The following is a 57671-nucleotide window of genomic DNA, read 5'->3' as shown; positions in this document are numbered from 1 at the left end:
GCGCATATCAATACCATGAGCGATACAGTGACTGTAGGCAATGATCAGCGAAGGACCTTCGTAAGCATCCGCCTCGAGGAAAGCGCGCAGGGTCTGTTGATCGTTAGCGCCCATGGCAACGCGCGCCACATAGACGTAACCGTAGGACATGGCGATCATGCCCAGATCCTTCTTGGGCAAACCCTTACCGCTCATGGCAAATTTGGCAACCGCAGCGCGCGGGGTGGATTTGGACGCCTGACCACCGGTGTTGGAGTACACCTCGGTATCCAGCACCAGAATATTGACGTTGCGCCCGGACGCCAGCACATGATCGAGACCGCCGTAGCCGATGTCATATGCCCAGCCGTCACCACCGACAATCCACACGCTCTTGCGAACCAGATAATCGGCTACATTCAGCAGATTGAAAGCGCGCGGGTCTTTGATGCCCTTGAGGATTTCCTTCAGCGCGGCAACGCGTTTACGCTGTTCACGGATGCCCGCCTCAGTGCTCTGGTCGGCTTCCAGAATGGCGGCACTCAGGTCATTCCCCACCAGTCCGGAGAGATCCGCCAGCAGTTCGCGGGCGTACTCGTTGAGTTTGTCAATGGTCAGGCGGAAGCCAAACCCAAACTCGGCGTTATCTTCGAAGAGCGAGTTGGACCAGGCAGGACCGCGCCCCTCGGCGTTCTTCGTCCACGGTGTGGTGGGCAGGTTGCCGCCGTAAATCGAGGAACAGCCGGTGGCATTGGCAATCACCGCACGATCGCCGAATAACTGCGAGAGCAGTTTGACGTAAGGCGTCTCGCCACAGCCTGCGCAGGCGCCAGAGAACTCAAACAGCGGGCGGAGCAATTGCGAATTCTTGACCGTGGTAGGCGAAATCGCCGTGGGATCAACATCCGGTAAAGAGAGGAAGAAGTTCCAGTTCTCGCGTTCCTGTTCGCGGAGGGGCGGTTGAGGCGCCATGTTGATGGCTTTGCGCCCGACCTGAGTCTTATCTTTGGCAGGACAGGCTTCCACACACAGCGCGCATCCGGTGCAGTCTTCGGGCGCCACCTGAATGGTGAATTTCGAATTGGGGAATTCCTTGAACTTGGCATCGGTGGACTTGAAGGTTGCCGGAGCATTTGCCAGCAGTTCCGGCTCGTACACCTTCATGCGGATGACCGCATGCGGACACACCATGACGCATTTACCACACTGGATGCACAAATCGGGCTCCCAGACGGGGATTTCCAGCGCGATGTTGCGCTTTTCGTACTGGGCGGTTCCGGTCGGGAAGGTACCGTCTACCGGCATGGCAGATACGGGCAGGTTATCACCCTCAAAGACCATCATCGGCGCCAGCACTTCGCGCACAAACTCAGGCACATCGGGACCTACCGCCGGGCGGCGGCTGAAGGTGCTGGTGACCTGATCGGGCACTTTGACCTCATACAGGTTTGCCAGGGTGTGATCCACCGCCTCGAAGTTTTTCTGCACCACGGCTTCACCACGCCTGCCATAGGTCTTTTCAATGGATTTCTTAATTTCGGCAATGGCTTGATCGCGCGGCAGGACACCAGAGATGGCGAAGAAGCAGGTCTGCATGATGGTGTTGATGCGCTGTCCCATGCCGGTGCGGTTGGCGACTTCGTAGGCATCAATGACGTAGAACTTCAGTTTCTTCTCGATGATATCCTTCTGTACCTCGCGCGGCAGGTGATCCCAAACCTCATCCGGTCCGTAAATGCTGTTCAGCAGGAAGACTGCGCCGGGTTTGGCGTAGCGGGTAATATCCAGCCGCTCCAGGAACGAGAACTGGTGGCAGGCAACGAAATCGGCCTGACGGATGAGGTACGGAGCGCGCAAAGGTTTGGGTCCAAAGCGCAGGTGTGAGATAGTCACCGAGCCGGATTTCTTGGAGTCGTACACGAAGTAGCCCTGAGCGTGGTTTTCGGTTTCCTCGCCGATGATCTTGATGGAGTTTTTGTTGGCGCCCACTGTACCATCCGAGCCCAGACCAAAGAAGACACACTGCACAGTGGAGGAGTCGAGGATTTCTAAGTCGGGGTCGTACTCCAGGCTGGTGAAGGAGACATCATCAACGATGCCCACAGTGAAGTGATTCTTGGGCTGGTTCTTCTGGAGTTCATCGAATACGGCTTTGACCATGCCGGGGGTGAACTCTTTGGAAGACAGACCATAGCGTCCGCCAATAACGGTGGGCATGGTCTTGAAGGGAGCAAAGCCACCCGCCAATCCTTCGGCGATGGCGGTAACCACATCCTGATACAGGGGCTCGCCCGCCGAACCGGGTTCTTTGGTACGGTCAAGGACGGCAATGGCTCGGGTAGTGGCAGGAAGCGCTGCCAGCAGGTGCCTGGCGGAGAAGGGACGGTACAGGTGCACGGTAACCACACCAACCTTCTCACCGCGATTCACCAGATATTTAGCGGTTTCCTCGGCGGTTTCAGCGCCAGAGCCCATCAGGATGATGACGCGCTCGGCATCCGGTGCGCCAGCATACTCAAAGAGGTGATACGCCCGCCCGGTCAGTTGGGCAAAGCGATCCATGGTCTTCTGAACGATTTCCGGGCAACGGGCATAGAAGGGGTTGACTGTCTCACGTCCCTGGAAGTACACATCGGGGTTCTGGGCAGTCCCGCGCAGGACGGGATGATCGGGGCTGAGGGCGCGCTTGCGGTGCTCGGCGATGAGTTCATCGGAGATCATTGCGCGCATGTCGTCTTCGGTGAGTTCCTCGATCTTCTGTACTTCGTGAGAAGTGCGGAATCCATCGAAGAAATGCAGGAAGGGCACGCGAGATTCCAGTGTAGCGGCATGGGCGATGAGCGCCATATCGTGGGCTTCCTGCACCGAGCGCGAAGCCAGCAGTGCAAAGCCAGTCTGGCGAGTAGACATCACGTCGGAATGATCGCCAAAGATGGAGAGCGCCTGCGCCGCCAGAGCCCGCGCTGAAACGTGAATCACCAGCGGAGTGAGTTCACCGGCGATTTTGTACATATTGGGAATCATCAGGAGCAAGCCTTGCGAAGCGGTGAAGGTGGTGCACAAAGCCCCGGATTGCAGTGCGCCATGCACCGCACCGGCGGCGCCGCCCTCAGATTGCATTTCCACCACCAGCGGCACAGTTCCCCAGAGATTCTTGACCTTCTTTGCCATCCATTCATCCGACCACTCTCCCATGGCGGAAGAAGGGGTGATGGGGTAAATGGCAATGACTTCGCTGGCGCGGTAAGCAACCCGCGCAACCGCCTCATTGCCATCCAGGGTAATTTTTTGACGATTGCTCATAACCACACTCCTGTAAAAATTATTTCAGATATATGATTCTGCCCCCTGCAGATATCTTTGCGTTTTCACTGGTCTGGACAGGTTAAGACCCGTCAATCTAAAGAGTTTATGTCCAAACATCTAAATCGGATAGTAATATATTTCTTAACAAAAAACGGGATTTGTCACAAAACCTCTCAACCATTTTTTTAGACACAATACCTTCCTGTGAGTACAAAGTGCCCACCGACACTGACTTCTTTTTCAGCGGCGCAGAATTTTGATAAAAACGTTGCGGTCTCCCTATGAAAAAAGAGTAATGCGCCCGGCACTGTGATAAAAACGCCGGTACGCGGCAGTCTCATCCAGCGCAGTCTGCAACTGTTTCTGGAAAACGGGCGCTTCACCGGTTGGCTGACGCGTACCCTCGGAAAGCGTCACGCCGGTATCGGTAAAACGCACACGCACGAAACCGCAGGCTTCCAGATAGCACAACCCCAGGCGTACTGCCGCCTCGCTTTGCGCCGTCAGACCTGCCAGTTTTTCCAGCGTGACGGTGCGGTTCTGCTGCAGGATAAACTTGACCAGACCAGCCAGCCGTTGCAGGAAGGCATCCATCCCGGCGGTTTGCGGATCCACACCAAACAGCACCACCCGATGGGGTTTAACCTGCTCCATCACCTTGCGCAGAACATGGTTGGAAGGCGGGGGCGTCCAGATGATGAGCGTTTCGGCGGGCTGCAAGGCAGTGCGGTCGCGAGCATGCTCACGCAGTCGATCCAGTGCCTCGGCTTCGCCCCATACCTGCGCCATGGGATCTTCTGTCAGCAGGCGTTCCAGAAGCGGCAGGGGGTGCGCCTCGTCCCGGTGATCCTCCACCTCGAGCAAGCCGTACAGGTCAATCTGTTCCATCTGATGAGGACGCCAGTCCAGCCACTCCACCTGCACGCCGCGACTACCCTGATAGGTGGAAGCCCGCAGGGTACAGGCAAGGTCAAACCAGCCGTCAGGCAAATCGTAGCCAGCACCTCCCCACCACAGGACTTCACGCTCGTTACCGGCACGGTCCTCGATGGTAATGCGCAGATGGTCATCATTTCGCCCGATGGTAATGACATTGTTGATACGCACATCCAGCACCAGCAAGCCCGGGGTGGGGTTGCCGGGGCCAAACGGTGCCAGGCTTTCCAGGGCTTCGGCAACGTCCAGATGGATCTCTTCCAGGCGCAAAACGGCTTCCAGTTGCAGGGTGCGTTCGGGTAAGCCGCCCTGCGCATCCAGTTGCGCCTGCACCTGCCGCGCCAGACAGTTGCGCAAGGCAGGCAGTTGATCCGCCATCAGGGCAAGCCCTGCCGCCATGGGATGCCCACCAAAGCCTATCAGGAGGTCTTTACAGGCGCTAATGGCGGCGGTGATGTCCACCCCTTCAATGGATCGCGCCGACCCACGCAGCATGCCGCTTGACGATCCGCTGAGCAAAATGGTCGGACGATGATAGCGCTGCACCAGTTGCGCCGCAGCAATGCCCACCACTCCGGGGGCCCATTCGGGGTTATCCAGAATCAGCACCGGCGAGCGCAGGAGGGACGAATCGGCGCGCAGGCGGTCTTCCGCCGCTGCCAGCACCTGTGCAGTAAGGAATTGACGGCGGGCATTGAGGATTTCCAGTTCCCCTGCCAGCACCCGCGCCCGCTCTTCATCCTCTGTGGTGAGCAGTTCCACGGCTGGATTGGCATCGCCCAGCCGCCCCAGTGCGTTGAGACGGGGCGCCAGCACAAAGCCCAGATGTTCTTCATTTAACCATAGGGGCGAAACTTCAGCGCGATCCAGAATTGCCCGCAAGCCCACGCGTTTGCCGCGGCGCAGTACCTGTAATCCCCGCTGAAGCAGGTAACGGGTATCGTCGGTTTGCAGGGCAACATCCGCGACAATGCCCAGCGCCACCAGATCGAGCAGGTCATTTGCCCGTTCTGGCTGGCCGGCGCGCGTCAACAGCGCCAGTGCCAGTTGATACGCCACCCCCACCCCCGGCAAACCGGTCATGGGGTGGCTTTCGGGGAGCAATCGCGGGGTCAGATGCGCCAGTGCGGGCGGCAGATCTTCACCCAGCAGGTGATGGTCGGTGACGACGACTTCCAGACCATGCTGGCGGGCATATTCCAGCGCCTCAAAGGCAGTGATGCCGGTGTCACAGGTGATCATCAAATCGGCACCCTGCGCGAGGATGCGTTCCAGGTAGGGAATGTTGACACCATGCCCTTCTTTCTCCCGTACCGGTACATGAAAGCGCGGATTGGCTCCCAGCCAGCGCAGCGTTTGCACCAGCAGGGAGGTGGCAGTCTGTCCATCCACGTCAAAATCACCCCAGATCCAGATGCGTTCGCCGCCGCGGATCGCTTTAAAGATGCGCTGACAGGCGATTTCCATGCCGGGCAGGTCTTCTGGGGGCGCGGGCTGATAGAAATCCGGATCAAGGAAGGCACGGGCGCGCTGTGGATCGGTAATGCCGCGGTGAGCCAGAATGCGCGCCACCAGCGTTTGACCGCCCGTCACCTCCAGCAAAGCGGGGGGAATGTGGTTCTCGACCGGTTCAATCCACTGGAACATACGCTCATTATATCTGAGGGCAGGCGAATGAGGCAGGTTTAAAAAGCAGGCAACCACGGTCATTTTGAAGTGGAAAGGCAACCTGTCCCGTACGCGCCTGGCACCCCTTCGGGAAAAGCGATGGGTGAAGGAGAAAAATTGTCAGGCTGTTGCCAGAATTCCCCCCGGAAAAGGCTTTGATGAATTTTTTTTCAGAAAAAGTCTGTGCAAACCATGGAAAAATTTGTGCTTTTTTAGAAATTGTACTAAAATGATATAGATTGAAACCTTGAAACTATAACCTGATTCCGTTAAAATTTATTTTAAGGTATGTTCATGCCCCCAGTGCATTGAGCAACATCCTGTAAACACTGAACAACAAGGAAGGAGATTGGCGATGGACGTAATCAAAGTAAAGGCAAATTCGCGCACTGCGGCGGTTGCGGGGGCAATTGCCGGGGTCATACGCGAACATAAGCATGCCGAAGTGCAGGCAATTGGCGCCGGAGCGGTCAATCAAGCCATCAAAGCACTCGTACTGGCAAAAGGGTATCTTGCAGAAGACGGAATTTCCATCGTCGCTGTACCGGAGTTTGTGGACGTTGAAATTGATGGCAAGGTTCGCACCGCCATTAAACTCATTGTCGAGCCACGCTAATCGTCGTTCCTGCGATTAGATCTGAGCGATTTCCTGCGGGTCGAAGATTACTTCTTCTTTCCCGGCAAGTTTTTCGTTGATTTTGCGCACCACCAGTTCTAAATGACGGGGGTGCGCAACGTAATTTAAGTGGTCGGCGGGCACGGTGAGTACCGGGCAAAGGGTGAAGGACTCAATCCAGTGCTCGTAAAGGTCGTTGAGCGCTTCCAGATACTCGCGGGAGATGCCACGTTCGTAATCGCGGTTGCGCCGGGCAATGCGTTCCATCAGGGTTTCCGGGCGGGCACGCAGGTAAATGACCAGATCGGGCGGGGGCAGAAACTCCACAATGCCCTGATAGAGGGCGCGATACGTGGCGTAATCGCGCTCGCTCAGGTAGCCTTGCCGGTACAGGTTGGCAGCGAAGATTTCGGCATCTTCGTACACCGAGCGGTCCTGCACCACCGATCCGGGGAAAAGGATGATCTGGCGATGAATCTGAAGGCGGTTGGCAAGGAAGAAGACCTGTGAGTGAAAGCCCCACGCCGCCATATCCTGATAGAAGTCCGAGAGATAGGGGTTGTGCGCCTCGGGCTCGTAGAAAGGTTGCCAGCCCAGTCTGGCACACAGCAGTTCAACCAGCGTGGATTTCCCCACGCCAATATTTCCCGCCACGGTGATATAGCGTTTCATTTCATCCCTCCTGAATGGCTATGGCAAAAGAAAAAGGCGCCATCCCGCGCGCCCTATCGGGGGATTTCCCCGTTGAGTTCCATTTGAATGACCTGCTGGAAAACTTCATACGGCTGCGCGCCAATCAGCGCCAGCCCGTTGATGAAAAATGTTGGGGTAGACTGCACGCCCAGATCGGCGGCATAGGCATAGTCCGCTTCGACCTCTTCTTTATAGCGCTGTTCGTCCAGGCATCGGGTAAAGGCATTCATATCCAGTCCCACCTGCTTGCCGATTTCTTCAAACGCGGAACGGCTGTACCCGCCCTGATAGGAAAACAGACCGTTGTGATATTCCCAGTACTTACCCTGTTCTCCAGCGCAGTTGGCGGCTTCGGCAGAGGGAGCGGCATTGGCGTGCAAGCCGTACAGGGGAAAATCACGGTACACCAGGCGCACCTGATCGCCAAACTCTTCCTGAATGCGGGGCCAGACCTCCAGATGCCATTTGCGGCAGAAGGGGCACTCGTAATCGCTGAATTCAATGATGGTGATGGGAGCATCGGCAGGACCAAAGACGGGGTCGTCATCCACAGGCACCTCGTAGCGTTTGACCTGCTCCGGAACGTCCACCACCGATCCAGCCTGTGCAAGTTGCGCCTTCAGCGTGCGAACCTCTTTCTGCAACGGGATGGCAAAGGCAAAATAAGCCACTGCAAAACCCAGGGCAAAAGCAACCGGTAACAGGTACAACCAGCGGAGATTGCGGCGCGGCGCCGCGTTCGATACCTTTAAAGGGGTGTTTTGTTCGTCCATAGGTTGATTATACCATTTTGCACGGGGTTTCCCGGGGGTGAACAGGAGGGCTATGCAAACTACGCCATGCTGTGGCAATCAGCAACATAAGGGGGAAATCGAAGGCTCACTGGGACGAATGCAAGGGAAGATAGAATGTCATCATCACATTGCCTCTCGAAAGGTTGAAACCTCATAAAAGGATTGGGACAAGAGCAACGATTCCAGCAGGCAAACCCGCAATCAAGGGAAAAGAGTATCCATCAAAGCCCTCTGAACAGGGGGTATCTTCCCCCGGATTGAGACGGATGCAATGTCCCCCATGGGCTCCACCCACAATCGAAGGAGTTTCAGTCGAAGACCCCCCGAATGGGGGGTATCCTCTAACGGATCGAGACGGGTGCAACGCCCCCGTGGGCTCAACCCACAATCGAAGGAGTTTCAGTCGAAGACCCCCCGAATGGGGGGTATCCTCTAACGGATCGAGACGGGTGCAACAATCTTTGTCTCAGTCTTTTTCTAGCCCGCCAGCGTGGTTTCAGTATCCTCTAACGGATCGAGACGGGTGCAACGCCGTTTTCCCGATGCCGGGGTCTCCCCACAGCATGTTTCAGTATCCTCTAACGGATCGAGACGGGTGCAACAAAACGAAGGGTAAGCAATCCGAACCCGAAAATTCGTTTCAGTATCCTCTAACGGATCGAGACGGGTGCAACAGTATTTGGACCTAATTTATCAAATTTGACCAGTTGTTTCAGTATCCTCTAACGGATCGAGACGGGTGCAACAACTTTTACGCAAGCCTTGCCGAGTATGCCGTAAAACAGTTTCAGTATCCTCTAACGGATCGAGACGGGTGCAACTTTCACGAGGTCGTTTTCTTCGACATATTCTGAGACAGGTTTCAGTATCCTCTAACGGATCGAGACGGGTGCAACGAAAACTCTGATATGAAAGTTTGATGTTGTTCAACGTTTCAGTATCCTCTAACGGATCGAGACGGGTGCAACTTTGATGCACATGCGGCATCACAGTTTGCATACATAGTTTCAGTATCCTCTAACGGATCGAGACGGGTGCAACAGGTGATGGTGAGTGCCTGCTGACCAGCGGTGAGGAGTTTCAGTATCCTCTAACGGATCGAGACGGGTGCAACCAGTATACGGGCTATGACGGATTAGGGCTGACTGCGTTGTTTCAGTATCCTCTAACGGATCGAGACGGGTGCAACCGCTGGTTCAGTTTGCCTTCGAAACCGTCGCGCACGTTTCAGTATCCTCTAACGGATCGAGACGGGTGCAACTTTTGGGTTGGAAGTTCAACCCATTTTTCCTTACTTGGTTTCAGTATCCTCTAACGGATCGAGACGGGTGCAACTAAATATCAACATTTTTATACAGTTCATCCCATTTACGTTTCAGTATCCTCTAACGGATCGAGACGGGTGCAACTTCGGGCTAACCCGTTGCGGAAGCGTACGTCCGCGGTTTCAGTATCCTCTAACGGATCGAGACGGGTGCAACCTAGAAACCAACGCGCGTACGAACTCCCGCCAATTGTTTCAGTATCCTCTAACGGATCGAGACGGGTGCAACAAACCAGGCACGTGGGAGTGGCGGTCAACGCGTAGATGTTTCAGTATCCTCTAACGGATCGAGACGGGTGCAACGGAGAACGCCATCAAAAAACACTGTCTAGGTGATTGGTTTCAGTATCCTCTAACGGATCGAGACGGGTGCAACAAAACTTGCTCAAAGTTATTGCCAGTGATGGAGAGGTTTCAGTATCCTCTAACGGATCGAGACGGGTGCAACAAAGAAAGTTGAGAGATTGCAGTGGTTAGGAAAAGAGTTTCAGTATCCTCTAACGGATCGAGACGGGTGCAACTGTCATCATCGACTACCTCGGGCTTGTCAATATCCCGTTTCAGTATCCTCTAACGGATCGAGACGGGTGCAACCGCTACAAGAAAACGTCATCGCAATTGCCATTCATCGTTTCAGTATCCTCTAACGGATCGAGACGGGTGCAACTGGAATGGATAAGCGTAAAAGAAAAAATGCCTGAATGTTTCAGTATCCTCTAACGGATCGAGACGGGTGCAACAAAATCATTCTCGCTGAACTCAACACAGAATTCGGGTTTCAGTATCCTCTAACGGATCGAGACGGGTGCAACTTGCTGGCACTGAAGATTCCGACTAACACCAAACGTGGTTTCAGTATCCTCTAACGGATCGAGACGGGTGCAACTCAATCCCTCAAAATAGACACATCTAACATTATTTGTTTCAGTATCCTCTAACGGATCGAGACGGGTGCAACGTTTAGCAGTCGGGTGACCAAAATGGTTGTAATTCAGTTTCAGTATCCTCTAACGGATCGAGACGGGTGCAACGGCTCACCATCCAGAATAACCGCTGTGTCGTCCGGAGTTTCAGTATCCTCTAACGGATCGAGACGGGTGCAACTGCTGTTCGCAAGAGCAAAGATGAGTTGCAGCCTAGTGTTTCAGTATCCTCTAACGGATCGAGACGGGTGCAACTAACCATTTGGTCGAATTCATTTTCGTTGAAAGAGGTTTCAGTATCCTCTAACGGATCGAGACGGGTGCAACGCAATTGGTTTTCGAGTACCATTTTTGCGACAGCGTGTTTCAGTATCCTCTAACGGATCGAGACGGGTGCAACGTCCCCGGAATGACCGGATACCACAACCATCTGACCGTTTCAGTATCCTCTAACGGATCGAGACGGGTGCAACGCACTCGTGCATGCACGTTAAAGGAACTTCGCGAAGGTTTCAGTATCCTCTAACGGATCGAGACGGGTGCAACATCTGAGGCTGCCAGAAAACTGGGTATATCCAGACGTTTCAGTATCCTCTAACGGATCGAGACGGGTGCAACTTACGGTCTTACTTGACAAACATGCTGGGACGCAAAGTTTCAGTATCCTCTAACGGATCGAGACGGGTGCAACCTGGAGCGGCTGGAAAGCCTAAGGCTGAAACTGGAAGTTTCAGTATCCTCTAACGGATCGAGACGGGTGCAACATGAAAAACCGCCCTGGCGGGGGCGGCTTCGAAAGAAGTTTCAGTATCCTCTAACGGATCGAGACGGGTGCAACAGGGACTCACCGATCGCGGTCTTGCCTTCCCGGAGAGTTTCAGTATCCTCTAACGGATCGAGACGGGTGCAACCAAGGGGAACAGGCAGCCCATCAAATTGAAGCCAGTGTTTCAGTATCCTCTAACGGATCGAGACGGGTGCAACGATTTATTCCATGATGATGTTCCCGATGAGTTTATCGTTTCAGTATCCTCTAACGGATCGAGACGGGTGCAACGGTCTGTCCCGGCTGTCAAGCGTCTTTCCGCTTTGTGTTTCAGTATCCTCTAACGGATCGAGACGGGTGCAACTCTCCCCCGCCGTCATCGCGTCCGCCACCGAGATGAGGTTTCAGTATCCTCTAACGGATCGAGACGGGTGCAACCCGGGGCAAGGCTACTTGCACATCCGGAAGTCAAAGGTTTCAGTATCCTCTAACGGATCGAGACGGGTGCAACCGATCACCGCATCCCAGTTTTCGAGATTTCCGTTGGCGTTTCAGTATCCTCTAACGGATCGAGACGGGTGCAACTCCAGCGCGGTGTAGAAATCGCGCGCATCGCAATCGTTTCAGTATCCTCTAACGGATCGAGACGGGTGCAACTTCCTTTTGCGCGTATTCGGCATGCGCGCCCCGCCACGTTTCAGTATCCTCTAACGGATCGAGACGGGTGCAACAAGGAATTCGGATTCATCCCGGAAGAATTAAAGGCTGTTTCAGTATCCTCTAACGGATCGAGACGGGTGCAACAGTGAGGATGAATGCCGCAGTGACTATTTAGCCAATTCGTTTCAGTATCCTCTAACGGATCGAGACGGGTGCAACAATTGTCAAGCGTAATTTATTGAAACCCATTGGAAAGTTTCAGTATCCTCTAACGGATCGAGACGGGTGCAACCTGTACCGCGCCTGCTGCCTGTACGTAGATGCCTGGTTTCAGTATCCTCTAACGGATCGAGACGGGTGCAACATGAACATTACAATCTCCAAAAGTGAAATCATTGAAGTTTCAGTATCCTCTAACGGATCGAGACGGGTGCAACGTGCTGTGCCGGTCTCTCCCGGCTGTCACGTCCCCCGTTTCAGTATCCTCTAACGGATCGAGACGGGTGCAACTCAAATCGCAGTTTCCAGACGCAGCAATAACCATGTGTTTCAGTATCCTCTAACGGATCGAGACGGGTGCAACTATTGCCCAACAGCCGTTGATCAGCAAGTATTTCAGTTTCAGTATCCTCTAACGGATCGAGACGGGTGCAACAATCGCCGTGCGCCGCAAGTCCAGGTTGTGCATCTGGTTTCAGTATCCTCTAACGGATCGAGACGGGTGCAACGAGTGGCCAAACAGCGCAAAGGAAGCCCGCGACCGCTGTTTCAGTATCCTCTAACGGATCGAGACGGGTGCAACGGATTACAGGCAATCCCCGCCCCGAAAGAAAAGAAGTTTCAGTATCCTCTAACGGATCGAGACGGGTGCAACGGATGAAAACCAGACTTGGAGTTCATACTCAGTATTGTTTCAGTATCCTCTAACGGATCGAGACGGGTGCAACTTGGTGTGAAAATTCATTCCATTGGCTCGTCATAATGTTTCAGTATCCTCTAACGGATCGAGACGGGTGCAACGGACGATTCGCAGGATTGAACGCTGGATGCCACGCCGTTTCAGTATCCTCTAACGGATCGAGACGGGTGCAACATTCCTATCATGCTTGAAGAAGCAATGTTTTTGATTGTTTCAGTATCCTCTAACGGATCGAGACGGGTGCAACGGATATCGTTTACAAACGTGCTGGGCAATTCTTTGCTGTTTCAGTATCCTCTAACGGATCGAGACGGGTGCAACGTCTGGAATTCAGTAAACCAAGAAAGCCGCGACGAAGTTTCAGTATCCTCTAACGGATCGAGACGGGTGCAACCCGCGGGGTTGTCGCCATTGCTCCAGACGACCCGGAGTTTCAGTATCCTCTAACGGATCGAGACGGGTGCAACTTGCCACAGTTGACAATCCTTATCACCATGACCTGTACGTTTCAGTATCCTCTAACGGATCGAGACGGGTGCAACGAAGTGACCGTGAGCGCTGTTGCGAAATCGATGGGGTTTCAGTATCCTCTAACGGATCGAGACGGGTGCAACCGACCCTGTACAGGGTGTGACTGCCCTGCGCAGGGTGTTTCAGTATCCTCTAACGGATCGAGACGGGTGCAACGGGTTGAAAATTACCAGGATGCTTTCAAGGTTGCAAGTTTCAGTATCCTCTAACGGATCGAGACGGGTGCAACATTTAATCCCTGTCTCTCCACTCTCTGAGATTGAGGTTTCAGTATCCTCTAACGGATCGAGACGGGTGCAACTGGACGTGTTTTGGCTGATTTGCATGAGGTTTCGCACGTTTCAGTATCCTCTAACGGATCGAGACGGGTGCAACTGACGTCATCATAAGCGGCGAGTGGCACGTTGCGCTGTTTCAGTATCCTCTAACGGATCGAGACGGGTGCAACCTGTGAGCGGATAGCAATACTGCACCGCTACCAGCGAATGTTTCAGTATCCTCTAACGGATCGAGACGGGTGCAACTGCGCACTTATTCTTGAACGATTTTATTCTTCAACGTTTCAGTATCCTCTAACGGATCGAGACGGGTGCAACACCACGTTTACAGCCCTGCTACCCGCCCTTACCGCAAGTTTCAGTATCCTCTAACGGATCGAGACGGGTGCAACCTGATCTTCGTGGACATGGCTTACTCCTTTTTCTCTGTTTCAGTATCCTCTAACGGATCGAGACGGGTGCAACTTTCGCGTTGTCTATTACTGTCCCAATTGTACGGTGTTTCAGTATCCTCTAACGGATCGAGACGGGTGCAACCGCGTCTTTGTTCAGCGAATACATCCGTTATCACTTGTTTCAGTATCCTCTAACGGATCGAGACGGGTGCAACGACCCGTCAAAATCTGTACCACCTGTACAACCTGTAGTTTCAGTATCCTCTAACGGATCGAGACGGGTGCAACATAAATTACTGCCATAAATTTCTCCTTCCACTTTTTGTTTCAGTATCCTCTAACGGATCGAGACGGGTGCAACGATAAACGGCAGATATGATTTATCTGCCGCACGCAGTGGTTTCAGTATCCTCTAACGGATCGAGACGGGTGCAACCAGTTCCAGCGGTTTCAGGTTTCAGTATCCTCTAACGGATCGAGACGGGTGCAACAAAACGCGGAAGGACAAAAGCAATCGCAAAAAAGTATGTTTCAGTATCCTCTAACGGATCGAGACGGGTGCAACATTTAAGGTCAAAATCGTAACGCTCTACACATAAACGGTTTCAGTATCCTCTAACGGATCGAGACGGGTGCAACTCTGTAGATGATTATGTCATCGCTCCAAAGCCGTCAGGTTTCAGTATCCTCTAACGGATCGAGACGGGTGCAACAGTCCTGGCGCAATTGCCCAGCGCCGGATTATTTTTTTGTTTCAGTATCCTCTAACGGATCGAGACGGGTGCAACCTGTATAAAGGCATGTTCTTCCTCTCGGCAACTTGCGGTTTCAGTATCCTCTAACGGATCGAGACGGGTGCAACAGAAGTCTATGGCGATTTTTCTTCGAGTTTTTTGTTGTTTCAGTATCCTCTAACGGATCGAGACGGGTGCAACTTTGTACTGGACGAACACCGCAATGGTCAAGGTGAGGTTTCAGTATCCTCTAACGGATCGAGACGGGTGCAACTAATCTCCAGCGACTTGCGTTGTCCTGCAATCGCGAAAGTTTCAGTATCCTCTAACGGATCGAGACGGGTGCAACTTTGTGCATGGGACACACTGGCTGAGACTTTCGCTAGGTTTCAGTATCCTCTAACGGATCGAGACGGGTGCAACGCAGATACAAGGACTGACGCAGGCTGCCGACCTTGGAGTTTCAGTATCCTCTAACGGATCGAGACGGGTGCAACCTTGGGTGTTAAGCGATAAGAAGGCTCGGGATAGTGTTTCAGTATCCTCTAACGGATCGAGACGGGTGCAACAGACAAAAAGAATTGCTCACAAAAAACAAAAACTAGTGTTTCAGTATCCTCTAACGGATCGAGACGGGTGCAACGGAGCGCTACCGGACAGCACGCCTGTCGTTCTGGAGTTTCAGTATCCTCTAACGGATCGAGACGGGTGCAACTTGAGCGTGCAAACCTTAACGCCATCCAAAAGGACGTTTCAGTATCCTCTAACGGATCGAGACGGGTGCAACAGACTCTAATCCTCTACGTCTACGCAAACGTAAGAGGTTTCAGTATCCTCTAACGGATCGAGACGGGTGCAACGGCTATCGTAATTGCGGACGGTCTCGGACGCAAAGCGTTTCAGTATCCTCTAACGGATCGAGACGGGTGCAACCGTCATAGAGCCACCCCAGTACCTTGCGTAATTCGTGTTTCAGTATCCTCTAACGGATCGAGACGGGTGCAACGCCAGCCTCTCGAAGAGTCCGCCAGCCTAGAAGCAGTTTCAGTATCCTCTAACGGATCGAGACGGGTGCAACGCAATTGCTATTATAGAACAAAAGTTATTCTGTGTCGTTTCAGTATCCTCTAACGGATCGAGACGGGTGCAACTTATGTAGACTCAGTATCTTATTTTTCGCGCTGTTGTTTCAGTATCCTCTAACGGATCGAGACGGGTGCAACATTTTGCGGAAACATGCCAGCCGGCAGTACACCGGCGTTTCAGTATCCTCTAACGGATCGAGACGGGTGCAACTTACCAGTTTCAAGTTTCAAGAATTTTGTTACCACGTTTCAGTATCCTCTAACGGATCGAGACGGGTGCAACTTTCTCAAGATTGTTGTATACTCTAATTGCGTATGCGTTTCAGTATCCTCTAACGGATCGAGACGGGTGCAACGCATTAGCCTCTAATCCACTACGTTTGCGTAGACGTAGGTTTCAGTATCCTCTAACGGATCGAGACGGGTGCAACCCGGCCGCAAAGCCGGACGCAAAGCCGGCCGTAAGGCAGGTTTCAGTATCCTCTAACGGATCGAGACGGGTGCAACGCTGCGGAAGCGGGTAAAGAATTCTGGCAAAAAGCGTTTCAGTATCCTCTAACGGATCGAGACGGGTGCAACTGGCAAAAAGCCGGCGGCTATCGTAATTGAGCCTGCGTTTCAGTATCCTCTAACGGATCGAGACGGGTGCAACATTCTGGCAAAAAATCAGCGATCGTAATTGTGTCTGAGTTTCAGTATCCTCTAACGGATCGAGACGGGTGCAACGCGGTGCTGAGCCGGTTATCCGCTACGCCGCGATTTTGTTTCAGTATCCTCTAACGGATCGAGACGGGTGCAACCGATTTGAGCGCGTTGCGCTCAATCGTGGCTCAGTCGTTTCAGTATCCTCTAACGGATCGAGACGGGTGCAACAGTCAGCATACGCAGACGAAAAGAATTGCTCACAAAAGTTTCAGTATCCTCTAACGGATCGAGACGGGTGCAACGGGCAAAGAATTCTGGCAAAAAATCAATCGTAATTGGTTTCAGTATCCTCTAACGGATCGAGACGGGTGCAACCCGGGGCATTGTCAGATGCCACGGCTATTGTTCTGGAGTTTCAGTATCCTCTAACGGATCGAGACGGGTGCAACTACAATCGTGCATTAGCCTCCAACCCGTTGCGCAAAGTTTCAGTATCCTCTAACGGATCGAGACGGGTGCAACGTATTTTTTCAAGAAAAATAGCAAGAATTTTGTTACTGTTTCAGTATCCTCTAACGGATCGAGACGGGTGCAACATGAAAAAAGAAAATGCTGTGAGATGCGACATCTGGTTTCAGTATCCTCTAACGGATCGAGACGGGTGCAACTCCCCATTCTACGCAAAGTCCGCCAGCCCAAGAGTAGTTTCAGTATCCTCTAACGGATCGAGACGGGTGCAACTATTCAATTTTTAGAATTGTCTAAATTCCAATGAAAGGTTTCAGTATCCTCTAACGGATCGAGACGGGTGCAACTGCCAGGTTCGCCGGATGAGGTTAGCCCTTACTTGTGTTTCAGTATCCTCTAACGGATCGAGACGGGTGCAACCCTAAGTGCGTTACGTTCCATTGTTCAGCAATCCGTGTTTCAGTATCCTCTAACGGATCGAGACGGGTGCAACAGACCGGCCGCAAGCCCCGGGGTAAGGCTGGCAAGGCGTTTCAGTATCCTCTAACGGATCGAGACGGGTGCAACTCGTGTGAATGGTCGCTACGACCTGAGCGCGTTGCGTGGTTTCAGTATCCTCTAACGGATCGAGACGGGTGCAACCTATAACCGCGCCTTAAACTCTAACCCGTTACGCAAAGTTTCAGTATCCTCTAACGGATCGAGACGGGTGCAACAATTTTTTGTCATTTTTATTCTTTTTTTCATGTCGCTGTTTCAGTATCCTCTAACGGATCGAGACGGGTGCAACGACTTTTTGTTGCCAGAACCCTTTGCCCGCTTCCGTAAGTTTCAGTATCCTCTAACGGATCGAGACGGGTGCAACGGCTGCGTAAGTAAGTAAGTAAGCAGTCAGCATACGGTTTCAGTATCCTCTAACGGATCGAGACGGGTGCAACAGCGGGCAAAGAGTGGCAACAAAAAGTCGGCGGCTGGTTTCAGTATCCTCTAACGGATCGAGACGGGTGCAACAAACTGGTAACAAAAAATTCTGAAGATTGAAAATTGTTTCAGTATCCTCTAACGGATCGAGACGGGTGCAACCTATAATCGCGCGTTGGAAGCCAACCCGTTACGCAAAGTTTCAGTATCCTCTAACGGATCGAGACGGGTGCAACAGACACGGGTTTTAGAACAATCATATTGCTGCGGAGTGTTTCAGTATCCTCTAACGGATCGAGACGGGTGCAACAAGAGATTGAATGGGCGCTGGAACTCGAAATAGCATTGTTTCAGTATCCTCTAACGGATCGAGACGGGTGCAACTTGCTTTTGCTTCGTCGTTCGTATCCACATAAATTACGTTTCAGTATCCTCTAACGGATCGAGACGGGTGCAACAGAATGGCAGCAAAAAGTCGGCTATCGTAATTGCGGAGTTTCAGTATCCTCTAACGGATCGAGACGGGTGCAACCGGTGCTGAACCGATTGCCAGTTACGCCGCGTTGCTGTTTCAGTATCCTCTAACGGATCGAGACGGGTGCAACCGCATCCCTTTCCTCCATTATACCGTGTCTGTACGGGTCCGCAATCGCTATTGCCGCCATTTCTGCTGTACTTCCCAATTATTGTTATCTCTCTTTTCGCAAATCTCTCTTTGCTTAAAAACATGGGTGATTTGCGAAAAGAACCTTTCTTAAACGACATCATTGCAGAAACGTCTAAACTCACAACCCAAACAGCGCATCCGTTGAGAAGTGGGCTCAGGCATTTTTTCGCTCTCCAGCATTGTTTTCATCCCCTGCAGGGCTTCTTCCACCTTGCGGCGCAGTGCCGGCGTAAACGGCACTTCTATGGCTTTACGCAGAGGAATTTCGTAAAGAAAGCCGCGGCGTGCTGGTCTGCCGCTGGATTCTTCCAGCAGTAAACCGTACGCCATTAATTGTAACTGAACGTGCTCACCACTCTTAAAAGAAAGTTTGAAGTCAACCGGTATGACTTCGCCAGGCGCAGGCTCATCCACCCAGATGACCAGGTCCACCAGTCCCCGCAACCCCCAGCGCGACGAGCGCACCGCCACATTAAACTCGCGTCTCCCATCCACCAGTCGGTATGATTTCAGTGAACGACGCAGTTCCCGCCCTTCTTCGCCTTCTCCGGCTTCTTTACCAGCATCCATCAGGTAGGTGCGCGGACGTACATCGGGCAGACACGCGAGAAAATACAGCAGACGGCGACAGTACACCCACTGTTTCAAATCGGTCACCCGGAAGGGGTATTCGTAAATCTCTTCAAAGGGGTCAAGCATTCTTCACCCCCGGTTGAGCTGGTCAATGACCCGGCGTTTTTTCCAGTCATCGGCGCAGATAGGCACCAGTTGCACATTGCCGGGGCTTTTACCCAGAATGCGCCTGATTTTGGTGAACAGTTCCTGCTGTTTGGCAGGAATCAGCCAACCCACAAAGGCGCTGTACTGGATGCGATCTAACCCGTAATCCAGGCACACATCGGCAATTTTGGCACGCTTGCGGTCATCCACAATATCATATACCAGAATGAGGTTGGGAACCTTTTCCACGCTCATGGTTTTCCTCGCTTACCACGGCAATTGAGAGGGCAAATAAGCATCACGCTCGCCACGCAGGAAAGTTGCCATGTGGCGCGCCTGCATCTGAATAATGGCTCGGATGGGATAGCGCTTGCCTTCAAAAGGAATGGGAGTATCCAGGCGCTCCAGCACCTTTTCGGCAATCATTCGGCGGGTTTCCTGGGTGAGCAGATTCTTTTCATCCTGCTCAAATACTGTGCCGTGATTGGCTAACCCGATGATGGTACGATCCACGACCGTTGGACGAAATTCCTCAATGAAATCAAGAGTCAGGCTGGGCTTCCCCGGGCGGTCTACATGCAGAAAGCCGGCATATGGATCCAGACCGGCAAGCACAATGGCGCGTTCCACCTGCCCGTAAAGAATGCCATACCCGTAGTTCAGGGCGGCGTTCAGGGGGTCCACTGCGCCACGCCCTACCCTGCCGGGGAAAGCGTATTTTTCTGGCACGGTGAGGGCAATGGCTTCCCAGTAGGTGCGGGCGGCCCGTCCCTCAACCGCCATGATCACTTCGCGCAGGTCCTCAATGCTCCAGATGCCCTGCTGAAATTCGTGCGCCTGATGCAGGCGTTCCAGTTCTTCCCGCGCGTTCAGGACCTCGGCAGAGCGGCGGCGCAACTCTTCATACAGTTCAGGGTCATTTTCTTTCCGATATTTGCTCATATAGCGCAGGAAATTGCCCTGATTCTGAATCTTGCCCATTGCCAGTGCCAGCACCAGTGCCAAACCGCGCGGACTGCGGTAGGCTTCCAGTTGCGCCCGGCGGGTGGCAACCGTGCCGGTCAATCCGGCGCTGTACAGACTGGCGTAAGGTTCGCCCAGAGAGTTAAGAAAGAAAATGGGAATGCCGCGTTCGGTACACGCCTGCACGGCATCGGCGCTGATACTGACCCCCAGACTGGCAATCACCACCGATTCAAGGTGCAGAAGGGGCGCCTGCAGGCGCTTTTCCTCTCCCTTGAAGACAATCAGTCGTTCACTGTGTTTGCCGACAAAGGTGCCGTATTCATCGGCGATCAGATGCTGAATAATCGCCACAGACGCCCCCTTCCATCCAAATGTGCACCACCCCGTTGCCTTTTACCGTGTCCTTGCCCACCTGCACCACCTCGCCCCACACCAGCCAGGGGAGCAGTTCGCGCCACACAGCCAGAGGCGCGGCATACCGGGCAGTTCCGACTATGCCGCTCAGCCATGTCTGCGTTTGGGTACGGCTGGAGCCGCTGGCAACCTCTACCCAGCGGGTATTCTGTTCGATCAGGCGCACCTGCAAAGCACAATTCTGGAGACGCTCTACCTCCTGTGCGGGGCGCCGCCCCCCGCCGGCAAACTGGACAGCCAGTTCATCCACCCGTTCGAGCAAACGGGCAAAGAGTACCGCAAAATCGGGGGATTTGACCAGCCGCTCATTCCAGATGAGCCGCAGGGGGGTGAGGAAGTGCAGGAGCAGTTCCAGCACCCCACCGGCAGCATCCCGGGGGAGCAACCGGTCAACGCGAGCAAGCACATCTCGATGAGACTGGACTGAAACATCCGGTCGCAGGACCGTTTCGCCCTCTTCCAGAAGGACATCTTCGCTGCCGTCAAGGCGCTCAGCAAGGATGCGCCGCAGGGCAAAACGCCCCCGTCCGGCACCCATTCCCATGCGTCCGGCTTCAGGCACTGCCAGAACAAAGTAGGGCAGGAAGCGCTGGGCTTCGCCCACGAGGGTCAGGTGAAAGACAAACCGCTCACCCGGAGCGTAAGATGGCACCGGGTCCAGCGGAGGAGTGAGAATGTAACCACGGCGCTCCACACCGGGCTTTTCGTTTGCCGCCACCAGCCAGCAAACCGGGCAGGTTGCCACATGCTGCGGGTCGGGAGGGGCAGATACCCCGCCGGGGAGCGCCGGAACGCTCAGAGGGCAGGTGGCGCGCCGCATGATGTTTACCAGCGCGCCGCGCAGGTTGCTTCCGGCACGATATTCGCCGAAGCGCAGGGGGGTTTCGGCAAGGCATTCAAAACGCAAACGGGTAAAGGTGAGGGGAAAGTCTGCCATTAATCCAGGTCCTCCACAGGTTGTTCTTGGGATTGAACATCCAGGTTCAAGCCCCACTCCCCGTCATACGGCACAGAGACCACATCGGGGAAATCGCGATCGCCCTGATGAAGCAATCCCCGCCCGGCAAGCATGGCGCGCAAGCCCCACGAAAGCGGCACCAGCAGGCTGTCGGCTTCCAGGGCGCGCTCGCTGTCGCGCAGTTCGAGGTACTCATTGTACAGGCTTTCTGGCAACACTTCAGTACTGTCAAACAGATGGTGAAACTGATCCGCCAGCGCGGGGTTGGAACGGAACGGCTGAAGCGCCTGCAAGAAACTGCGCTCGAAATCCACCCGGGCGCGTTCGAAGGTCTGCCGCCATGCCGTCAACACCTCACCGGTATAGACTTCATCCAGCCAGCGCGGCAGGCGCTCTTCATCTAAAAGCAGGCTATCGCAATGCGCGACACGCAGAACCTCATCAAGCACCTCAAGGGTGCGGGTGACCTGTTCCACCGGACGGTACACACGCCGGAAGACATCATCCATGCCGCGGAAGACGATCACCGGGGCAGGTTCGCGCTGTCCCAGACGGTTCACGCGCCCGATGCGCTGAAGCAGGGCTTCCAGCGGGGCGGGGTCACTCAGGAGCATATCCAGGTCAAGGTTCAGGCTCACCTCAACCACCTGAGTGGCAACCAGCACCAGCGGGCGGCGTTCTGCCGGGTTCAGCCCCGCCACTGCCAGCATTTCGCGTTCCTTGCGGGCGCGGTCACGCCCGTTAAAACGACCATGCAGAAGAAAGGCGGGAATCTGCGGAGGGAGATGGTCGCGCATCCACTGGTAAATGACCTGGGCACGACGCACGGTATTGGCGACGATCAAGATGCGCCTGCCCTGAAGCGCCTCATTAAGGGCTTTGTGCAGGTTATGCTCATCCAACAGATTGCCATCGGCAAGAGAAAGACGGTGGCGGCGCAGGCTGGCGCGCAGCCGCCGGGAGGCCTGGATGGCAACCACCTCTCCAAAGGTATCCTGAATCACGGCACGCACCGGGGCAGGCAGGGTAGCCGACATCACCAGAAACCGCGCCCCGTACGAGCGCGCCAGAAGCCCCGATGTGGCGGTAATCATTGCCAGACGGTTGGGCTCATAGGCGTGAATTTCATCGAACACGAACGCCGCCTCTGAAAAATCGCTCCACAGGGCTTCGTGCCCTTTGAGTTGAAAGGCGGCTTTCAACAACTGATAGGGGCTGAACACACGCACCGGGTAATATGCCAGCCCGGAACGATTGTGCAGTAAACGGGCTGTCTTCGCCGCTTCTTCGGGGCTGTAGGCTTGCTCCATCAGGCGCTGGAACTGCGCCATGGTACTGCGCCCGTGGAGAAGCCCCACCTGTCCGGGGAAAATGCGGTTGAGACGGTCGTACATGGCATTCATGCTTGCCTGGTACGGCAGGGTGTAAAACAGGCGCGGCAGGCGTTGATGAACCGCCCAGAGCAAAGCGGCTTCGGTTTTGCCCGTGCCGGTAGGCGCCAGCAGCAGAGCATGCCCGGAAGTACGCGCAGCAATGCGCTGATGAGCATACAAACCGCGGGAAGGTAGAGCCAGCGCCTCCAGAACTGCTTCGGGAGCCAGGCGCGCTTCCGGTAAAGATCCCCATCCTGCCGAAGCCAGATGGTCGGACTGCAGGACAAATCCGCGCAGAAAAATGCCCGGGCGCAGGTCTTCTACAGGGGGCGGGTCATCCTCCCACCGGCGCAGGAAGGATTCCAGACGATGCAGATGACGGCGCACCGCCTGCGGGGTAAGCAGAGAAAGAGCCTGTTCCAGCGGAGGCAGGGCAGGGCAGGTCACCCCCAGAGGGCGCATTTCCAGGGCATCGATCCAATCCTCACCGCAGGTTTCCACCCAGCGGTAGAGAGCGGTGGCATCCTCCGGCGACACCTCCGCCAGCATAAGGTTCAGAGGGTCATAATCGGGTTCCTCCTGTTCTTCGAGGTAGCCCTCAATTTCGTCAAAATCCTTGTGGTGAGTGGCAATTGCCGCCGCCAGAAAGGCAACTTCCTCCCCGGAAAGCCCCGAAGAAACCCAGTCTACAAACGCCAGCGAGAGCACTTCGTGACGAAACTGCCAGCGGCGTTCCTTTCCACGTAGAAGACGTTGAAAACCCTGGGCGGCTTTGCCCCAGTCGTGCAGGAAAACCGCCCAGAAAAGCAAATGCCACAGGCGCGGCTGTCCGCTGAGATCAGAGAGACCGGGGCGCTGATGCGCCAGATCGCTCAGACGCATCAGCGCCTCCCAGGTATGGTGTACCAGGCTCTGCCCCTGTCGTTGCGAGGGAGCAGGGCTCTTTGCCCACAGGTGGGCTAAACCGTCAGGAACGCAGGGCTTTTCCGTCTTCATACCCATGAAAGCCACACCACACCGGCACGCTCTTCGCCTGCCACCGGTTCGGTGGGGTCTGCCCACCATGGTTCCAGTTCCGGCTGACCGGTATAGCGGGTGAACTCGCGCGTACGCACCCGGCGGTGCAGAATGACATACCGTTCAAAAGCAGGGTAACGGCGGTTCCGGTAATCCAGATACCGGGGCATCAGCACAGCCTGCCCGGCAGCCGTGTAGGCGGCAAAGGAATAGGGCAGCAGGGCATGCTCCAGCACCACGTGATCGGCAGGCTCAAGGTCCACCACCTCCACCCTGCGGTAGGTGAAGAGGTCCTGCGAACGCCCCAGGCACACGGCATAACGCGGGTGACGAAACGCCTCCAGCCATTCGGGGCGGTTCAGGTACAGCGTCAGGCGCGGGAAGTAGAGAATTTCGCGGTGGAAGGGGTTGGGGTTACCCTCCAGCGCCTTGGGGAACGATTTGTCGCCCGGCATTTTGCCACTGGCAGGGGTAAGCAGGTAGGTGGTCTCGATATCTGCCTGTTTGCGGCGGAATTCGAAACGCACGGCAAAGCGCACCCCCTGCGGATCAAACCACTCCCCCAGGGCGCTGGCAACATGCCCGTACAGGGTGGCAGGTGGGGGCATTTCAAACGTAGGCTGGACACCCATCATGAAATGGGGGTAACGGAAGGATGCGGTGAGCCCTTCGGCGACAATTTTCAGCGCGCGCATAGGCACCCCTCCCGTTTATTGCATCCAGTCCGGGTGCGCCTCCAGCTCCTGAGCCAGCCGCACGCAGGCTTCGCGCGGATGGATGAGGTGGATCCGGGCGTTCCAGTCGCCCAGCATGCCCGCTTCGCCGAGGGCTTCTTCCAGTTTCTCGCGTTCGGCATCCAGATAGCCGCGCACCCAGCCAATGTAAACATCCGAAAGCAGGTCCTCGCGGTTGACATCCAGCGCCTCGCGCAGGGCAGGCAGGTTCAGCACCGGGCGTTCCCCCTGCGTGCCGATAATATGCCCGAAAATATGGTTGCCGCCGCGGGTGACCGCCAGAACGATCAGATCCGGGCTGACATCGGTGTAGTGCAGGGCTTGCTTGGCGCCGCCGTTCAGTTCTGCCAGTCCCTCCAGCAGGGCGCGCACGCGCTGAAGCCGTTCCTTCAACGGCAGACGGTAGGCTTTGTGCTTCTCCAGATGCTCCAGTTTCTTTTCCTCCGCCAGTTTGCGGCGTTCCTCATCCAGATTAAGGTAGCCGGTGCGCTCGGCGTAGGTAAAGGTACCGGCGGCATGCAGGTCGAGGGAGAACAGCCCCTGCAGGGTGGCGCGGTAGAACTGGTGACCGTGCGGGACAGGATCGCCATTGTGGCGCGACATGGTGCCAAAATCTTCCACCAGACGCACCGGCGCCACCGAAACCAGAGTGCTGACACGGAAGGGCGAAACGCGGGTCACTGTTTCGGCAGTGGGGGTAGCCTGAGCCACCAGACCGCTGGCTTCGCGGGCGTTAACGGCTTCGGTCTTTTTGGAGGGGGCACGCATATAGCCGAACAGATCATCATCCCAGTAGAGGATGGGGTTGGCGTCGGTATAAGCAATTTTGGCTTCGCGGAAGACCGGCGCGGCTTTCCAGCCCCAGTTGCCCTGTTCCAGGGTGGTGCGCAGCCAGTAACGGAAGGCTTGCGCAGAGACGTAGGGGTAGTTGCCCTCACGGGTAGGGATGTGCTTCACCCCGACCACGTTTTCGGTCATGCTCCCGGGGATGTTGCCCAGGTTGTTCAACGCAGACGCAGGCGCGTCAATCAGCAGTAAACCGGTGACAAATGACATAGGATCCTCCTTCTGGTGTTGAATTTACGAGTTTTCTTCTTCGGGGGCGGTTTCGGGCAGTTCTTCGGCATGCGCCTGGAGCCAGCCCTTCTGATACAACTGTTCGAGCAGGCGAATGAGCACCAGATCGCGCCCAAGGCGCCAGTCGGCAAAGGGGACGCCTTCGGACTGCTCGAAAACGGCAAGGAATTGATCGAGGGTGATGAGGGGTTTGCGTCCGGCGCGCACCTCGGCGGCAGAAGCGCGGATAAGCACCGCACGCAGTTCGCCGTAATTGCGAGCCATCCAGAAAGCATTGAACACCCCTCGATCGTTTCGATCGAGGATGTACTGAGCAAGAGCGTCGCCCAGTTCACGAATAGATTGAACACGGGAATCTTCCATAAGCATCACCTTTCTGAGAAAGAGTTCGGTCAACCGCCATGAAATTAAGTTCGCTTCGCGGCGGGTATCGTACGTTAACGTGGGGTCCTGTTTATCCACGGCGCCCATCTGGCGCGAGGGTTTCCGCAGGAAATACAGGCGGATGAAGCGCGCCGCACCCTCGGGCAGGGAGAAGAGATCTTCGTAGAGGCGGTTGTAACGCGGGATATCGCCTTCTTTGCGGGTCAACTGCCAGCCGCGGGCGGTGAGGGCTTCCCAGTCTGACTGGAACACGGGATTTTTCATCACCACTTTCAGGAAACTGCCCACTTCCAGCGGGAGGGGGTAAATATCCAGTTCGGCTCCCTGCCCGCTGTTGGTGAAGTAGTAGCCGGTCAGGGTAGCCGGCACATCGCCGTTGCTCTCAAGGCGGGCAAGTTCGTGCTCAGCCTTGAGGAGATGCTCAATCAAAACGGTGCGGGCGCGATGGGGGGCAGTATCGGGCAGTTTCTTCTCGCCTGCGGCGCGCGCCACGTTAACGCCCTGTTGGTTCGTTTTCAGGAACGTCTTGGCAAAGTAGAGCAACAGGTCGGGGTCGTCGCTGTGCACTGCCAGCAGTTTCCCGCTGACTTTGGCGCACCCCATGGGGAGCATTTGAAACGCCAGCAAACTGACTCCGGAAAGCGGGATGCCCGCTTCGCCGTAGGGATGAAAGTTAATCACATCCACGCCGGTGAGCAAAGGCACATGCTGGCGGTAGGTGCGTCCGGGCGGCAAATCGCCATCGGGGTTGAGCGGCACCCCGGTCGCCGGTAAGCCGGTCAGCGGGTCGCGCTCTGTTCCGGGAGGCGCGGTAAAAGCCCCGGCGACAATTTCGGCGTACCGGCGGCGCTTTTCAGGCTGTTTCTCAAAGGCAGGGTTGGTAAACCCGGAGTTAGGAAACGCCACATTCAGGAACGATTTGAGCGGGTCCACGATGTAATTTTCGCGGATGTACTCCGCCGCAAGGCGCAGGTCTTCCTCCGTCAGTTGGGCAGGGCGTTTTCTGCCGGCAAACGCCGTCAGGGTTGCCAGCCCCACATCCAGCAGGGGATGACCGGTGTAATCGGGGGGAGAAAAGGACATCTCAGACATAGATTTCCTCCATGTAAAGAGGGGATCACGCCCGCCTGCGGCGGGCAGAATCCCGCTGGCTCTGCAGGTTGAGCACTTCAGCCACCTCAAAGCGCGGCGGGATGGCGCCGTTGAGCGGGCGCAGGCGCAGGCATGCGGGAAAGTATCCCATCCGCCCGTGCAGTTCGGCAATGAGCAGGACAGCGCTGAAATTGAGCGCGGGCGGATTAATGAGGATAGGGGTGTTCTGCCATTCCTCCATGCTCAGCCCGGCCTGGTCCACCATTGCCGCCACCTGCGGGGCAAGCGGCTGGTCGGGTTCAATCTGGCTGTGCACCTCCACAACGCGCTCCACAGGTTCACCGAGCAGGGTTTCCAGTTGTTTCATCTGGTCGGCAGAGAGAGGATGAGAGAAGTTGACCAGAATCATGCATTCCTCCTATCCACGAACAGGGAGTGTGGCAGAGACATTCTGGAACAGGGTGTATCGATCCCGCTGGCTGAGCGGTCTGCCGGGCCGGTAATCGCGCAGTTCGACGACAGTCACCTGCAGAGCATTCGCCAGCGCTTTGTAACGGTCTTCCATGGAGGCCTGTGTGACCATAAAGCGCGCGGCATAGGTTCCCAGATACTCCCGGGCGGCGATGGTGGTGAGTTGATCTACAGCATGCTTGCCACTGCCCTCGCCACCGGTTTTAATTTCAAACACCCCCACATGGTTGCCACAGCGCACCAGAAGATCAATTTCTGCCTGATTTTTCACCCCAGCAGGCACAACCCGCTGTTTGATCTCATCCACATGGGGCTTCAGAGCCTGAGCAATGGCATCTTCCAACCGTTCGCCAGAGGCGCCCGAAGGCGGCTTTTCCTGATAATCATCCAGATAGGCTTTGAGGTAATCATCCAGCGTAATCAGTGCGGGCAGTTCACAGGGATAGCCCTCATCCAGTTGCAATTCACCCCGCCCGTTAAAGGAATACCGATACAGCATGCTCTTTTGATCACGCCCGCGGGGACCTTCGGTCTGGTAATACACCACCGGATAGCGGCGCTGGCGCGCCAGTTCAAACGCTGCCAGCGCCATCGGTTTGGTGCCGCCAGTCAGGTTAACCACCACTTCTTCCTCCGGCTCACCCACCTCGCGGAGCAAACTCTCCAGAATACGGGGAATCTGGTACCCCTCATCGATCAAGAACAGGCGGGCGTGATCCGTGAGTGCAGCCAGACGCACAGCGCTCTTCCGGGAGGCATCCAGAGAGGTGTGGACAATCCAGGCCTGCGCCGGTTTCAGATAGCGCACCGGAATCAGATTGGGAATGGGTTGTTCGCCGGAAAGACAGAGCAGGATCATCGGATACCTCATTTGAAATAGCCATAACCTGCGCTGGTCTTGGCGCCTGCGCCAAGATCGCGCAAACCGTTTTTCAGCCAGGCGCTGGCTTGCTCCAGCAATTCGGGGTGCGAAGCGCCGCGCCGCCATGCCACAGCAAAAGCAAATTCTTTGTCCTTTGGAACGGCGAGGAAGGTGATGGGGTTCGGGTTGTGCCAGTCGCCAGGAGGTTCTTTTCCCTGATAGTAAGGGGCGTAGTGCGGGTTCATGATGTCAATATCCAGCGGAAAAGCCGAAGTAGGGATGGCATCCAAGAACACCGCGCCGCCCGCCTGCTCCAGCGTGCCAAACACCCAACGGAAAATTTTCGCCCGTTCCCAAGCCTCATCCGAGGGCTTGTAAGCCTCAAAGGCTTTCTGGAATTCGCCCTCTTCTTTTTCCATGGTCCTGTCAAGGTCAAACAACTTGCCCTCGCCAATTTCAAGGAGCGACGCCAGTTCGAACAGCGCCCAGGTACGGGCAATGCCCTTGACGCTGCTGGCTGGCAGATAAGGAAAGCCGTAGCGGTGAAAGCCAAAGCCAATTTCCAGGGCGGTTTTACGCCCCAGCCCGGGGATGAATCGCCAGTCGGTTTTGAGGGTAAAGGTTTGGGCTTTACAGGCTTCCACTAACGCCCGCCAGCGTGCATAAGCCGCCCGGAGCGCATCTGAATCCGGGGCAGTTTTTGCAAGATCCAGGGCTTGCTGACGCCGGTTTTCTTTATCCCTATTCATAAAAGGGATATAACGCTCAAAAACCAGCCCCGGGTTGCTCACCCGGCTGCCCTTAAACACCGCCACCGTCTCTTTCGGCAGGGGGTATTCCGGTTCCTGAGAGCGATTGCCGCCCCCACCCTGCCCGGCGGGGCGATTCGGGGGACTACCATATCTTTGAGGAGCATTCGGGCTCATCAATCACCCCTCCTTCAATTCAGCCTCAGCAAAACGCTTGTACCAGTTGAGGTACGCCAGGGCTTCGGCTGTCGCCTGGCGGTACTGCAGGCTGGTGGCTTCGGTAGCAATCCACTCCAGCAGGTCACGGTCATCCTTCAAGGACAACTGCTTTTTCAACCAGCCCGAAAGGGCGTGGTACAGAGCCAGATGGTGTTCTTCTTTTCTGGCTTTCCAGAATGCCAGCGTCTGCCCCAGGCCATTACTCTGAATGCTGGCAGGAGCGCTGCGGGCAAGGGATTTCAATTCCTTATCCTTCTTCCCTTTTTCGTTCTTCACCGCCGCATACGCATGAGCGGCGCGTTCCTGCTCCAGTGAACGTTGTCTGGATACTGTTTCGGTCATGGCACTACCCTCCATACACTTTCACCGCTACCCAACCCTGACCGGTGGTTTCATCTCCACCTAACTGGATATGTCCGTCCTGTAAGAAATTGAACTGTTTCAGGACATCATGCGCTGTTAGACTGTCTTTGCCGTTGCGCACATCCATTGCCATCAGCGGGGCGTAGAGCAGGCTGTCGGCAGGCAGACTTTCTGCCGTCCACAGTGCGCCTTCTTTAACGGTCTTCTTATCGGGGTCAATGCGCACATGCGTCTGCACCTCGGTGCCATAGAGGCAGAAATCGCGGAAGGCATCCTCTGGCAAAATGCACAGACGTCCGGGCAAAGTCTCACGCCAGTAACGGAAAGCCTCCCCCTGAGGCAGAGCGTTGGCGGCAAGCCACCGGGCAATGGCGTCCACTTCGCCCTTGGGCTGGGCACTGAAACTGAACTCTTCCAGAACCACCTTGCCCTGTGCCACCACCTGCGATTTGCTGCCCACCCACGCGGAGTCGGCACCGGGTTCACCCTGAGGTAACGTCCACGGGAGGGGTTGTCCGACCAGGTCTGCTGCGCGGCGGAAAGATTCCAGGACATGCAAACTGGTCACCCAGGCAAACACGCCTGCCAGTGAGCGCACTGGAAAGAGCAAAATGCGGGCATCGCCGGTAGAAACGGCACCCGCCCAGTTTTCTCCGCTACTTCCGGCTTTGCCAAAAACGGCTTCCACCTCATGGGAATCATCCTTGAGATTGTATTGATGACGGTACTCCGCCCGCAAAGCGCCTTTGAGGCTGGAAGCCTGCACCATGGGATACTGCGTCACCCGTTCACGCTGGATGGGCAAATCCACATTGGCGCTGGCACGCCCGGCGCCCACATGCAGGGGCGTTTCGACGTAGAAGAAGAGCAAATGTCTGGCTTTAAACATGGTCTTTTCCTCCCAAAAATCAAATGATCAGGCTGATTCCGGTTTCCAGGAAGCAATCATCACCTGTCCGAAACCCAGGGCGGCTCCGTCTTCGGTGATGGCTTGCTGAGACAACTGCACCCCTCCCGTGTGGGAGAAGTAATACACACTGCCGGCAGGGATATAACGCCGCGCCGGCTTCTGCACCTTTTTGAGCAAATCAAAGCCTCCCAGCGTCTGATAGCGTGAGAGGGCAACGGCTTCCAGTTTCACCTTACCGGTGAAGAAAGAGTCCCACGAAGCGGGTTTCCATCCCTGCGAGAAAAACGCCGGGGTGGCAAAATACACCTTGAAGAACGGGGGAAGTTCACCGGTGTGGCCCCACGAAAGCGGAGCAACCTCTCCATCCTTCAGGGTCACATAGCGTAAGGCGCGCCCTTCACCGCCTGCACGCATCACTCCCTGAGGCGGAAAGTCGGGATATCCCTCCACCAGTTCCACAACCAGCCCGGCATCCTCACGCAGGCGAACAAATTCCACCTCGTAGAGCATCCCCTCAACGGTGGACATCCGTTGAGAATCGGTCTGAATGCCCAGTCGCCGCTCGGTGACGAACAGATCAGCGGCTTTGACCGGCGTAACAGCCCTGCCCTGTTCCAGATAGGATTTCAATGCATCCTCACTGAGGAATGCTCCCGGAGCGTTTTTTGTGATAACCTCATTCGGCTTCTCCAGCAGGCAGGGCAGGGTTTCCTTCTTCCACACGCATCTCCCGGGGTTCTCCACTACCTTCATGGGAACAATTTGCCGGGCATCCTGATCGCCGGGGTAGGCATCTGCAGGGGTGGGGAAATAGCGCATAATTCTGTTTGCCTCGCGGCGGGCAAGGAATGGACCGCGCAGACGCAATCCCCGGGGGGTTGCCGAATCGCCTACCAGTTCAGAAATCATTGCTTCCGCCTGAGGCGAGTGATCCAGCGGGATGTTTTTATGCGCCAGGTAATGCGAACGAAGGATGCCCTGCATCACCGAAGGCGGAGGCGGGAAAAGACTGCGCGCCTCGTGATCGCTGCCGGCACTGAAGGGACGTCCATCACGGAACAGTAAGACATCTTCGGCTTGCATGAACAGGATACTCATTCTGCACCTCCAGAAGCGAGAAACCGGGTAATGATCAGCCAGCGGGCGATTTCCCCAAGTGCGGGCTTTCCCGTTTTCTCCTCAATGGCTTTGTACCAGGCGAGCAAACCCTCCAGCAACATTTCCCTGCGTTCTTTTGAGACTTTCTCACCCGAATGACGGTTGAACAGATAACCCACCATGCTGACCATGGCTTCGGGTTGCAAAGCCTGAAGCGTTTCGGCTTCACGCGCCAGCGCATAAGGGAAGACGCCTGCGACCTCGTCATTCTGGAAAACCTCAAGCCATGCGCTGTATTTCTCCACCCCTCCCCAGGGGCTGAGGGCAGAAAGTGCCTCGCCGCCGCGTCTGGCAAGCGTCACACAGACCATGTCTTTATTGCCCAGATCATCTTTTTTACCTGCTTTAGCGCTTTTTTCGGCTTCGCGCATCAGGGTCAAGGCACGGGCAAGCGGGGTGAGATGATGGGCAATCACCACACCTGCCGAGGCGGTTGCGGGGATACCCAGACTTTCGCCGACAGAAAGCCGGTATGCTGTTGCCAGGTTGCTGGCAAGTTCCAGCCCCTTCTCGCGTGAAGCCAGGAAGAGCACGTCGTCTCCGCCGTTGTAGATGAGAAAGCCACCCGTTTCTTCCTTCACAATTTCACGCACCTGTTCAGAAAAACGGGCGAGGTTCTGGCTGAAGCGGCGGTGCTTTTCCTCGGCATCTGCCTGTTCCAGCAGGCGGTCAATCTTGGCGCCCACACCGTCGCCGTCAAATTGAATCAACATGTAGTACGGCGAGGGAGATTTCCCCGTTTTATGAACAAGGTCCTCAAGCAGTTTCCGCAACTTCTGAAGAGTCTCCTCGTCCAATTCCACGTTATAACTGTCCTTCATGCGCTGGGAGGTCAGAGTTTCTTCGAAGAACAGATCGCCATCGTAGGGAAAATCTGGATCTTTCCTGCGCGCTTTGTAAAGAGGCAGGCGATCCAATTCTTCCCGGTACTTTCTCAATTCATCTGGCGCATTTTTCTTTGCCAATTGATAAAAATCCCACGCTGCAATGGTACTGGTAGAGGGAAACTCCCGCTGCCCGCCTTCCCAGAAGCGTTTGACCAGGGCAATGCTGTCGAGCAATTCCTTCCCTTCAGGGCGCACCTGCGAAGGTAAGATGTGAGATTTCTTTGACATGGCTTCCCAGTACTTGCGGGCGGAATCTTTTTGCGTGCGCAGGGCGGCGCGAGAACCGCTCAGAGAATCTTTCTCCCCCTCTTCTTCGCTCTGTGCAAAGAGACGACTTCGTTTGGCGCGCTCCAGCAGGTCGCGGGCTTGGCGGTAGGCTTCCTTATACCCTGACGTCTGTTCCACATATGCCCAGAAGATTTGCCACGGCGGCGTTTCTTTAATCTGGCGATTCCAGATGTTTTTCCAGAGGTCATCTTCATCCAGACGGGCATTCTGACGGGCTTCTTCGGCAATCTCCTGCCACCGGCTCAACAGGGCATCCTGCGCCTTTTCTGCCATTTCCTGCGCCTTTTCTGCGGGGATACGCGCAACCAGCACATTCGGAGCGTCATTCCCCTGAAGTCCGGCAGGGTAAATCAGTTCGCCCGCCGATTTAAGCACCTCACCTGCGGCTTGAGCCAGCCGCGAGAGGATAGCACTCCCATTGAACAGGTCCTCACTGCGCCGCGCCTCGGCAATGAAGGACTGTACCGGCGAAAAAGTGAAAATCAACACGGCGTCAGTCATACGTTCCACCCCTTTACTTCAATCTTTTGCCCACCGAAAGTCTGAAGCACGTTTGATAGACTCTGGTAATTGTGCCTGTCCGAAACCAGTCTGGAAGGTAAGACGGTCAACAGCAGGTGATAGGATTGGGAAGCGTAAAGGATATTTACCCATAAAGGAGAACCCTGGCGTGGAGAAATGCCCCCCAGGTAATCGGCTTTGGGTATTTTGCTCATCACTTTTGCCAGAGCGTCCTGAGGGGTCTTTGCCCAGTCTTGTACAAAGTAAATATCTGCCCCTTGTGCGGCACATGGGAAATCGGTTGGAGCAGAAGGCAGAGAAGACGCAACAGGAACGCTATATGCTTGTGCCAGAGATTTTCCTCTCTCCAGTGCTGAGCGAATAATGACTCTCATTAACCTCTGAATTTTCTCTATATCATCAGGGAAAACAGGAATCAGAGAAAGATCAGTGCTCGATACAATCCGCAAACTCCCTGCCCCTCTTCTGGAGCGTAACCCCAAACCACCCAACCAGATGGCAAGGTTGAACGCCATGCAGGCATTCACCCACACCAGGAGATCAACAGGACGGGTGGTTTGCAAGATGACCTCGAATCGCTGTCCAGGATTGAACGCCCAACGTTTTCCTGAAGGGGTTTTATGGGGCAAAATGGGAAATTCCTTAAATTCAAGAGGTTTCTGCCGCACCTGAATGGCGATGGGTGAGCCGTATTCTGCATCCCCAAACACCTCTCGCTCCAGCTTTCTCAACCCCTCCATATTTTTATCCCCGATCACCCCACCGAGGGCAGCACGGAACCAGTACCGCATGGCGCCACGAAATGCCGGCGGGCGCAGTTCCGGCTCGCCCCGCGGGTCGGCACCCCCCAAAAAAAGTGGGGTCACCGTCTCCAGTTGCACCCTGACCTGTTGTTTCCAGTCACTCATGATCCTCTCCTTTCTCCGAACGACCCGGTTTCGAGGTTACAGTTTTTTTCTTTCCCTGTCATCACAGGGATTTCCCCATTCCAATAGGAATTTCTTCCTATCATTCTCTACCCGAAAAAAGCGAGGAAAACTCGGCGATGAACGCCGCGCGGCTGGCGCCCGCTTTCCCCGTATGGGCGCCGCGCCATTCCTCAAAAGCCCGGTAAATGCGCGTTAACTGATTGGCAATGGTATGCTCGCTTTTGTGCAGCCGCCGGGCGATTTCGGCGTTATCCAGTCCTTCGCGCACCAGCAACTCCGCTACCTCGCGCAGAGCCGGGGTCAGGTGATGGTCCCAGAACTCCCGCCGCCGCCGGATGACTTCCTGCAGGGTAAATTCCTGCTGTCGGCGCAGGGCTTCCCAGGGATCGTCCACCTCGGCAAGCAAGACCTGCACCACCGCAGCATCGCTCCAGCGCACCACCGGAACCGACACGACCTGAAAGCGATCCAGCGGCGTGGCATGCATGCGCCGCACGGCGCCCGACCAGTGCACCTCAGAAATCATGTGCCAGGCACGGTCGTTTTCATCAAAAAGCAACTGCGCCGCCACCATGGCATACACTGCCATGGTTTTTCTGCCCCCCGTCAGGCTCAAATGTACCGCACGGCCGGCGCGCTTGGTCTGACGAATGGCGCGATATACTGCCCGCAGAAAAGCCCAGGTATCCTTCTCCGAGGCGATATCCTGAATCGGACCGTCATCGCCCTGAACGGCTTCGGCACGATAGCGAATGCCGGGATAGGACCCGGCAAACTCGTTTTGCAGGATGTTCAGGGCAGGTTCAATGACGCTGGCGGTAGTGTGCAGAACAAGCACTTCACCAATGGCAAAGCCTCGCGCCAGCAGCCAGTCCAGCATCCAGGTGACGCCCTGCGGCTCTGTTCCCAATGTTGCAATGAGTGTGGCATTCATTGATCCGTTTGTTCCGCCAAGTCCAGCAATCGTCGTTCTGACTTCCCCCCGTAAGGCAGAACTTTTCATGACTATTTCATTGTATATCGGATCTTAGCGGACGCAAACTGATATTTTTATGATAATTTCATCCCATAAAAAATTTGCCCCCGCCGGAGAAGGCGGGGGCAGGAGGAGAAACACTTAAGGAAGATTGCCAGGAGGATAAATGCGGAACTGCCCGCTGACATGCAGGAGCCCCAGCATGGTGAGCATGCCGTCGTAATACCGCCACTTGCCGGTGGGAAAGCGCAAATCCCACAGTGCCTGCACAAAAGGCTCACCGGTGGCGCGGTCGGTTGCCAGCGCCGCCACCGCTGCCATCGCCACCAGCCCGGGAGAATGATCCCCGGAGAGGGCTTTACCGTCCAGCGTGTACTGATTGCCAAAAGCATTCACCCCCTCACGAGCAAGGAAGTTCAGCACCCGCGTGGATTGCTCCACCTGCCAGGGATCGGCGCCAAACCAGGCATAATCCACCGCCACGTTGGAGAGGGTGCGCCAGGCATCAAAACGGAAGACACCGTGCTCCGGATCATCCACCGGTGTGCCGTCAAAATGAGCGTAATCGGGCATCAAACCGGTTTCGGGATGAGCGGCTCTGGGGAAAAATTCTCGACTTGCCTGTACTGCTTTCTCCCAGAACTCGCGGTCACGCTGTGCCCAGCGCGCCCATAATTCGTAATACGCCGGCAGGTGATAGGACGGATCGGTGAAGGTGGCATTGCGTCCACTGGGTACAAAGACTACCTGATAGGTCTGAGGGTCGAACATGCTGGTGGCAAGCCCGTTGTTCTCTTCGCTTTTATGGAGCATGGTATCGAGAATTTCCTGAGCCTGTTCCTGATAGTTGAAAATCCCCTCGCCGTTGCCCCAGCGTCCTGCCGCAAACAACAACGCCATGACAAACCATTCCTCACCATCTGACGCCGGATTTGCCGCCAGTTTTTTGCCCTCGGGCGTGCAGTGCCAGGCAAAATACCCGCGGTATGGACCGTCGGACTGGTACATGTAGGTCCTGGTCCACTTCCAAAGGCGGTCAAACTCTTCTTTTTTATCCATCTGCACGGCAATCATCATGCCGTAAGACATGCCTTCGGTGCGTACATCATTGTTGCCAGTGTCCAGGATGTAAGCCATATCCTCACCCACCGGATAGTACACCCGCTGAGTATGCTCCTCGCCGTAAAAGAAGTGCTGCCAGGCGGATTCCAGTTTCGCCTGCACTTCGGCATCGCTCTTGCCGAGATATTCCTGGAACAGATTACGATACACCCCCGTGTAGAAAGAGCGTGGAGACTCCACCACCAGCGGAGTCGGCGAAGGCACCGGCAGGGGGGTAGATGTGGGACTCTCCGTGGGCACGGGCGAAGGGACCTGTGGCGTCATCACCGCTCCACCTCCACAAGCCGAAAGCAACAAAGCCACAATTATCACCAGGCGATACCCGTTTTGTCTGAACACGGAACCACTCCTCGAAAGATAACGTGGAGGCACTTACCCTTTCAGTGCGCCTGCCGTCAAACCGGAGACGATGTGCCGTTCGGCAAGGATGTAGAAGATGACGGCTGGCACCGCCGAAAGCGAGACAAACGCCGCCACCAGGGCTAAATCGGTGCCGTACTGTCCCTGAAACTGCATGGTTCCCAGCGGGAGCGTCCACAGGGTTTCCTTGTCAATCAACACCAGCGGCACCAGCAGATCATTCCACGAGACCACCATGGTCAGCGAAGCCACCGCCGAGAGCGCCGGGCGCGCCAGCGGGAGCAAAATCAGGCGGAAGAAATCGAACGGCGTACAACCGTCAATGTAGGCGGCGTCCTGCAGTTCCAACGGCACCGAAGCAAAGAAATTACGCAAAATCAGGATATTTCCCGACAACTGGAAAGCCGTCTGCACCAGAATGATGCCCAGCAGAGAATTGGTGAGCGACATTTGCCGGATGACCAGATACACCGGCAAAATGGCAATGGTAATGGGGAACATCAGCCCCAGGGTGAAGAAGTTAAACGCCAGATCCTTGCCGCGAAAATCCAGCCGGGCAAAGACAAACGCCGCCAGACTGCAAATCACCAGCACCGCCACTGTCACTGCCAGGGTGACGATAAGGCTGTTTTTCAGCATGGTCCAGAAGATGCTGGATGTGAGAATTTTGATGTAATTGTCCCAATACGGCGGAATGGGCGGGGTGTACGGGTGCGAATACATCTGTCCACGCGTTTTCAAACTGCCAAAAATGAGAATGACAATCGGCACCAGAATGTAGATGGACATTAAGGTGAGCAGGAAATACTGTACCGCCCGCGAGAGCGTTTTGCGCCCCGATGCCCCGAGAATACGTGAAGATGCGCTCATACTGCCTGCCTCCCTTCTACGAAACCCCGCCAAGATAATCCTGCTGACGCACCAGGCGCAGATAGGCAATCGAGAACGCCAGCGAAATGAGCAGAATGACAATTGCCACTGCCGAGCCGTAACCCAGCCAGAAGCGAATGAAACTGTACCGGTACATGTAGGTAGACATCACCTCACTGGCATTAACCGGACCGCCTTTGGTCATCACCCAGATCAAACCAAACTGCTGGAGAGCCCCCAGTACCGAGAGGTAAATTGAGGTGCGAATCGTACCCCACAGCAGGGGCAGGGTGACATAAGAAATCATTTGACCGGTTGAACAACCATCAATTAACGCGGCTTCTTCAATTTCCCGCGGAATGTTCTGTAATCCAGCCATGTAAAGCAACATGTGGAAGCCAAAGTACTTCCAGGTGAGAACGACAAAAATACACCCCATCACCATTTGCGGACTGCCCAGCCAGGGTTGAGGTTTTCCCCCCATCAACACAATCAGGGCGTTGATTAAACCGCGATCAGGATCGGGGTTAAACAACCCCATCCACATGATGGCGGTAATGACTTCGGAAAAGACGTAGGGGACAAAGAAAATGGTGCGGAAAAACCGCTTACCCGGCAGGTCCCGCCCCACCATCAATGCCAGTCCCAGCGAGAGGGGTAACTGGATGAACAGGGAAAGCACCACGATGTTCAGTGTGTTTCCTACCGCTTTCATGAAGGCTTTATCGGTCAGGATGCGTTTGAAATTATCCAGCCCGACAAAGTCCACAGCGGGACCAAAGCCCTTCCAGTTGAACATGCTGTAATAAAACGACTGAAGCACCGGATAAACCACAAAGACGATAAACAGCACAAAAGTGGGAAGTAGAAAAAGCACCACCGTAAGTGTGTGCTGGGATCGGGCTGTAGAACGGAACGGCAAAGCGCCCTCTCCATTGCGGTTCATCGAAACGCCCATGGAATACCTCCTCCTGCCACAGGAAACGGGACGGAGACCGTCCGGCGATCTCCGTCCCGGAAACCCGATGGCGAATTACTTCAGTTCCTGCGCGGCAGAATCCTCAATGGCTTGCGCCACTTCTTCGGGGGTCAGCGTGCCGGCAAACAGACCTTGCACGCTATCATTGACCACCGAACCCACCGCGGGCGGAAGCGCCTGATCGTAGTACAACTGGAAGTACTTGGCTTTTGCGGCGCCCTGCTGAACCATCAGTAAGAGTGGATCGGACACACCGGCTTCGCCGCCCTTGACCACCGGCAGCGCCACATTGATCTTCGCCAGCCGGACCTGGCAATCCACACTGGTCAGGTACTTGACGAAGTCAATGGCTTCAGGGGGAGCATTCTTGCCAATGGCAAAACCGTTACCGCCGCCAAAGGCATCATCGGGGTCGCCCTTACCGCCTTCCACCATGGGGAAGGGGAACCAGCCCAGATTATCTCCAATGCCCTGCTTATCGGCGCTGTTATCCTTCTGGACGGCAGGCGCCCACTGTCCCATCAACTCCATGGCGGCTTTGCCGTTGCCCATCAGCGTTGCCTGATCGCCATAGGTTGCACCCAGATAGCCATCCTGGAAAGGCTCCAGCGCGATGAGTTCGAGGAGTTTCTTCCCGGCTTCTACAAAAGGCGCATCGGTAAAGGAACCCTGGCGGGAATAAGCCGCTTCAAAGGCATCCTTCCCACCCAGACGTACCGCCAGATATGCCCACCAGAACATGGCAGGCCATTTGTCGCCTGCGCCCAGGGCAATGGGGGTAATGCCGGCGGCTTTGAGTTTCTTCACAGCATCCAGCAGTTCGGTCCAGGTGGCGGGGGGCTTTTCAATACCCGCCTGAGCAAACAGAGCCTTGTTGTACCAGAAGCCAACCATGCCCATATCCCAGGGTACGCCGTAATTGCGCCCCTCGAAGGCATACACACCCAGGGCGCCCGGCGAGAAGGTATTGCGCCATTCGCCGCCGTTGGCATCCAGTTCAGGGGTGATGTCCCGGAGCAAACCGGCTTTGGCGTATTCGATCATCACGCCGCCACCCCACGACTGGAAGATATCTGGTGGGGTACCCGACTGCATCACCGTGGTCATCTTGGATTTGAAGGCTTCATTCTCCAGCACGGTAATCTGGATATCCACATTGGGATGCGCCGCCATGTACTCATCGGCAAAGGTCTGCCACAGGGCTTTGTGTTCCTCTGCGGTGGAGATGTGCCACCAGTTAATCACCACCTTTTTCTCAGCGGCGGGAGGCTTGGTGGGCTCCTGAGCAGGCGGTTTAGTGGGCTCTGCCGCGGGCGGCTGGGTCGGCTCGGATGCGGCTGGCTGCTGCGTTTGGGTTGCCGCCGGCGCACACGCCGTCAAGAGCAGGACGGCAATCATCACCAGACTAAAGAGACGGAACAATTTGTGAGACATACTTTTCTCCTTCCTGAGCGAAACAAAATACAGGGATGAAGGGATCGGCGAAACGGTTAAGTGGGGGGTACTTCTTCTTTTCTCTCTATCACCTCCTTGTTCTCAAAAAGCCTGTCTTCCCTAACATCGCGGAGGCTGACAGGATTCGCGAATCACCAGTTTGGTAGATAACTCAATGCGCCCGACCTTGCGCTCCGGCTGTTCAATCAGATCCAGAAGCATCTGCGCCGCAACCCTGCCCATGTTTTCCAGCGGTTGTTGCACTGTAGTCAGAGCAGGGCGAACCAGCGAAGCCTGGGGAATATCATCGAAGCCCAGAACGGAGATGTCTTCCGGCACGCGCAAGCCGCGCATACGTACCGCATCCATGACCCCCATCGCCATAACATCGTTGGAGGCAAAGATTGCCGTGGGCGGATTGGGTAAATCCAGAAACTTCATGGCACCAGTGTAACCATCGGGCTGGAAGAAGGTGCCTTCGTAAATCAAATCGGGGTCTTCAGGGATATGGTAGGTTCGTAAAGCGGCGCGGTATCCTGCCAGACGATCCTGAGCACAGCCCAGATCCATCCAGCCGGTGATGAAACCGATGCGGCGATGCCCCAGTTTGATGAGGTACTCGGTGGCGTCATACCCACCCTGCCAGTTGGTAGCGCCCACGGCAGGACAATCCTTGCCGGTCCCCTGATGGTCAATCAACACAAAGGGGAACTTTCGCTGGGTCAGTACGCCGATGTAATCTGCCGGATTGCGGGGCAGGACGAGCAACAACCCGTCCACCATGCCCTGTGCCAGGTTGGCAACGTAAGCGGCTTCCTTGCTGGCAGTACGGTGGGTGGTGTACAGCACCAGATCCAGCCCCTGCAGAGTCAGTTCGGCATCAATGCCGCGGATAATCTCCCCGATGTAACCGGTACCCAGATCGGGAACCAGTAACCCGATGAAGTTGGTCTTTCCCCCTGCCAGACTGCGCGCCTGTCGGTTTGCCACAAAGCCAAGGCGTTGCATGGCTTGCAGGACCCGCTCGCGGGTTTCCGGCTTGACGTGAATATCGTCATTGATGACCCGCGAGACCGTGCCAAAGGAAACGCCGGCTTCTGCGGCAACGTCTTTAATGGTGATTTTGGTTTTTTTATCCATTGCCCTTGTGTAAACGCTTACAAAAAGAAGGTTAAAAAAACTTCAAAACCTGAAAAAGGTGTAAAAAATAATCAAAATACCGCTTAAAATACCAATATTTGTGTGCTTCAGCCGTATATTGGGGATAAAAATAATGGAAGCGTTTACAAATTATTATAGAAAAATTTTCGCAAAAATCAAGGGGTTTTAAAAAATTCCTGTTTTATTTCTTTCGGTTTGCCAGAGATTCAATTGAAAGCACCAGTCCGGCGCCCAGAATCATCAGAGCAACCGCCAGGACGGCATCTCCATCCAGCGCCGCCGGCAGAATATTGTGCACGGCTACCGGAACGCCATCAACATACTGGGCCTGTTTCCAGGGCCAGAGTTCCCGCAGAGAACCTACCATGAGTCCCATCAGCCCCACCACCGTGGCGTCATGGTAGTGATCCAGCAGCCAGCGCAGGAAACTGGCAAATGAGACAATGCCAATCAGCGCGCCTGCCAGGAACACCCCAATGGTCAGCACATCCATTTGAACCAGTGCGCCCAGAAGGGTTTGATACTTTCCTAACAGCACCAGAATAAACGCTCCGGAAATACCCGGCAGAATCATGGCACAGATGGCAATCATGCCGCTCAGGAAGATAAACCACAAGGCATCGGGCGTCTGCGCGGGGCGCAGTCCCACCAGAAGATATGCCCCTACCGCAGACAACGCCCCCAGAATGACCCGTCCTGCCGTCCAGCGCGTCACCCGCTGACGTACCACAAACACGGATGCCACAATCAAGCCAAAAAAGAGTGCATAGATCAGGGTGGGATGCGTCTCCAGCGCCCAGTGTAGCAGGCGTGCCAGACTCAGAATTGCCGCGGCAATCCCCACCCCCAGCGCCAGCAGGAAACGCCAGGGAAATTCCTGAAAGGCCCGTTTCCACTGCCCCTGAAAAATCTGGCGTACAAAAGGAACAACCGCCCGGATGGAAGAAATCAGTTCATCGTAAATTCCCAGAATGAACGCCATCGTGCCGCCGGACACCCCCGGCACCACATCCGCCGCGCCCATTAAAAATCCCCGCAGGGTAATTCCCAGATGGTCTTTCAACGTACGTTTGGTCTCTTTCATCCAATTAGCCTCTTAATATAGAATGTGCTTATTTTACCCGATTCCGCTGATTACCCCTTGCGGCGGGCTGTATAATAAAAAATGATGTCGGCTTCTTCTGTCGATCCTTTTAATCTGGAAAGGTTTGTCCAGGCACAGGAAGGGGTATACGCCCAAGCCCTTTCCGAGATTCGGGCTGGCGAGAAGCGCACCCACTGGATGTGGTTCATCTTCCCGCAGGCTCTGGGACTGGGCTTCAGCCCCCTGTCCCAGTACTACGGCATTCGCAGTCTGGACGAGGCGCAGGCGTATCTGGCGCATCCGGTACTGGGAGCGCGCCTGCGGGAGTGCTTCGAAGCCCTCTTGAGGCTGGAAGGGCGCTCCACGCATCAAATCTTTGGCTCTCCGGACGACTGGAAACTGCGTTCCTGCGCCACACTGTTTGCCCTGATCTCATCACCGGGTTCAGTCTTCCATCAGGTACTGGACAGGTACTTTGACGGGCACATGGATGACAGGACCATTGCCCTGATGGGAAAAGAAAACGCTTCTTGAGGCATATGTTCTGCGTGCATTGATCCGCCAGGGTGGCGGTATTTTTTGTTTAAATCCCGGGGATGATTTTTGAGACAACCCGACAGATCAATGAGCAGATGGTCTACTGAACTTCCTCATACAGTTTATGGTCAAAAAGCATTTGGGCATACAAAAATTGTGTTCTAAAATGATGATTAACTCTAATTTCCAGGGAGGGACTGTTTATGGAGCAAAAGATGTTGTGGGTGGATCTGTCAAAGGGGGAAGTGCGAGCCCAACCGGTACCCGATGAGTGGGTACGCGATTATATCGGCGGCGAAGGCGTAGCCATGCGGTATTTATGGGACCTTATCGTCCCCGATGCGGATGGCACCGACCCGCGCCAGCCTTTAATTTTTGCCGCAGGTCCTCTGAGCGGGACGCTGGCACCCTGCAGTGGACGCGGGTGTGTGGTCTTCCGTTCTCCCGCCACGGGCACCCTTGGCGCCAGCAACGGAGGCGGTGATTTCTCCCCTGCCATGCGAAAAGCAGGCTGGGATTACATCACCATTGTGGGAAAGGCTGATCATCCGGTCTATCTGTTCATTGATGATGATAAAGTCGAAATTCGAGACGCCTCGGACCTGTGGGGCAAAACCGTTAGCCAGACCGAAGACATCCTCAAAGAGCGGATCGGAGCCCGAGGGCTTGAAATTGCTTCCATTGGACCGGCGGGCGAAAATGGTGTCATGTTTGCCAGCATCATGACCGATAAATACCGCGCCTTTGGTCGAGGAGGACCGGGAACGGTCATGGGGGCAAAGAACCTGAAAGCCATTGCCATTCACGGTACCCACAAAGTCGCAGTAGCCGATCCAGAGGGGTTGAAAGAAGCCTCGCTAGCCGCGCGCGAGGAACTGTTCAGCGAGGCTTTCGTGCGCGATGAACTTCATCCCTACGGAACCCCATCCTTCTATGATGCCATTAACGCACTGGGGATTTTGCCAACGAAAAACTGGCAATTCACCACTTTCCCTGACTCGGAGGGTAAATTAACGTACCAGGCTTATCACGAGCAACTGGATGTCAGGGCAAAGGCGTGCTTCAACTGTGCGATTGCCTGCGGACGTTACACGGAGGTAAAGGAAGGACCATATGCAGGGATGAAAGGAGGAGGCCCAGAATACGAATGTCTGGCGGCATTTGGCAGTAAGTTGCTGGTCACCGATATTAACGCCATCACCGCGGCAAACCATCTGAGCAACGACCTGGGACTGGATGTGATCTCCACAGGGCAAGTGCTGGCGACCGCCATGGAATGGTACGAAACAGGCATCCTGACCCCCGAAATGACCGATGGCGTCAAACTGGAATGGGGGAATGGGGATGCCGTCGTGGAAATGGTCAAACGGATTGCCTACCGCCAGGGTGTTGGAGATTTGCTGGCATCAGGGGTTAAACGTGCGGCGGATCGTTTAGGCGAGAAAGCCGAATATGCGGCAATGCATGTCAAGGGATTGGAGATGGCAGCGGATGGCGTACGTGCCAGCAAGGGCGAGGCAGTGGTCCACGCCACATCTGCCCGCGGTGCGGACCATCTCAGGCCTTATGCCTCCGCCATTGACGCCTTCGGGTACCGCGATGAAGACCTGGGCATCGTAGGGGATATTGACTACCTGGAAGATGGGAATAAATGGTGGATTAAACCCTTCCAGGAACTTTCTATGGCTACCAACATGCTGGGGGTTTGCCTCTTTGCTTCCATCACGCTTGGAATCAAAGCCTCTACCTGGGCAAAATTAATCTCCAAAGCCCTGGGCAAAGAAATTGGCAAACAAGACCTCCTGCTTGCCGCAGAACGGGTCATCAACCTGGAACGGATGCTCAACGCCAGACTGGGATTTGACCGCAAAGATGACACCCTGCCCAAGCGCTTCCTGACCGAACCGGCACCGGATGGGCGAGGAGCCGGGCAGGTGGTTGACCTGGAAAAAGCCCTCAACAGTTACTACGAGTCCATGGGCTGGGATCTGAAGACGGGATTACCAACCCCTGAAAAACTCCGCAGTCTGGGAATGGAATTTCTGATTCTGCAGTAATTCCTTCCGGTTTTGTCCATCCAACGGGGGCTTCTGCTCTGGGGCAGAAGCCCTTTTTACGCCTTAAATCCACCTGAACCGGTATTCAAAGTGCATTCCCCTTTGACAACTCTTGTGCTATAGTATGTGAAGGTTATCATACCTTCCCCATAATAACAAAGTTCCGTTTGTTGGGAGGAAGTCATGCAGTTCGGTTATTTTGACGACCAGCAGCGGGAGTATGTCATTACCCGCCCCGATACTCCCCTGCCGTGGATCAACTATCTGGGCTGTGAAGCCTACTTCGGTATCATCAGCCAGACCGCAGGGGGGTATTCCTTCTACCGCGATGCCCGCCTGCGCCGCCTCACCCGCTACCGCTACAACAACGCACCGCTGGATCTGGGCGGACGTTACCTTTACCTGCGCGATGACCGGAACGGGCAGTTCTGGTCACCCTCGTGGATGCCCACCCGCCCGGCGCTGAGCGAATTTACCTGCCGGCACGGTCTGGGTTATACCCGTATTGCCTCCACCTTTGCCGAAATCCACGCGGAAACCACCTACTTTGTTCCTCTGGGCGAGACCCTGGAAGTCTGGCGCTGCCGGGTGACCAACCACCGCGCCGAACCCGCCTCTCTGTCGCTCTTTTCCTCCATTGAGTTCTGCCTGTGGGATGCCTGGGACGACGCCACCAACTTCCAGCGCAACTTCTCCACCGGCGAGGTGGAAATTGAGAATGGGGTCATCTACCACAAGACCGAGTACCGCGAACGGCGCAATCACTTTGCGTATTTTGCCTGTTCTGCGCCCATCGAAGGATTCGACACCCAGCGGGAAGCCTTTCTGGGCGCCTACCGCGGATGGGACTCCCCTCTGGCAGTGGAACGGGGAACGCTCTCCAACTCGGTTGCGCACGGATGGCAGCCCATCGGCGCGCACCATGTCCGCCTTTCCCTGGCACCCGGCGAAACCCGCGAGGTGATTTTCGTGCTGGGCTATCACGAAAATCCCCGAGAAGAAAAGTTTGACCCACCCGGCTCGCAAATTCTCAACAAACGCACCGTCAAACCGGTGATTGCCCGTTACCTCGACCCGCATCAGGTTCAGCAGGCACTGGATAACCTGCGCTCCTACTGGGACGGTCTCCTGCGCATCCAGCAGGCGCACACCCCCAACCTGCACGTGGACCGCATGGTGAACATCTGGAATCCTTACCAGTGCATGGCAACCTTCAATATCTCCCGCTCGGCATCGCTGTATGAATCGGGCATCGGGCGCGGACTGGGTTTCCGCGACTCCAATCAGGATTTGCTGGGGTTCGTTCACATGGTTCCAGAACGCGCTCGCGAGCGCATCCTCGACCTGGCGGCGACGCAACTGCCCAGCGGTGGAGCCTATCACCAGTATCAGCCGCTCACCAAACGCGGCAACAACGACATCGGCTCAAACTTCAACGACGATCCCCACTGGCTGATCCTGGCAGTCTCGGCGTACATCAAAGAAACCGGCGACTGGTCCATTCTCGATGAATCTGTGCCCTATGACAACCTGCCCGGCAGTGAAACGCCCCTCTATGAGCATCTTCAACGGGCAGTGCAGTACACCCTCGACCGCCTCGGTCCGCATGGGCTGCCTCTCATTGGCAGGGCAGACTGGAACGATTGCCTGAACCTGAACTGCTTCTCCGATACCCCGGGACAGTCCTTCCAAACCACCACGAATAAGGACGGCAGAGTTGCCGAATCTATCTTCATCGCCGGGCTGTTCGTGTTATCCACGCAGGAACTGGCAAATCTGGCAGAGCGCACCGGGCGCGGCGAGGACGCCGCCCGCTATCGCGCCCAATCGGCGCGCATGCGCGAGTTGATTTATCAATACGGCTGGGATGGCGAATGGTTTCTGCGCGCTTACGACGACTCGGGTAATAAAGTGGGTTCACAGGAATGCGAGGAAGGCAAAATTTTCATCGAACCACAGGGCTTTTGCGTGCTGGCAGGCATCGGATTGGAAAACGGCTACGCTCAACAGGCGCTGGACTCGGTAGCGCGCTGGCTGGCAACCCCGCACGGCATCGTTCTTCAACAGCCGGCATACTCGCGCTACTACCTGCATCTGGGCGAGATTTCCTCGTACCCGCCGGGGTACAAAGAGAACGCCGGCATTTTCTGCCATAACAACCCGTGGGTGATAATCGCCGAGACCCGCGTGGGCAACGGAGCCCGCGCGCTGGATTACTACCTGCGCATCAATCCATCCCGGCGAGAAGCCATCAGCGAAGTGCACCGGTGTGAGCCTTACGTCTATGCTCAGATGATTGCCGGAAAGGATGCTCCCACGCACGGTGAAGCCAAGAACTCATGGCTCACCGGCACCGCGGCGTGGAATTACGTTGCCATCACCCAGTGGATTCTGGGCGTGCGCCCTGAACTGGATGGACTGCGCATTGATCCGTGCATACCGCCCGAATGGGAAGGCTTCACCTTCCAGCGCCGTTTCCGCGGCGCCGAGTACCTGATTGAAGTACGCAATCCCCGGCATGTCAGCAAAGGAGTGACAGGCGTGCAGATTAATGGCAAGCCCTGGCAGGGCAACCTCCTGCCGGTGCTTCCCCCCGGCACACACCACATTGAGGTAGAACTGGGCTGATTCCCTCCCCCTCCCCCCATCAAAAGCCGTCATCCCCGGGGATGGCGGCTTTCCATTTTCCCGCCGGATTACAGTTTCGTTGTGTTTACCCATCCTCATGCACTTAACGCCCTGTTTTGTCTTAATATAGAAGAGAAAGAAGGTTTCATGGACAGGACACGCTGGCTTAAGGTGTGGATCCGGGTAGTTGTTCTGGCAGGGATCTGTCTCACCCTCTGGGTTTCAACGGGACAGGCACGGGATCGCAAGGGGTGGAGCGAGCCGGTGGAACTGGCAGGCGGAGAGGCAGAAATTCTTTCCCCGGCGCTGGTGGAAGATCCCTTTGGCAACCTGCAGGTATTCTGGGTGGAACGCCACACCGGGGAAGACCGCCTGCTGACACGCTCTCGCCGCGATGGTAAATGGAGCGATGTCCTGACACTGGATGAGCGAGCACAAATTGGTGCCCCCCAGCCAGTGGTAGATGCCAGCGGTGTCCTGCACCTGCTGTATGAAGTGGATGGAGTGGTTCTTGCCCGGAGGGTGGAAGTTACTCAGAGTCAGACGCTTACCGCCTGGAGCAGCCCCACGCCGATTGGCAGAGGCACCGGAAACGGTGCGCTGGCAATGGACGCCTTTGGAATCCTGCGCGCTGTTTTTACAAACCCCAGTGGCGAGGGGTTTTTGCTCTACTACTCCACCGATGGACAGAAATGGTGGATGCAAAACTACCCCCTCCCGGACGGCAATGGGATTCAAAACATGCGCATGGCATTCTTCCCTGCCACCGGTCAGATGATACTGGTATGGGAGCAACAGGAACAGATTTTCTTTGCCGCGCAACAAAGCGGAGAAGTCTGGAACCTGCCGGTAAAAATTAACGAAACCCCCGGGGTATCGCCCAATCTGCTCGCCGATTCGAATCAACTGGCAGTGCTGTGGAATGGCACAGCCTCGACGCGCGGACGGTATTTCCGGGCGCTTTCCTTGAATGGGACATGGCAACCCGTTGAGAATTTCTCCCCTGCGGCAGGGAATGGAACAGCAGGCGCCCCTCAAGTGGGTGTGGATGTCAACGGCGTGCTGCACGTTTTGACCGCAGATACCGGCTGTATCTGGTATCTCACCCGCACAGATCAAGGCTGGCAACGCCCCTTCTGTTTTGACGAGGCGCAAGAGGTTCACCATCCCGTCTGGGTATTCGATGCCCAGGGATTACGAGCCGTCTATGTCATCCATAACGGGACGATTCAACGCCTGCTCTTTAGCGAGAAACTTCTGGACACCCCCATGAAAACCACTCCTCTGCCCATCCCTGCCACGCCCACCGCAGTTCCTTCAGCAACGCCCATGCCTACTGCCTCGCCCACCATTTCTCCTACGCCTCTCCCCGTCCAGATTCAGGGCGAGGTGGCAGATTTTTCAGGGAAGACAGATGGCGGTGCATCTTCTCTGGCAGGACCTACCCGCGTCCTGCCCACTGAAATCTCCCGTCAGCCCACCCAACCGCCCAGCCTGCTTCAAATTGTGCTGTTCGGCTTTCTGCCCACCGTGATAGTGGTTTTTCTGATTGTGGGAGTAGTTCTCTACAAAAAGTCCACCCTCTGAAAATAAAACGGCTTACTTCCGCTTAACAATCCGCCCGAAAATTTCGGGCGGATGCGTTTAACGCTGGTAAAATCAGGACTGGCGGAAAGGGGACTGCTGATTTCATGCCTCTGGGAAAGGGCTCTTCTGATGGCCTCACGGGTAGTGTTGCTGACCGGTGCAACCGGCGTACTGGGTTCGCAGGTGGCGCGGCGCCTCTTGCAGGATCCCCATACCCATCTGGTGGCGCTCGTTCGCGGCAGGGATCGTGAAGATGCCCGCCGCCGTCTGGAACGGGAATGGTGGTACCTGCCCGAACTGCGCAGCGTGGATCCCTCCCGCGTGGAAGTGCTGTGTGGAGATATCACCCAGCCCCGCCTCGGGCTGAGCGATGAGCAGTACCACGGCTTAACGGTTTCGCTGACCCATATCATCCATGCAGCGGCGGATGTGCGCCTGTTTGCGCCGCTGGAAGAACTGCGCCGGATCAACGTCGAAGGGACACGCCATCTTCTGGAACTGGCTCATGCGGTGCAGGATCATCATGGCTTGACGCGCCTGGCGCATCTTTCCACTGCCTATGTGTGCGGCAACCGTTCCGATGAAGTTGCCGAGGAAGAACTCAGCGACCGCTACGGCTTTTCCAGTCCTTACGAACAAAGCAAATACGAAGCCGAAATCCTGGTACGCGAAGCCATGACGCGTCTACCGGTGAGCGTCTTCCGCCCGGGCATGATTGTCGGCGATGGACATACCGGCGCTATCAAGACTTTCAACACCCTGTACTACCCCTTACGCCTGTACATGACCGGCAATCTGCGGGTGGCGCCGGCTTCGCCCACCCTGCGGGTAAATCTGGTGCCGGTGGATTTCGTTGCCGACGCCGTGGTGCGTCTGCTTGAACATCCACAGGCGGTGGGCAGGACGTTTCATCTCACCCCGCCACCCGATGCCATGCCCACCCTTGGAGAAATGGTTGCCTTTGTGCGCGAATGGACTGCCGAACATCTCGGCATCCGCCTGCCCCAGCCGCTCTACCTGCCCTTACACCAACTGATTCGCCCTTCGGCGGCGCTGGAAACCCTGTTGAAAGATGACCTTGCCTCATTGATGCGCCTGCTCCCGTACTTCCAGAAACAACCCATCTTCCGGCGCGATGCCGTGCAAGCCCTGCTGGGAGATTATCCTTATCGCGACTGGCGCGCGTTTCTGCCCCATCTGCTGGCTTATGCCGTGCGGTACTCGTTCTGGCATCGCAGCGGGCGCACAGTGTACGAACAGGTGCTCTTCCGTCTGCAAAGCCGCCGCAAGCCGGTGGTGTATCACGATTTGCCTGCCAGCGGCGGGCGGGGCAAACTTGTCGAGCAGGTGCGCTCTGCCGCTGAGGTGCGCCAGGAGATTCTCACCGGTGCCGCGGCGCTTCAGGCACTGGGCATGCAACCCGGCGAGCGGGTGGCAATTCTGGGACGCAACACCAGCCGGTATTTTTCCCTGCTGATTGCCTGCGGGCTTGCCGGAGTGGTCAGCGTGCCGTTGTACGTCACCTGCCCGCCGGCGGAAATATCCCGCCTGCTGGAAGACAGCGGCGCGCGCATCTTCTTCGTGGGAGACGAAGCCGCGCTGGCAAAACTGCACCACGTTCGCTTCCACGGGCTGATTGTAGATTTTACCCTGCGGCAGGAGGGCAAAAGTCCGCTCACCGATGGACTGGACTGGGAATCTTTCCTGCAAAAGGGCGCCGGGCATTCCTTCCAGCCGCCGACGTTGAGCATGGACGACCCCGCCGCGCTGTACTACACCTCAGGAACCACTGGACACGCGCGGGGGGTGCTCTACCGTCAGGGACAACTGCGCTGGGTGGCAGAAACGCTGGCATCCATGTACCCGTGGAAGGAACGCAACCGCTGGGGGTCTTACCTGTCCTTCCTGCCGCTGAGCCATGTGGTAGAGGGCATTCTGGCAACCTTCTCGCCGTATTTTGTTCCCGCGGCGCTGGATCTGTACTACCTGCAGGATTTCAACGACCTGCCACTCGGACTGCGAATGGCCGAGCCAACGATTTTCTTCTCAGTGCCGCGCTTCTTTGAGAAACTGCATCAGGCGGTGCTGGAAACCTCGCTGGGAAAGCGCTACCTCTCCCTGCCGCCGGGACGCCTGCGCCGCGGGGTGGGCAAAGTGTTGCGCTGGGGACTGCTGCGCAAAGCCGGTTTGCGCGGATGTCGCCAAATGATTGTGGGTTCAGCCCGATCCGACCCCTCTCTGCTGGCATTCTTCCGCGAACTGGGCATCGAAGTGCACGACGCCTATGGCTTGACCGAAGCACCGCTGGTCTCGATGAACCGTCTGGGACGAAACCGCCTGGGAACGGTGGGTGAACTGCTCCCCGAAACTGAGGTGCGCCGCGATGCCGAGGGGGTGCTGTATGTGCGCGGTCCTCAGGTGGCAGACGGGTATCACACAGGTGGGCGCTTCATCCCCTTCCCCGAAGGCTGGCTGGATACCGGCGATATGGGAGAACTCTCTGCAGACGGATTCCTGAGCCTGCAGGGTAGAAAGAAGGATTTACTGGTCACATCCTATGGCAAGAAAATCTACCCTGCCGCCATCGAAGCGCAACTGCGCATGCTGCCGGGGGTGGCACAGGTCATGCTGGTAGGAGAGAGCAAACCCTACTGCGCCGCACTGTTCTGGCTGGAAGAGCCATGCTGGAACGAGGACAAAACCCGCTTGTATGAGAAGGAAATTGCCCGCATCAATGCCCAGTTCTCGCATCCGGAACAGGTCAAGCGCTGGGCAGTTCTGCGCGATACCCTGACGATTGAAGACGGAAGTCTGACCAGCAGTATGAAACTGCGCCGTCCCATCGTGAATCAGCGCTATGCGGCGGTTATCGAAGCGCTGTACCGCGGCGAGCAGACCGAAGACATGCTGTATTTGAGTCCCTTCTTCTCTGCCGGAGGGTAAACCCGCGCCTCATACCGGCAGTTGCTGCTCTTCCGGCTTCTCTTCGGGCTGTTCTATCAAGCGCAGCGCACGGTCATAGAGAAAATAATCCCATGCCCAGTTAAGCATCACTGCCAGACGGTTGTGAAAGCCAATAAACTGGAAGATGTGCACCGCCACCCACATCAGCCAGGCAAAGAAACCGCGCAGGTTCACTTTGCCCAGATGTGCCACATAGAGGGCAGACCACCGGGGTGGATGAGCAATGGGACGAAGCCCGCCAGAGTCTGACCACCTCCTGGAACGGGACAGATTGACCCCCAAAAGGCAAAATCCCCGGCGCCAAAGCGGGCGTAATGCCGTAAGATTAAATTGAAATCACCGCATGGGAACCTTCCAGCAATGCTTTACGTCTAACCAGAAGGAAGATTCCGCATCGCGTTCAGGATGCTGGAAAGTGAGGAGAAGAACATGAAACGCTTGCGTTTGTTGATTCCGTTTGTTGCCCTGCTGGTGGCGATGGCGGCATGCAACTTTCCATCGTTCGGCAGGCAGGCGGCAACCCCTACCGTTCCCCCGCTGGAGCAGACTTTAGCCGCTCTGTACCAGACGGCGTCGGCTATTCCGCCAACGCCCACCTTCCCACCGGTTGCCACCGCCACGAGCGTCCCGCCGGCGCAGGCTTCGCCCACACTGCCCGCTCCCACGGCTACCCAGGCAGTGCCGACAGCCGTGCCTCCCACCCCCGTGCCGCCCACTCCCACCTCTCCCCCGCGGCGGAGCGTGGTCTCGAACGCCACCTTCATGAGTCCGGCACCAACGCTGGACGGCGACTGGAGTGAATGGAAGAAAGTGGCAAGGGAGTATCCCGCCACCCATGTGGTTTTCGGCAAGAGTGAGTGGCAGAACGAGGACGACCTTGCCGGTTCGTACTATGTGGGATGGGACAATACTTATCTTTACCTTGCCGTCAAGGTGCGCGATGACCGCTACGTGCAAACTTCTTCCGGGGAGATGATCTACAAAGGCGACAGCATCGAACTCCTGCTGGACACCGATCTGCTGGGCGATTTTTCCACCGACCGCCTCAACGGGGATGATTTTCAACTGGGTTTTGCCCTCGGACGCCCGGAAATAGCCTCCGGCAATCCGGAAGCCTACCTGTGGTATCCATCTTCAAAGAGTGGCACGCCTTCCGGAGTAAAGATCGCCGCCCGTTATGAGGGCGCCATTTACCGCGCCGAGATTGCCATCCCCTGGTCGGTGTTTGGCATCACCCCCACACGGGGAATGCGTCTGGGGTTTGCGCTCTCGGTTTCGGATAACGACCTGCCCGGCAATGCCGTTCAGCAGAGCATGGTGTCCAGCGCACCGCGCCGCGCGCTCACCGATCCTACCACCTGGGGCGAAGTGGTCTTAAAATAGGGACAATACCGTTTACAACGAGGTTGCACCATGATTCTATTTCACATACTGACCGCTTCGGACTGGGAAAGCGCCCGTGAAGCGGGGATGTACCGTCCCGAGTCGCTCAACCGTGAGGGATTCATCCACTTTTCCATGCGCGATCAACTCCTGCGGGTGGCGAATACTCTCTTTCGAGGTCAACGGGATCTGGTGGTGCTGGAGGTGGAGAGCGCCCTGCTTCAGGCGCCTTTGCGTCTGGAACCACCACTGGAGGGAGGGAAAGAACTGTTCCCCCACCTGTACGGCGCGCTGAACCTGGACGCCGTGCGCGCAGTGGGAACCCTGACCCCCGCTGGCGATGGCGCATTTGTGCGCTTTCCCGATTTACACCCCATTCCCACGCACCGGTAACGGGAAAAATTCCCCGTCACTTTGTCCATTTTGCGGGGTTATCTCTGTTCAGAAGGTTGTTCAGACTGCAATCCTTTTGGACGGAGGTAATCCCTATGAGTCATCCCCCTTCTTCTGATGAGACACCTGCGGATACACCGGTCTTCCGCACGGTAGCACTGGCGCTGGCAGTGGAGATTTGCGAACGGTTGAAGTGCGCCCATCTGCCCGCCCGCCTGGCAAAAAAGATGAAACGCCTTCCGGACGGGCGTTTTGAGGTACGCGTTCCTGCTGAATACGCCGGCGAAGCCCTGCAACTGGTTTCTGCCTGGACGGGGCATTCAGCGTAAATTCCCCATTCTTCATCATCTCTTCCCTTCCCTTCTTTCTGGCGGCGGCATCCACCCATGCCGCCGCCCCTTTTTGCCCCCTCCTGTTGAGAGAGTGAGGATAAAGCATACTTTCCAACCGCGAATCATGGTATATTAATTTCAGAGGAGGGGCACATGAAGGAACGCATTTTAATCATTGAAGACGATGAGGGCATCGTTCGCGTTCTAAAGCGGGCGTTGACCTATGAGGGTTATCTGGTGGAAAGTGCGCTGGAAGGGGAAAGTGGACTGCAACTGGCGCGCGAGCATCGCCCCGATTTGATCATCCTGGACTGGATGCTTCCCGGCATGGATGGACTGGAAGTCTGCCAGCGTTTGCGCACCCTCTGCAATGCCCCTATCCTGATGCTGACAGCCAAAGACACCCTGCAGGACCGCGTGCAGGGGCTTGACTCGGGCGCCGATGATTACATGACCAAGCCCTTTGAACTGGAAGAACTTCTTGCCCGCATTCGCGCTCTCCTGCGCCGCACCCAGATGGAACGCGCTCCGGTACTCTCGTTTGCCGACCTGACTCTCGACACATCCACCCGGCAAGCCACCCGCGGCAACCGCACCATTCCCCTGACCGCCAAGGAATACGACTTGCTGGAACTCTTCCTGCGGCATCCGCGGCAGGTGCTTACCCGCGAGATGATTTTCGACCGCGTGTGGGGCTATGACTTTGGCGGCGAAAGCAACGTCCTGGACGTGTACATTCGCTATCTACGGCAAAAACTGGAAAGTGACGGAGAGCCCCGCCTGCTCCATACCGTGCGCGGGGTAGGATACGTGCTGAGAGAAACCCCCTGATGTCGCTTCGCACCCGGCTTGCCCTCCTCTTCACGCTTGTGCTGGGGGGCACTTTGCTTATCTTTGGCTCGCTGGTCTACGGACTGGTGAGCGTTGTTTTAACCGAACAGGTGGACAGCGTTCTGGAACGGGAAGCCGCCCGCCTGATTGAAGGGTTGGGAGTGAATACCATGGGGCAGTTTGACCGCCGCTGGCTGGATGCCTTTGAGCCGGCGGAAGGCACCCTGGTCATTCAGGTTTGGGACAACAACCGCCGTCTGCAGTTTGCCCGCCCGCGCACCTGGACGCAACCGCTCGATCCCGCCGCCCGTCAATCCGGCAGGACCATGTTCAGCGCCGCCTTCAGCAACGATCAGCACATGCGCGTGCTGACGGTACCGCTGGTCTCCCGACGTGGTCCGGTGGGGATTTTACAGGTAGGGTTGAGTCTGGCGCTGGTGGATGCGGTGCGCTCCACGCTGGCATCCATTCTCATTTTCCTTTCGCTCATTTCGACCTTCTTCTCCGCCTTGCTGGCATCGGTGGCTGTGCGGCGCACACTGGAACCGCTGGAGATGGTCACGGAAGTTGCCACCACCATCACCCGTGCCGATGATCTCTCGCGGCGCATTCCCACCCCGCCCGATAGCGATGACGAGGTGGGACGCCTGATTCAAGCCTTCAATCAGACTCTCAGCCGACTGGAAAGCCTTTTCACCACCCAGCGGCGCTTCATCGCCGATGTAAGCCACGAACTGCGCACCCCGCTGACGGTCATCAAGGGTGAGGTGAGCCTGATGCGCAAGATGAAATGTGGCGACGAGGAATCGCTCCAGAGCATTGAGTCGGAGGTGGACCGCCTCTCCCGGCTGGTTGGCAACCTGCTGTTACTGGCTCAGGCAGAATCGGGACGCCTGCCGCTGGATCTGAAACCGGTGGAGATGGATACCATCCTGCTGGAAGTGTTCCAGCAAATGCGCACGCTGGCAGGAGACCGGGTGCGTATCGAGGTGAATCCGCTGGAGCAGGTCTCCCTGATTGGCGATCGGGACCGCCTCAAGCAGGTGCTTCTTAACATTGTGGGCAATGCGGTGCAGTACACTCCGGCAGGCGGGGTGGTGACCCTTGGACTGACCCAGAGCGACGGATATGCCCGTATCACAGTGAGCGATACCGGACCCGGCATTCCCGAGGAAGACCTGCCCTACATCTTCGAACGTTTTTACCGCGGGGAGAAGTCGCGCACGCGCAGTCAGGGGCAGGCAAGCGGTTTTGGACTGGGGCTCTCCATCGCCTACTGGATTGTGCAGGTGCATGGGGGAAGAATTGACGTGACCTCGGTGGTTGGAAAAGGCACCACCTTTGTCATTCACCTGCCGCTCACCCAGCCCCAGAAAAGCAGTGACGCGCCCGAAGGCGCGTCACGGGAATAAATCGCTATTCAATTTTTCATCCCTGTTTTTATAATCGGCGGGTGGGTGTTTGTGCAGGGCGACTGCCCACAGGTGCAGCGCTGGAAGCGCGTCCGCTCATGGAGAGACTGTGATAGGTGGGTTCAGGGATCGGCGCAGACTCAGCAGGCGCAGGCGCAGAGAATGAGGCGCTGGAAGAAGCCCGCGAAGTGGGTGCGGCACTGCGGCTCAACGATGGGGTGGGCGTTGGACGCGGTGCAAAGGATGGGGCAGTGGGCAGAGGTGCAGGGGTGGGCAAACCGGCAGAAGTTGCCGCTGTGCTCCTCCATGAACGGGAACGAGAACTTTCTCCACGGAGCACCCGATCCATCGCCACGGTAAGCGTGCCAATAATCAACACCCGGATGACCCACACCATGATGGCAACGAAGATCGGCACAACCGTGGCAATCGTCTTGGGATTGATGACAGCGGCGCTCTGCACCTTGTGATTGGTGATTGCCATGGACACCCCCCACCAGGTGAGGATGGCGTTCATGGTTGCCGCCAGCAACCACGCCCCGAACAGATACCAGATTTCGCGGGGTTCATCAGCGCCCTGTTCGGGGGTGAACAGGCGGGCAATCCCGGCAAAATCAATCCCGCAAAAGGCAATTGCGAGAATGGTGGACCAGTACATCCCGCCAAATTTGAGGTCACCCAGCAGGTCCCGCAGGGCGTGATCGGTGGTGCTGTAGTTGAAGATCTCGAAGGCAACCAACGCCCCCAGGATCATCACCAGGAACACCACACTCGGGTCCGCGCGGGAAATGGCTGAGCGAAATTGCGCGCTCATGGCACGACTGTTGTTGTTCATACCGTTCGCCTCCTTACTCCTGGAAAGAACAGAACAGATTAGAAAATTTGTTCTAGTGTAAAGTGATTATAGAATATATGTTCTATAATGTCAAGGATGATTTTTTCCAGATTCCAGAAATCGGGCGGAACTATAGAGTTGATCAAAGGCAGAAAAAGCCAGCAATCCGGCGGCAGGTATGATTCCTCCCCCACCGGAAAGGGGTGGCGTCATCCAGTGATACCGGATAACCACCCGAAGAACGCTTCCTGCGGCTGTTGCTGGTTGTTTGAATCGGCACCAGGAAGCACAAGACTTCCCTTTACAAACGGGACAGCCCATTCCC

At 56.0% G+C, this 57671-nt stretch carries 40 protein-coding genes and 2 CRISPR repeat arrays (1 of these 42 only partly in view); of the genes, 11 read left to right on the top strand and 29 right to left on the bottom strand.

Annotated elements, in window-relative coordinates; genetic code table 11:
• Together nifJ and recJ are read right to left on the bottom strand one after the other, a co-directional pair.
• A protein-coding gene (gene nifJ, locus LHF31_RS03390; protein ID WP_303773561.1) for a pyruvate:ferredoxin (flavodoxin) oxidoreductase crosses the window boundary here: on the bottom strand, positions 1 to 3282 show its 5' portion. The gene continues 291 nt to the left of window position 1, outside the view; the window shows 3282 of its 3573 coding nt (coding positions 1-3282); it begins with the start codon at positions 3280 to 3282; the stop codon falls past the left edge of the window.
• Positions 3283 to 3564: 282 nt separating this feature from the next.
• On the bottom strand, positions 3565 to 5868 hold the full coding sequence (gene recJ, locus LHF31_RS03385) for a single-stranded-DNA-specific exonuclease RecJ (protein WP_298009160.1): 2304 nt from the start codon (positions 5866 to 5868) through the stop codon (positions 3565 to 3567).
• Between the two features lie 376 nt (positions 5869 to 6244).
• Between recJ and LHF31_RS03380 the strand changes: the two genes are divergently transcribed.
• Positions 6245 to 6505: a stage V sporulation protein S gene (locus LHF31_RS03380; protein ID WP_013561206.1), complete on the top strand. Its 261-nt coding sequence runs from the start codon at positions 6245 to 6247 to the stop codon at positions 6503 to 6505.
• Positions 6506 to 6520: 15 nt separating this feature from the next.
• Here LHF31_RS03380 and LHF31_RS03375 read toward each other — a convergent pair whose 3' ends face one another.
• From LHF31_RS03375 to LHF31_RS03255, 25 genes are all read right to left on the bottom strand, one after another.
• Positions 6521 to 7177, bottom strand: a complete 657-nt coding sequence (locus LHF31_RS03375; RefSeq protein WP_298009156.1) for a deoxynucleoside kinase — start codon at positions 7175 to 7177, stop codon at positions 6521 to 6523.
• Between the two features lie 53 nt (positions 7178 to 7230).
• Positions 7231 to 7971: a thioredoxin domain-containing protein gene (locus LHF31_RS03370; protein ID WP_298009152.1), complete on the bottom strand. Its 741-nt coding sequence runs from the start codon at positions 7969 to 7971 to the stop codon at positions 7231 to 7233.
• Positions 7972 to 8228: 257 nt separating this feature from the next.
• Positions 8229 to 14224: a CRISPR direct-repeat array (repeat unit 37 nt; unit sequence GTTTCAGTATCCTCTAACGGATCGAGACGGGTGCAAC).
• A gap of 92 nt (positions 14225 to 14316) precedes the next feature.
• A CRISPR array of direct repeats spans positions 14317 to 18246; the repeat unit is 37 nt; unit sequence GTTTCAGTATCCTCTAACGGATCGAGACGGGTGCAAC.
• Between the two features lie 149 nt (positions 18247 to 18395).
• Positions 18396 to 19007, bottom strand: coding sequence for a CRISPR-associated protein Cas4 (gene cas4, locus LHF31_RS03365; RefSeq protein WP_298009563.1), 612 nt, complete (start codon positions 19005 to 19007; stop codon positions 18396 to 18398).
• A gap of 3 nt (positions 19008 to 19010) precedes the next feature.
• The gene (gene cas2, locus LHF31_RS03360) at positions 19011 to 19283 is read right to left on the bottom strand and encodes a CRISPR-associated endonuclease Cas2 (RefSeq protein ID WP_298009566.1); all 273 of its coding nucleotides are present in this window, start codon (positions 19281 to 19283) and stop codon (positions 19011 to 19013) included.
• 12 nt (positions 19284 to 19295) lie between these two features.
• Entirely contained in the window at positions 19296 to 20345 is a 1050-nt protein-coding gene (gene cas1, locus LHF31_RS03355) for a CRISPR-associated endonuclease Cas1 (protein WP_298009569.1), read from the bottom strand.
• A complete protein-coding gene (gene cas6, locus LHF31_RS03350; RefSeq protein WP_298009571.1) occupies positions 20314 to 21345 on the bottom strand; it encodes a CRISPR system precrRNA processing endoribonuclease RAMP protein Cas6 in 1032 nt (343 codons plus the stop codon). Before cas6 ends, cas1 begins: the two co-directional genes overlap by 32 nt.
• The gene (cas3, locus tag LHF31_RS03345) at positions 21345 to 23735 is read right to left on the bottom strand and encodes a CRISPR-associated helicase Cas3' (protein ID WP_298009574.1); all 2391 of its coding nucleotides are present in this window, start codon (positions 23733 to 23735) and stop codon (positions 21345 to 21347) included. Before cas3 ends, cas6 begins: the two co-directional genes overlap by 1 nt.
• The gene (gene cas5 / locus LHF31_RS03340) at positions 23732 to 24451 is read right to left on the bottom strand and encodes a CRISPR-associated protein Cas5 (RefSeq protein WP_298009576.1); all 720 of its coding nucleotides are present in this window, start codon (positions 24449 to 24451) and stop codon (positions 23732 to 23734) included. The genes cas3 and cas5 overlap by 4 nt, the downstream gene beginning before the upstream one ends.
• A 15-nt stretch (positions 24452 to 24466) precedes the next feature.
• On the bottom strand, positions 24467 to 25546 hold the full coding sequence (gene cas7i / locus LHF31_RS03335) for a type I-B CRISPR-associated protein Cas7/Cst2/DevR (RefSeq protein WP_298009579.1): 1080 nt from the start codon (positions 25544 to 25546) through the stop codon (positions 24467 to 24469).
• 24 nt (positions 25547 to 25570) lie between these two features.
• A complete protein-coding gene (cas8a1, locus tag LHF31_RS03330) occupies positions 25571 to 27043 on the bottom strand; it encodes a type I-B CRISPR-associated protein Cas8b1/Cst1 (RefSeq protein ID WP_303773554.1) in 1473 nt (490 codons plus the stop codon).
• A gap of 25 nt (positions 27044 to 27068) precedes the next feature.
• Positions 27069 to 27452, bottom strand: coding sequence for a CRISPR-associated protein Csx15 (csx15, locus tag LHF31_RS03325; RefSeq protein WP_303773552.1), 384 nt, complete (start codon positions 27450 to 27452; stop codon positions 27069 to 27071).
• A gap of 9 nt (positions 27453 to 27461) precedes the next feature.
• Entirely contained in the window at positions 27462 to 28373 is a 912-nt protein-coding gene (locus LHF31_RS03320) for a DUF1887 family CARF protein (protein ID WP_303773550.1), read from the bottom strand.
• Between the two features lie 8 nt (positions 28374 to 28381).
• Entirely contained in the window at positions 28382 to 29302 is a 921-nt protein-coding gene (gene cmr6 / locus LHF31_RS03315) for a type III-B CRISPR module RAMP protein Cmr6 (protein ID WP_303773549.1), read from the bottom strand.
• A gap of 3 nt (positions 29303 to 29305) precedes the next feature.
• Positions 29306 to 29686 carry a type III-B CRISPR module-associated protein Cmr5 gene (gene cmr5, locus LHF31_RS03310; protein WP_298009596.1) on the bottom strand — a complete coding sequence of 127 codons (381 nt, stop codon included), beginning with the start codon at positions 29684 to 29686 and terminating at the stop codon, positions 29306 to 29308.
• Positions 29687 to 29690: 4 nt separating this feature from the next.
• Positions 29691 to 30596: a type III-B CRISPR module RAMP protein Cmr4 gene (gene cmr4 / locus LHF31_RS03305; RefSeq protein WP_298009598.1), complete on the bottom strand. Its 906-nt coding sequence runs from the start codon at positions 30594 to 30596 to the stop codon at positions 29691 to 29693.
• Positions 30597 to 30623: 27 nt separating this feature from the next.
• Positions 30624 to 31715, bottom strand: coding sequence for a type III-B CRISPR module-associated protein Cmr3 (gene cmr3, locus LHF31_RS03300; RefSeq protein WP_298009600.1), 1092 nt, complete (start codon positions 31713 to 31715; stop codon positions 30624 to 30626).
• Positions 31712 to 33451 (bottom strand): type III-B CRISPR-associated protein Cas10/Cmr2, encoded by a 1740-nt coding sequence (gene cas10, locus LHF31_RS03295; RefSeq protein ID WP_298009603.1) that lies wholly within the window; start codon positions 33449 to 33451, stop codon positions 31712 to 31714. Before cas10 ends, cmr3 begins: the two co-directional genes overlap by 4 nt.
• On the bottom strand, positions 33448 to 34380 hold the full coding sequence (gene cmr1, locus LHF31_RS03290) for a type III-B CRISPR module RAMP protein Cmr1 (RefSeq protein WP_298009605.1): 933 nt from the start codon (positions 34378 to 34380) through the stop codon (positions 33448 to 33450). The genes cas10 and cmr1 overlap by 4 nt, the downstream gene beginning before the upstream one ends.
• Positions 34381 to 34480: 100 nt before the next feature.
• Positions 34481 to 35404: a CRISPR-associated ring nuclease gene (locus tag LHF31_RS03285; RefSeq protein WP_298009608.1), complete on the bottom strand. Its 924-nt coding sequence runs from the start codon at positions 35402 to 35404 to the stop codon at positions 34481 to 34483.
• A gap of 114 nt (positions 35405 to 35518) precedes the next feature.
• The gene (locus tag LHF31_RS03280; protein WP_298009611.1) at positions 35519 to 36838 is read right to left on the bottom strand and encodes a glycosyl hydrolase family 8; all 1320 of its coding nucleotides are present in this window, start codon (positions 36836 to 36838) and stop codon (positions 35519 to 35521) included.
• 33 nt (positions 36839 to 36871) lie between these two features.
• Positions 36872 to 37729 (bottom strand): carbohydrate ABC transporter permease, encoded by an 858-nt coding sequence (locus LHF31_RS03275; RefSeq protein WP_298009614.1) that lies wholly within the window; start codon positions 37727 to 37729, stop codon positions 36872 to 36874.
• A 16-nt stretch (positions 37730 to 37745) separates the two neighbouring features.
• On the bottom strand, positions 37746 to 38687 hold the full coding sequence (locus LHF31_RS03270) for a carbohydrate ABC transporter permease (protein WP_298009618.1): 942 nt from the start codon (positions 38685 to 38687) through the stop codon (positions 37746 to 37748).
• 75 nt (positions 38688 to 38762) lie between these two features.
• Positions 38763 to 40142 carry an extracellular solute-binding protein gene (locus tag LHF31_RS03265; protein WP_298009620.1) on the bottom strand — a complete coding sequence of 460 codons (1380 nt, stop codon included), beginning with the start codon at positions 40140 to 40142 and terminating at the stop codon, positions 38763 to 38765.
• Between the two features lie 120 nt (positions 40143 to 40262).
• Positions 40263 to 41282, bottom strand: coding sequence for a LacI family DNA-binding transcriptional regulator (locus LHF31_RS03260; RefSeq protein ID WP_298009622.1), 1020 nt, complete (start codon positions 41280 to 41282; stop codon positions 40263 to 40265).
• A 202-nt stretch (positions 41283 to 41484) separates the two neighbouring features.
• Positions 41485 to 42387 (bottom strand): DUF368 domain-containing protein, encoded by a 903-nt coding sequence (locus LHF31_RS03255; protein ID WP_298009625.1) that lies wholly within the window; start codon positions 42385 to 42387, stop codon positions 41485 to 41487.
• A gap of 84 nt (positions 42388 to 42471) precedes the next feature.
• Here LHF31_RS03255 and LHF31_RS03250 point away from each other — a divergent pair, with 84 nt between their 5' ends.
• The 5 genes from LHF31_RS03250 (at position 42472) to LHF31_RS03230 (ending at position 52139) form a co-directional block, all read left to right on the top strand.
• Entirely contained in the window at positions 42472 to 42921 is a 450-nt protein-coding gene (locus LHF31_RS03250) for a DUF1810 domain-containing protein (protein ID WP_333656933.1), read from the top strand.
• Between the two features lie 206 nt (positions 42922 to 43127).
• Positions 43128 to 44981 (top strand): aldehyde ferredoxin oxidoreductase family protein, encoded by a 1854-nt coding sequence (locus LHF31_RS03245; protein ID WP_298009631.1) that lies wholly within the window; start codon positions 43128 to 43130, stop codon positions 44979 to 44981.
• A 183-nt stretch (positions 44982 to 45164) separates the two neighbouring features.
• Positions 45165 to 47609, top strand: coding sequence for a glycosyl hydrolase family 65 protein (locus tag LHF31_RS03240; RefSeq protein WP_298009634.1), 2445 nt, complete (start codon positions 45165 to 45167; stop codon positions 47607 to 47609).
• Positions 47610 to 47756: 147 nt separating this feature from the next.
• Entirely contained in the window at positions 47757 to 49196 is a 1440-nt protein-coding gene (locus LHF31_RS03235) for a hypothetical protein (protein ID WP_298009637.1), read from the top strand.
• A gap of 129 nt (positions 49197 to 49325) precedes the next feature.
• On the top strand, positions 49326 to 52139 hold the full coding sequence (locus LHF31_RS03230) for an AMP-binding protein (RefSeq protein ID WP_303773540.1): 2814 nt from the start codon (positions 49326 to 49328) through the stop codon (positions 52137 to 52139).
• Between the two features lie 9 nt (positions 52140 to 52148).
• Here the strand turns inward: LHF31_RS03230 and LHF31_RS03225 are convergent, their stop codons facing one another.
• Entirely contained in the window at positions 52149 to 52442 is a 294-nt protein-coding gene (locus tag LHF31_RS03225; RefSeq protein WP_298007649.1) for a hypothetical protein, read from the bottom strand.
• Positions 52443 to 52589: 147 nt separating this feature from the next.
• Here LHF31_RS03225 and LHF31_RS03220 point away from each other — a divergent pair, with 147 nt between their 5' ends.
• The 5 genes from LHF31_RS03220 to LHF31_RS03200 all read left to right on the top strand — a co-directional run bounded on the left by LHF31_RS03220 (position 52590) and on the right by LHF31_RS03200 (position 56511).
• A complete protein-coding gene (locus LHF31_RS03220) occupies positions 52590 to 53543 on the top strand; it encodes a sugar-binding protein (RefSeq protein ID WP_298007647.1) in 954 nt (317 codons plus the stop codon).
• A 30-nt stretch (positions 53544 to 53573) separates the two neighbouring features.
• Positions 53574 to 53936: a DUF952 domain-containing protein gene (locus LHF31_RS03215; protein ID WP_298007645.1), complete on the top strand. Its 363-nt coding sequence runs from the start codon at positions 53574 to 53576 to the stop codon at positions 53934 to 53936.
• A 95-nt stretch (positions 53937 to 54031) separates the two neighbouring features.
• The gene (locus LHF31_RS03210; protein ID WP_298007643.1) at positions 54032 to 54265 is read left to right on the top strand and encodes a hypothetical protein; all 234 of its coding nucleotides are present in this window, start codon (positions 54032 to 54034) and stop codon (positions 54263 to 54265) included.
• 156 nt (positions 54266 to 54421) lie between these two features.
• Positions 54422 to 55099 carry a response regulator transcription factor gene (locus LHF31_RS03205; protein ID WP_298007641.1) on the top strand — a complete coding sequence of 226 codons (678 nt, stop codon included), beginning with the start codon at positions 54422 to 54424 and terminating at the stop codon, positions 55097 to 55099.
• Positions 55099 to 56511: a cell wall metabolism sensor histidine kinase WalK gene (locus LHF31_RS03200; protein WP_298007639.1), complete on the top strand. Its 1413-nt coding sequence runs from the start codon at positions 55099 to 55101 to the stop codon at positions 56509 to 56511. The genes LHF31_RS03205 and LHF31_RS03200 overlap by 1 nt, the downstream gene beginning before the upstream one ends.
• Before the next feature lie 28 nt (positions 56512 to 56539).
• Here LHF31_RS03200 and LHF31_RS03195 read toward each other — a convergent pair whose 3' ends face one another.
• The gene (locus LHF31_RS03195; protein WP_298007637.1) at positions 56540 to 57346 is read right to left on the bottom strand and encodes a hypothetical protein; all 807 of its coding nucleotides are present in this window, start codon (positions 57344 to 57346) and stop codon (positions 56540 to 56542) included.
• Positions 57347 to 57671 lie beyond the last annotated feature (325 nt).

It is taken from the genome of Anaerolinea thermophila (assembly GCF_020723905.1).
Taxonomy (GTDB): Bacteria; Chloroflexota; Anaerolineae; order Anaerolineales; family Anaerolineaceae; genus Anaerolinea; species Anaerolinea thermophila_A.
Note: the sequence above shows the minus strand (reverse complement) of the source record. Positions and strands in the feature narration are given on the sequence as shown.

Bases quoted from the DNA above. Each gene is read 5' to 3' on its own strand.
- LHF31_RS03255 (WP_298009625.1), bottom strand. From the start codon at position 42,387: ATGAAAGAGACCAAACGTACGTTGAAAGACCATCTGGGAATTACCCTG.
- cas7i (WP_298009579.1), bottom strand. From the start codon at position 25,546: ATGTCATTTGTCACCGGTTTACTGCTGATTGACGCGCCTGCGTCTGCG.
- cmr4 (WP_298009598.1), bottom strand. From the start codon at position 30,596: ATGTTTAAAGCCAGACATTTGCTCTTCTTCTACGTCGAAACGCCCCTG.
- cmr5 (WP_298009596.1), bottom strand. From the start codon at position 29,686: ATGACCGAAACAGTATCCAGACAACGTTCACTGGAGCAGGAACGCGCC.
- cas10 (WP_298009603.1), bottom strand. From the start codon at position 33,451: ATGACTGACGCCGTGTTGATTTTCACTTTTTCGCCGGTACAGTCCTTC.
- LHF31_RS03320 (WP_303773550.1), bottom strand. From the start codon at position 28,373: ATGATCCTGCTCTGTCTTTCCGGCGAACAACCCATTCCCAATCTGATT.
- LHF31_RS03205 (WP_298007641.1), top strand. From the start codon at position 54,422: ATGAAGGAACGCATTTTAATCATTGAAGACGATGAGGGCATCGTTCGC.
- LHF31_RS03245 (WP_298009631.1), top strand. From the start codon at position 43,128: ATGGAGCAAAAGATGTTGTGGGTGGATCTGTCAAAGGGGGAAGTGCGA.
- cmr1 (WP_298009605.1), bottom strand. From the start codon at position 34,380: ATGAGTGACTGGAAACAACAGGTCAGGGTGCAACTGGAGACGGTGACC.
- LHF31_RS03375 (WP_298009156.1), bottom strand. From the start codon at position 7,177: ATGAAACGCTATATCACCGTGGCGGGAAATATTGGCGTGGGGAAATCC.
- cas2 (WP_298009566.1), bottom strand. From the start codon at position 19,283: ATGAGCGTGGAAAAGGTTCCCAACCTCATTCTGGTATATGATATTGTG.
- cas5 (WP_298009576.1), bottom strand. From the start codon at position 24,451: ATGCGCGCGCTGAAAATTGTCGCCGAAGGGCTCACCGCATCCTTCCGT.
- LHF31_RS03215 (WP_298007645.1), top strand. From the start codon at position 53,574: ATGATTCTATTTCACATACTGACCGCTTCGGACTGGGAAAGCGCCCGT.
- LHF31_RS03285 (WP_298009608.1), bottom strand. From the start codon at position 35,404: ATGAAAAGTTCTGCCTTACGGGGGGAAGTCAGAACGACGATTGCTGGA.
- csx15 (WP_303773552.1), bottom strand. From the start codon at position 27,452: ATGATTCTGGTCAACTTCTCTCATCCTCTCTCTGCCGACCAGATGAAA.
- LHF31_RS03380 (WP_013561206.1), top strand. From the start codon at position 6,245: ATGGACGTAATCAAAGTAAAGGCAAATTCGCGCACTGCGGCGGTTGCG.
- LHF31_RS03275 (WP_298009614.1), bottom strand. From the start codon at position 37,729: ATGAGCGCATCTTCACGTATTCTCGGGGCATCGGGGCGCAAAACGCTC.
- LHF31_RS03235 (WP_298009637.1), top strand. From the start codon at position 47,757: ATGGACAGGACACGCTGGCTTAAGGTGTGGATCCGGGTAGTTGTTCTG.
- cas6 (WP_298009571.1), bottom strand. From the start codon at position 21,345: ATGGCAGACTTTCCCCTCACCTTTACCCGTTTGCGTTTTGAATGCCTT.
- recJ (WP_298009160.1), bottom strand. From the start codon at position 5,868: ATGTTCCAGTGGATTGAACCGGTCGAGAACCACATTCCCCCCGCTTTG.
- LHF31_RS03260 (WP_298009622.1), bottom strand. From the start codon at position 41,282: ATGGATAAAAAAACCAAAATCACCATTAAAGACGTTGCCGCAGAAGCC.
- LHF31_RS03210 (WP_298007643.1), top strand. From the start codon at position 54,032: ATGAGTCATCCCCCTTCTTCTGATGAGACACCTGCGGATACACCGGTC.
- cas3 (WP_298009574.1), bottom strand. From the start codon at position 23,735: ATGAAGACGGAAAAGCCCTGCGTTCCTGACGGTTTAGCCCACCTGTGG.
- cmr6 (WP_303773549.1), bottom strand. From the start codon at position 29,302: ATGAGCCCGAATGCTCCTCAAAGATATGGTAGTCCCCCGAATCGCCCC.
- LHF31_RS03220 (WP_298007647.1), top strand. From the start codon at position 52,590: ATGAAACGCTTGCGTTTGTTGATTCCGTTTGTTGCCCTGCTGGTGGCG.
- LHF31_RS03200 (WP_298007639.1), top strand. From the start codon at position 55,099: ATGTCGCTTCGCACCCGGCTTGCCCTCCTCTTCACGCTTGTGCTGGGG.
- LHF31_RS03270 (WP_298009618.1), bottom strand. From the start codon at position 38,687: ATGGGCGTTTCGATGAACCGCAATGGAGAGGGCGCTTTGCCGTTCCGT.
- cas4 (WP_298009563.1), bottom strand. From the start codon at position 19,007: ATGCTTGACCCCTTTGAAGAGATTTACGAATACCCCTTCCGGGTGACC.
- LHF31_RS03250 (WP_333656933.1), top strand. From the start codon at position 42,472: ATGTCGGCTTCTTCTGTCGATCCTTTTAATCTGGAAAGGTTTGTCCAG.
- LHF31_RS03195 (WP_298007637.1), bottom strand. From the start codon at position 57,346: ATGAACAACAACAGTCGTGCCATGAGCGCGCAATTTCGCTCAGCCATT.
- LHF31_RS03265 (WP_298009620.1), bottom strand. From the start codon at position 40,142: ATGTCTCACAAATTGTTCCGTCTCTTTAGTCTGGTGATGATTGCCGTC.
- LHF31_RS03240 (WP_298009634.1), top strand. From the start codon at position 45,165: ATGCAGTTCGGTTATTTTGACGACCAGCAGCGGGAGTATGTCATTACC.
- LHF31_RS03370 (WP_298009152.1), bottom strand. From the start codon at position 7,971: ATGGACGAACAAAACACCCCTTTAAAGGTATCGAACGCGGCGCCGCGC.
- cas8a1 (WP_303773554.1), bottom strand. From the start codon at position 27,043: ATGTCTGAGATGTCCTTTTCTCCCCCCGATTACACCGGTCATCCCCTG.
- cmr3 (WP_298009600.1), bottom strand. From the start codon at position 31,715: ATGAGTATCCTGTTCATGCAAGCCGAAGATGTCTTACTGTTCCGTGAT.
- LHF31_RS03230 (WP_303773540.1), top strand. From the start codon at position 49,326: ATGGCCTCACGGGTAGTGTTGCTGACCGGTGCAACCGGCGTACTGGGT.